General features: G+C 73.4%; 48 protein-coding genes and 1 pseudogene. 22 read left to right on the forward strand and 27 right to left on the reverse strand.

Going from position 1 to position 55,702, the window contains the following annotated elements; translation table 11 throughout:
- The first annotated feature begins 273 nt into the window (after window positions 1-273).
- Window positions 274-933 carry a DUF4389 domain-containing protein gene (locus ACIP5O_RS31955; protein WP_401299782.1) on the forward strand — a complete coding sequence of 220 codons (660 nt, stop codon included), beginning with the start codon at window positions 274-276 and terminating at the stop codon, window positions 931-933.
- Here the strand turns inward: ACIP5O_RS31955 and ACIP5O_RS31960 are convergent.
- From ACIP5O_RS31960 to ACIP5O_RS31990, 7 genes are all read right to left on the reverse strand, one after another.
- Window positions 921-3,614 (reverse strand): cation-translocating P-type ATPase, encoded by a 2,694-nt coding sequence (locus ACIP5O_RS31960; protein WP_401299784.1) that lies wholly within the window; start codon window positions 3,612-3,614, stop codon window positions 921-923. The two genes, ACIP5O_RS31955 and ACIP5O_RS31960, sit on opposite strands and share 13 nt — an antisense overlap.
- Window positions 3,607-4,200, reverse strand: a complete 594-nt coding sequence (locus tag ACIP5O_RS31965) for a hypothetical protein (RefSeq protein ID WP_401299786.1) — start codon at window positions 4,198-4,200, stop codon at window positions 3,607-3,609. Before ACIP5O_RS31965 ends, ACIP5O_RS31960 begins: the two co-directional genes overlap by 8 nt.
- Window positions 4,201-4,241: 41 nt before the next feature.
- Window positions 4,242-4,745, reverse strand: a complete 504-nt coding sequence (locus ACIP5O_RS31970; protein WP_401299789.1) for a flavodoxin domain-containing protein — start codon at window positions 4,743-4,745, stop codon at window positions 4,242-4,244.
- Window positions 4,742-5,197, reverse strand: coding sequence for an Hsp20/alpha crystallin family protein (locus ACIP5O_RS31975; RefSeq protein ID WP_401299790.1), 456 nt, complete (start codon window positions 5,195-5,197; stop codon window positions 4,742-4,744). Before ACIP5O_RS31975 ends, ACIP5O_RS31970 begins: the two co-directional genes overlap by 4 nt.
- A complete protein-coding gene (locus ACIP5O_RS31980) occupies window positions 5,194-6,810 on the reverse strand; it encodes a PEP/pyruvate-binding domain-containing protein (protein WP_401299792.1) in 1,617 nt (538 codons plus the stop codon). The genes ACIP5O_RS31975 and ACIP5O_RS31980 overlap by 4 nt, the downstream gene beginning before the upstream one ends.
- 273 nt (window positions 6,811-7,083) lie before the next feature.
- Window positions 7,084-8,001 carry a universal stress protein gene (locus ACIP5O_RS31985; RefSeq protein ID WP_401299793.1) on the reverse strand — a complete coding sequence of 306 codons (918 nt, stop codon included), beginning with the start codon at window positions 7,999-8,001 and terminating at the stop codon, window positions 7,084-7,086.
- The gene (locus tag ACIP5O_RS31990) at window positions 7,998-8,897 is read right to left on the reverse strand and encodes a universal stress protein (RefSeq protein ID WP_401299795.1); all 900 of its coding nucleotides are present in this window, start codon (window positions 8,895-8,897) and stop codon (window positions 7,998-8,000) included. Before ACIP5O_RS31990 ends, ACIP5O_RS31985 begins: the two co-directional genes overlap by 4 nt.
- Before the next feature lie 176 nt (window positions 8,898-9,073).
- On the opposite strand from ACIP5O_RS31990, the gene ACIP5O_RS31995 reads away from it, so the two are divergent.
- Window positions 9,074-9,937 (forward strand): universal stress protein, encoded by an 864-nt coding sequence (locus ACIP5O_RS31995; protein ID WP_401299798.1) that lies wholly within the window; start codon window positions 9,074-9,076, stop codon window positions 9,935-9,937.
- A gap of 52 nt (window positions 9,938-9,989) precedes the next feature.
- Here ACIP5O_RS31995 and ACIP5O_RS32000 read toward each other — a convergent pair whose 3' ends face one another.
- Both ACIP5O_RS32000 and ACIP5O_RS32005 read right to left on the reverse strand, forming a co-directional pair.
- Entirely contained in the window at window positions 9,990-10,673 is a 684-nt protein-coding gene (locus ACIP5O_RS32000) for a helix-turn-helix domain-containing protein (protein WP_401299800.1), read from the reverse strand.
- On the reverse strand, window positions 10,673-11,572 hold the full coding sequence (locus ACIP5O_RS32005; RefSeq protein ID WP_401299802.1) for a universal stress protein: 900 nt from the start codon (window positions 11,570-11,572) through the stop codon (window positions 10,673-10,675). The genes ACIP5O_RS32000 and ACIP5O_RS32005 overlap by 1 nt, the downstream gene beginning before the upstream one ends.
- A gap of 347 nt (window positions 11,573-11,919) precedes the next feature.
- Here ACIP5O_RS32005 and ACIP5O_RS32010 point away from each other — a divergent pair, with 347 nt between their 5' ends.
- The 4 genes from ACIP5O_RS32010 to ACIP5O_RS32025 all read left to right on the forward strand — a co-directional run bounded on the left by ACIP5O_RS32010 (window position 11,920) and on the right by ACIP5O_RS32025 (window position 17,254).
- Window positions 11,920-12,627, forward strand: coding sequence for a CBS domain-containing protein (locus tag ACIP5O_RS32010; protein ID WP_401299804.1), 708 nt, complete (start codon window positions 11,920-11,922; stop codon window positions 12,625-12,627).
- Between the two features lie 62 nt (window positions 12,628-12,689).
- A complete protein-coding gene (locus ACIP5O_RS32015) occupies window positions 12,690-13,544 on the forward strand; it encodes a universal stress protein (RefSeq protein WP_401299807.1) in 855 nt (284 codons plus the stop codon).
- Window positions 13,545-13,577: 33 nt separating this feature from the next.
- Window positions 13,578-14,315 (forward strand): ABC transporter ATP-binding protein, encoded by a 738-nt coding sequence (locus ACIP5O_RS32020; protein WP_121829213.1) that lies wholly within the window; start codon window positions 13,578-13,580, stop codon window positions 14,313-14,315.
- Window positions 14,316-14,317: 2 nt separating this feature from the next.
- Complete coding sequence (locus tag ACIP5O_RS32025; protein ID WP_401299811.1) at window positions 14,318-17,254, forward strand: ABC transporter permease; 2,937 nt, start codon at window positions 14,318-14,320, stop codon at window positions 17,252-17,254.
- A 127-nt stretch (window positions 17,255-17,381) separates the two neighbouring features.
- On the opposite strand, the gene ACIP5O_RS32030 is transcribed toward ACIP5O_RS32025, so the two are convergent.
- Window positions 17,382-18,656 carry an APC family permease gene (locus ACIP5O_RS32030; protein ID WP_401300040.1) on the reverse strand — a complete coding sequence of 425 codons (1,275 nt, stop codon included), beginning with the start codon at window positions 18,654-18,656 and terminating at the stop codon, window positions 17,382-17,384.
- A gap of 121 nt (window positions 18,657-18,777) precedes the next feature.
- Window positions 18,778-19,200, reverse strand: a complete 423-nt coding sequence (locus ACIP5O_RS32035) for an arsenate reductase ArsC (RefSeq protein WP_401299814.1) — start codon at window positions 19,198-19,200, stop codon at window positions 18,778-18,780.
- Between the two features lie 74 nt (window positions 19,201-19,274).
- Between ACIP5O_RS32035 and ACIP5O_RS32040 the strand changes: the two genes are divergently transcribed.
- Together ACIP5O_RS32040 and arsB are read left to right on the forward strand one after the other, a co-directional pair.
- On the forward strand, window positions 19,275-19,580 hold the full coding sequence (locus tag ACIP5O_RS32040; protein ID WP_401299817.1) for an ArsR/SmtB family transcription factor: 306 nt from the start codon (window positions 19,275-19,277) through the stop codon (window positions 19,578-19,580).
- Complete coding sequence (gene arsB / locus ACIP5O_RS32045; protein WP_401299820.1) at window positions 19,574-20,662, forward strand: ACR3 family arsenite efflux transporter; 1,089 nt, start codon at window positions 19,574-19,576, stop codon at window positions 20,660-20,662. Before ACIP5O_RS32040 ends, arsB begins: the two co-directional genes overlap by 7 nt.
- Window positions 20,663-20,888: 226 nt before the next feature.
- Here arsB and ACIP5O_RS32050 read toward each other — a convergent pair whose 3' ends face one another.
- Window positions 20,889-21,389 (reverse strand): GNAT family N-acetyltransferase, encoded by a 501-nt coding sequence (locus ACIP5O_RS32050; RefSeq protein WP_401299822.1) that lies wholly within the window; start codon window positions 21,387-21,389, stop codon window positions 20,889-20,891.
- Window positions 21,386-21,748: an ArsR/SmtB family transcription factor gene (locus tag ACIP5O_RS32055; protein ID WP_401299825.1), complete on the reverse strand. Its 363-nt coding sequence runs from the start codon at window positions 21,746-21,748 to the stop codon at window positions 21,386-21,388. The genes ACIP5O_RS32050 and ACIP5O_RS32055 overlap by 4 nt, the downstream gene beginning before the upstream one ends.
- A gap of 803 nt (window positions 21,749-22,551) precedes the next feature.
- Here ACIP5O_RS32055 and ACIP5O_RS32060 point away from each other — a divergent pair.
- From ACIP5O_RS32060 to ACIP5O_RS32070, 3 genes are all read left to right on the forward strand, one after another.
- On the forward strand, window positions 22,552-23,937 hold the full coding sequence (locus ACIP5O_RS32060) for an NAD(P)-binding domain-containing protein (RefSeq protein WP_401299828.1): 1,386 nt from the start codon (window positions 22,552-22,554) through the stop codon (window positions 23,935-23,937).
- A 64-nt stretch (window positions 23,938-24,001) separates the two neighbouring features.
- A complete protein-coding gene (locus tag ACIP5O_RS32065; protein WP_401299831.1) occupies window positions 24,002-24,439 on the forward strand; it encodes a hypothetical protein in 438 nt (145 codons plus the stop codon).
- A gap of 118 nt (window positions 24,440-24,557) precedes the next feature.
- On the forward strand, window positions 24,558-24,806 hold the full coding sequence (locus ACIP5O_RS32070; protein ID WP_401299833.1) for a hypothetical protein: 249 nt from the start codon (window positions 24,558-24,560) through the stop codon (window positions 24,804-24,806).
- A 261-nt stretch (window positions 24,807-25,067) separates the two neighbouring features.
- Here ACIP5O_RS32070 and ACIP5O_RS32075 read toward each other — a convergent pair whose 3' ends face one another.
- Window positions 25,068-26,072: a pirin family protein gene (locus ACIP5O_RS32075; RefSeq protein WP_401299836.1), complete on the reverse strand. Its 1,005-nt coding sequence runs from the start codon at window positions 26,070-26,072 to the stop codon at window positions 25,068-25,070.
- 96 nt (window positions 26,073-26,168) lie between these two features.
- Between ACIP5O_RS32075 and ACIP5O_RS32080 the strand changes: the two genes are divergently transcribed.
- Window positions 26,169-26,660, forward strand: coding sequence for a carboxymuconolactone decarboxylase family protein (locus ACIP5O_RS32080; protein ID WP_356545697.1), 492 nt, complete (start codon window positions 26,169-26,171; stop codon window positions 26,658-26,660).
- A 24-nt stretch (window positions 26,661-26,684) separates the two neighbouring features.
- Here the strand turns inward: ACIP5O_RS32080 and ACIP5O_RS32085 are convergent, their stop codons facing one another.
- Window positions 26,685-28,940: an ATP-binding protein gene (locus tag ACIP5O_RS32085; protein ID WP_401299839.1), complete on the reverse strand. Its 2,256-nt coding sequence runs from the start codon at window positions 28,938-28,940 to the stop codon at window positions 26,685-26,687.
- Window positions 28,941-29,166: 226 nt separating this feature from the next.
- Here ACIP5O_RS32085 and ACIP5O_RS32090 point away from each other — a divergent pair, with 226 nt between their 5' ends.
- Window positions 29,167-30,183, forward strand: coding sequence for a helix-turn-helix domain-containing protein (locus ACIP5O_RS32090; protein WP_401299841.1), 1,017 nt, complete (start codon window positions 29,167-29,169; stop codon window positions 30,181-30,183).
- A gap of 25 nt (window positions 30,184-30,208) precedes the next feature.
- Here ACIP5O_RS32090 and ACIP5O_RS32095 read toward each other — a convergent pair whose 3' ends face one another.
- Entirely contained in the window at window positions 30,209-30,730 is a 522-nt protein-coding gene (locus ACIP5O_RS32095) for a hypothetical protein (RefSeq protein ID WP_401299844.1), read from the reverse strand.
- 185 nt (window positions 30,731-30,915) lie between these two features.
- Between ACIP5O_RS32095 and ACIP5O_RS32100 the strand changes: the two genes are divergently transcribed.
- The 3 genes from ACIP5O_RS32100 (at window position 30,916) to ACIP5O_RS32110 (ending at window position 33,303) form a co-directional block, all read left to right on the forward strand.
- Complete coding sequence (locus tag ACIP5O_RS32100; RefSeq protein ID WP_401299846.1) at window positions 30,916-31,410, forward strand: SigE family RNA polymerase sigma factor; 495 nt, start codon at window positions 30,916-30,918, stop codon at window positions 31,408-31,410.
- Window positions 31,407-31,865 carry a hypothetical protein gene (locus tag ACIP5O_RS32105; RefSeq protein ID WP_401299849.1) on the forward strand — a complete coding sequence of 153 codons (459 nt, stop codon included), beginning with the start codon at window positions 31,407-31,409 and terminating at the stop codon, window positions 31,863-31,865. The genes ACIP5O_RS32100 and ACIP5O_RS32105 overlap by 4 nt, the downstream gene beginning before the upstream one ends.
- Before the next feature lie 205 nt (window positions 31,866-32,070).
- A complete protein-coding gene (locus tag ACIP5O_RS32110) occupies window positions 32,071-33,303 on the forward strand; it encodes a mannosyltransferase family protein (protein WP_401299852.1) in 1,233 nt (410 codons plus the stop codon).
- Here ACIP5O_RS32110 and ACIP5O_RS32115 read toward each other — a convergent pair.
- The 5 genes from ACIP5O_RS32115 to ACIP5O_RS32135 are packed head-to-tail and all read right to left on the reverse strand — an operon-like array spanning window position 33,278 to window position 38,046.
- Window positions 33,278-33,970: an HAD family hydrolase gene (locus tag ACIP5O_RS32115; RefSeq protein ID WP_401299855.1), complete on the reverse strand. Its 693-nt coding sequence runs from the start codon at window positions 33,968-33,970 to the stop codon at window positions 33,278-33,280. The two genes, ACIP5O_RS32110 and ACIP5O_RS32115, sit on opposite strands and share 26 nt — an antisense overlap.
- Window positions 33,963-35,054 carry an ABC transporter ATP-binding protein gene (locus ACIP5O_RS32120; RefSeq protein WP_401299858.1) on the reverse strand — a complete coding sequence of 364 codons (1,092 nt, stop codon included), beginning with the start codon at window positions 35,052-35,054 and terminating at the stop codon, window positions 33,963-33,965. The genes ACIP5O_RS32115 and ACIP5O_RS32120 overlap by 8 nt, the downstream gene beginning before the upstream one ends.
- A 6-nt stretch (window positions 35,055-35,060) precedes the next feature.
- Window positions 35,061-36,005 carry an ABC transporter permease gene (locus tag ACIP5O_RS32125; RefSeq protein ID WP_401299861.1) on the reverse strand — a complete coding sequence of 315 codons (945 nt, stop codon included), beginning with the start codon at window positions 36,003-36,005 and terminating at the stop codon, window positions 35,061-35,063.
- On the reverse strand, window positions 35,993-36,928 hold the full coding sequence (locus ACIP5O_RS32130; RefSeq protein WP_401299864.1) for an ABC transporter permease: 936 nt from the start codon (window positions 36,926-36,928) through the stop codon (window positions 35,993-35,995). Before ACIP5O_RS32130 ends, ACIP5O_RS32125 begins: the two co-directional genes overlap by 13 nt.
- Window positions 36,928-38,046, reverse strand: coding sequence for an ABC transporter substrate-binding protein (locus ACIP5O_RS32135; protein ID WP_401300042.1), 1,119 nt, complete (start codon window positions 38,044-38,046; stop codon window positions 36,928-36,930). The genes ACIP5O_RS32130 and ACIP5O_RS32135 overlap by 1 nt, the downstream gene beginning before the upstream one ends.
- Before the next feature lie 296 nt (window positions 38,047-38,342).
- On the opposite strand from ACIP5O_RS32135, the gene ACIP5O_RS32140 reads away from it, so the two are divergent.
- A complete protein-coding gene (locus ACIP5O_RS32140; protein ID WP_401299867.1) occupies window positions 38,343-39,092 on the forward strand; it encodes a GntR family transcriptional regulator in 750 nt (249 codons plus the stop codon).
- 26 nt (window positions 39,093-39,118) lie between these two features.
- Here ACIP5O_RS32140 and ACIP5O_RS32145 read toward each other — a convergent pair whose 3' ends face one another.
- Together ACIP5O_RS32145 and ACIP5O_RS32150 are read right to left on the reverse strand one after the other, a co-directional pair.
- Complete coding sequence (locus tag ACIP5O_RS32145; protein WP_401299870.1) at window positions 39,119-44,071, reverse strand: DNA repair ATPase; 4,953 nt, start codon at window positions 44,069-44,071, stop codon at window positions 39,119-39,121.
- A 97-nt stretch (window positions 44,072-44,168) separates the two neighbouring features.
- Complete coding sequence (locus tag ACIP5O_RS32150) at window positions 44,169-46,220, reverse strand: flotillin family protein (RefSeq protein ID WP_401299873.1); 2,052 nt, start codon at window positions 46,218-46,220, stop codon at window positions 44,169-44,171.
- Between the two features lie 576 nt (window positions 46,221-46,796).
- Between ACIP5O_RS32150 and ACIP5O_RS32155 the strand changes: the two genes are divergently transcribed.
- Window positions 46,797-47,846 carry a PucR family transcriptional regulator gene (locus tag ACIP5O_RS32155; RefSeq protein ID WP_401300045.1) on the forward strand — a complete coding sequence of 350 codons (1,050 nt, stop codon included), beginning with the start codon at window positions 46,797-46,799 and terminating at the stop codon, window positions 47,844-47,846.
- A gap of 40 nt (window positions 47,847-47,886) precedes the next feature.
- On the opposite strand, the gene ACIP5O_RS32160 is transcribed toward ACIP5O_RS32155, so the two are convergent.
- Window positions 47,887-49,836: an NAD-binding protein gene (locus tag ACIP5O_RS32160; protein WP_401299876.1), complete on the reverse strand. Its 1,950-nt coding sequence runs from the start codon at window positions 49,834-49,836 to the stop codon at window positions 47,887-47,889.
- Between the two features lie 334 nt (window positions 49,837-50,170).
- Here ACIP5O_RS32160 and ACIP5O_RS32165 point away from each other — a divergent pair, with 334 nt between their 5' ends.
- Window positions 50,171-51,121 (forward strand): aldo/keto reductase family oxidoreductase, encoded by a 951-nt coding sequence (locus ACIP5O_RS32165; RefSeq protein ID WP_401299879.1) that lies wholly within the window; start codon window positions 50,171-50,173, stop codon window positions 51,119-51,121.
- Between the two features lie 65 nt (window positions 51,122-51,186).
- Here the strand turns inward: ACIP5O_RS32165 and ACIP5O_RS32170 are convergent.
- Window positions 51,187-51,349 (reverse strand): annotated as a pseudogene (locus ACIP5O_RS32170) (transposase); the annotation flags it as partial.
- A 300-nt stretch (window positions 51,350-51,649) separates the two neighbouring features.
- On the opposite strand from ACIP5O_RS32170, the gene ACIP5O_RS32175 reads away from it, so the two are divergent.
- Genes ACIP5O_RS32175 through ACIP5O_RS32185 form a run of 3 tightly spaced genes read left to right on the forward strand, consistent with a single transcriptional unit; the run spans window position 51,650 to window position 54,244 of the window.
- Window positions 51,650-52,078, forward strand: a complete 429-nt coding sequence (locus tag ACIP5O_RS32175; protein ID WP_401299882.1) for a hypothetical protein — start codon at window positions 51,650-51,652, stop codon at window positions 52,076-52,078.
- A complete protein-coding gene (locus ACIP5O_RS32180) occupies window positions 52,078-53,430 on the forward strand; it encodes a hypothetical protein (RefSeq protein WP_401299885.1) in 1,353 nt (450 codons plus the stop codon). The genes ACIP5O_RS32175 and ACIP5O_RS32180 overlap by 1 nt, the downstream gene beginning before the upstream one ends.
- Window positions 53,431-53,434: 4 nt before the next feature.
- Window positions 53,435-54,244, forward strand: coding sequence for a lipoprotein (locus ACIP5O_RS32185; RefSeq protein ID WP_401299888.1), 810 nt, complete (start codon window positions 53,435-53,437; stop codon window positions 54,242-54,244).
- Between the two features lie 20 nt (window positions 54,245-54,264).
- Here ACIP5O_RS32185 and ACIP5O_RS32190 read toward each other — a convergent pair whose 3' ends face one another.
- Window positions 54,265-54,759, reverse strand: coding sequence for a transposase (locus ACIP5O_RS32190; protein WP_401299891.1), 495 nt, complete (start codon window positions 54,757-54,759; stop codon window positions 54,265-54,267).
- Window positions 54,760-54,805: 46 nt separating this feature from the next.
- Complete coding sequence (locus tag ACIP5O_RS32195) at window positions 54,806-55,390, reverse strand: DinB family protein (RefSeq protein WP_401299893.1); 585 nt, start codon at window positions 55,388-55,390, stop codon at window positions 54,806-54,808.
- Between the last annotated feature and the right edge of the window lie 312 nt (window positions 55,391-55,702).

A 55,702-nucleotide genomic window follows, 5' to 3' on the forward strand; every position in this document is an offset into this window, starting at 1 on the left:
AACCACTGCTGCGGACCGTGATGCGCGGAGGGCTCCGCACGGACCCGCCCGACACCCCGGCAGCCGCCCGCGAACACTTCGAGCAGGACCTCGCCACCCTGCCGGAGGACGCCCCGCCCGGCGCCTCCCCGGCCGACGCCCTCAGCCCGACTGACCGCTCTGACCAGCACCGCCCGGCACCGGATCGAGACGCGGACGAGTACCGGATGGACGACACTGGAATGACCACGCTGCCCGCCCCCGTACAGGGGGCCTGGCAAGGAAGCGACGATCATGGACAGTCAGCGCACCTCATACCCGCCGGTGACGGTGACGGCCGAGCTCGACTCCCCTCTGTCCCGCTGGCTGTGGCTGGTCAAGTGGATCCTGGTGATCCCCCACTGGATCGTGCTGTTCTTCCTCTGGATCGCCTTCCTCCTCGTCACCGTGGTCGCGTTCTTCGCCATTCTGTTCACCGAGCGCTTCCCCCGCGCGCTGTTCGACTTCAACCTCGGCGTGCTGCGCTGGTCCTGGCGGGTGTCCTACTACTCCTACGGCGCTCTCGCCACCGACCGCTACCCGCCCTTCAGCCTGGGCCCGGAGCCCGACTACCCGGCACGCCTCGACATCGCCTACCCGGAGCGCCTGTCGCGCTCGCTGGTCCTGGTCAAGTGGTGGCTCCTCGCCATCCCCCACTACCTGGTGATCGCCTTCTTCACCGGCGGCGCGCACGTCGACTGGTGGAGCGGCGGCCTGATCACCCTGCTCGCGGTCATCGCCGGCTTCGCCCTCGCGTTCACCTCGCGCTATCCGCGCGACCTGTTCGACCTGGTCGTCGGGCTCAACCGCTGGGTCCTGCGCGTCGCCGCCTACGCGAGCCTGATGACCGACGCCTACCCGCCCTTCCGCCTCGACCAGGGCGGCGTGGAAAAGGAACCCGATCACCCGCGGTGACGGCGTCGCCGGGCGCGCCGCAGTTCGTCCGTGCCCCAGACGAGGACGGGGAAGACGGCGACGAGCAGGACGACGTCCGGGGGAAGGGCCGCCGTGCCGAAGAGGTGCTGGAGCGGGGGCGCGTAGACGAGGGCGGCGGTGAACGCGAGCTCGAACGCGATGCCCGCGAGGAGCAGCGGGTTGGAGAGGAGCCCGATGTCGCGCAGTGCGGCGTGGTCGGTGCGGGCGGCGAAGGCGGTGCCGATCTGGCAGGTGACGATGCCGGCGAAGGTGGCGGTGGTGGCCGTCACGTACGCGTGGTGCAGCGGGTCCCCGGGCCCCGTGGGGTCGCCCGGCTGCCAGCCCGCGCGCCAGAGGACGTAGAAGTAGCCGGCCATGACGAGGACCGCCGACGTCAGGCCCAGGTAGCCCCAGCTGCGGACGAGCATGTCGCGGGAGATGACGCCTTGGCGGCGCGGCCTGGGCGGGCGTTGCATGATGCCGGGTTCGGAGCGCTCCCGGCCCAGGGCCAGGGCGGGCAGCGTCTCGGTGCCGAGGTCGATGGCAAGGATCTGCAGGACGGTGAGCGGCAGCGGGACGGTGCCGGCGGAGAGCGCGAAGACGAGGAAGGGGACGATCTCCGGGGTGGCGTGGGCGAAGATGTAGACGATGAACTTGCGGACGTTGTCGTAGACGCGGCGTCCGGACTCGATCGCGGCCACGATGGTGGTGAAGTCGTCGTCCGTGAGCACCATGGCGGCGGCCTCGCGGGCCACGTCGGTGCCGGAGCGCCCCATCGCCACCCCGATGTGGGCGCGGTGCAGTGCGGGGGCGTCGTTGACCCCGTCGCCGGTCATGGCGACGATCCGTCCGTGGGCGCGCAGGGCGTCGGCCACCTTGAGCTTGGTCTCGGGCGAGGAGCGGGCGAAGACGACTTCGGCGTCGGTGTCGGCCAGAAGCCAGTCCAGTTCGTCGTCGTCGAGGGATTCGGAGGCCGCGACCACCTTCAGCTCCGGTGTTCCGATGCCGACCTCGCGGGCGACGGCCGCCGCCGTGGCCCCGTTGTCGCCCGTCACGACGTGCACCCTCACCCCGGCCTCGTGGCAGCGGCGGACGGCCGCAGCCACCTCGGGACGCGGCGGGTCGTAGAGGGCGACGAGACCGAGCAGGGTCAGCCCCGACTCGGCGTCCTGGCGGTGCGGGGGCGGCTCCGCGCCGGGCGGCAGGTCCCGTACGGCGACGGCGAGGACGCGCATGCCCCGCCCGGCGAGTTCCTGCGCGGCCGACCGGACGGCGTCCGTGCCGGGGCCCGGGAGGAGTCGGTCGAAGACCGCTTCCGGAGCTCCTTTGACCACGATCCGCCCGGCGCCCGTCGTCCCGTCGGTCTGGACGACGGACATCAGCCGCAGCCGGGGGTCGAAGCGGAACAGGGCGCGCCGTCCGGCGTCGCGCCGTCCGGGGTCCACCGGAACCCCGTGTTCGGCGGCGCCGACGACGAGCGCCGTCTCGGTGGGGTCGCCGTGCAGTTCGCCGTCGGTTTCGCGGGAGACGGTCGTGCACAGGGCGGCCGTCCGTACCAGCTCCTCCGTCCAGGGACCCTGGTCCTCGCCGTGCACGGGCGTCCAGAGTGCCTGTAGGTTCATCCGGTTGCGGGTCAGCGTGCCGGTCTTGTCCGTGCAGATGATGCTCGTGGAACCGAGCGTCTCGACCGCGCTCAGCCGTTTGACCAGGGCGCCCCGGCGGGCCAGGGCGCGTACGCCGACCGCGAGGGCCAGGGTGATGGTCGGGAGGAGTCCCTCGGGGACGTTGGCGACGAGGAGGCCGATGGCGAACATGAGGGAGTCGGTCACCGGAAGGCCGACCGCGACCCCGACGACGAGGAAGACCGCCCCCATGCCGGTGGCCACGCCGGCGATGAGCCAGGCGACCTTCTTGACCTGCTGCTCCAGCGGACTCGCCTCGCGCCGGGTCCGCTGGCTGAGCGCGGCGATGCGGCCGAGTTCGGTGCGGTCGCCGGTGGCGAACACGATCGCCCTGGCCTGGCCCTCGACGCACGTCGTCCCGCTGAAGACCAGGTTCGGCTCCTCGATGAGCGGGACGCCGAGAAGTCCCTCCGCGGCCATCCGCTCGGCCGGGACGGACTCCCCCGTGAGCATCGACAGGTCGACCTCCACTCCGCCCTCGGTGACGCGCGCGTCGGCCGGGACCTTGTCGCCCTCGTCGAGGACGATCACGTCGCCCGGCACCAGGTCGCGGACCTCCACGGTGAGCGGCCGGCCGTCCCGGACGGCGAGGGCGTGCTCGGGAAGGTAGCGGGCCAGGGTCTCCACCGCGCGCTCGGCCTGGCGTTCCTGGAGCAGGGCGAAGGCCGCGTTGACGGCGATGACCGCGAGGATCGCCCAGCCGAGGACCCCGAGGTCCGCGACGAAGGCGAGGGCGGCGGCGGCCCACAGCAACAGGGCCAGGGGGTGGACGAGTTGCCCGGTCAGCTCCCGTACGAAGGAGGAGTGCGCCTTGCGCCGCACCTCGTTCGGTCCGTGGACGGCGAGGCGGCGGGCGGCCTCGCGGGTGGAGAGGCCGTCCGGGCCGGTGGCCAGTTCGCGGCGAAGCCGGGGCAGCGGCTCGCTGGGGTCGAAGGACAGGGAGGGCTCGGGAGCGTCGGCCCGTCCCGGGGCGGCGGGGCTCCTGAGGCGGTCAGTCACGGTCCGTCCCCGCCCCGGTGCCCCGGTGTTCCCTGCCCGACCACACGGGTTCCACCCGTTCCCACTCCCGTTCCCAGGCGGCGTACCGGCGTCCTTCGGCCGTGCGCCGTACGAGGACGAGCGTGCCGGCGCCCGCCAGCCCGACGACGCCCGCGGCCGTGACGCCGCCGGAGAAGGCGGCCAGCGCGCGGTCCGCGGTGTCGCCGGGCTGTCGGACGGGGAGCCCCGCGTCGTCCACCCAGACGGTCACGTCCTGTCCCCGGGGCGTCCGGGGCGGGACGTGGACGGTCCCGGAGTGACGGACGTGGGCGGGCTGTTCCCAGGTCGCCGGCGCGAGGGAGTAGGGCTTCGTGTCGTACCGGGTGGTGGCGGGCGGGTCCTCGGCGGGCCCGGTCGTGGTCGCCGTCACCCGGTGCCGGTGGGCGGCGAGGTCCCGATCGGCGGCGGCGCCGACCTCCCACAGCTTTCCCGTGGCCACGGCGCCGCAGATCAGGGCGATCATCAGGACGAGGAGCAGGAAAGCCCGCTGGTGGGGTCCGCCCTCCGGTGGAGCGGCCCTGCTCTCCGACGGTTCGCGGTAGGTCATGCCGCACCTCGTGGGGGGTCTTCCGGCGTGCTCGTCGCCGTTCAGTCCGCGGCGCCGAGTTCCGTTCCGATGTGGTGGGCCCAGGCCCGGACGCGTTCCGGGTTGCGGAAGTCGCCGCCCTTACCCTGGCGGACCAGGGACCGGCTGATGAAACCGGGCGTCTCGGCGGTCATGGCGCCGCCGAAGGTGACGTGCTCGCGTGCGCCGAGCTTCTTCATGCGGCGGGCGACCCCGGGGACGGGCGGGATGTCGCGCCGCTCCGCGGAGTTGTCGACGGGGCCGCTGCTGAAGAGCCAGAGCGGCCTGTGGCGGAGCTGCTCGGCGTTGCGCCTGGCACACCGCCGCGCCTTGGCGTTCCAGTGCCCGGCGTAGAGCGCCCCACCGAGGACGACGCCGTCGTAGCCGCTGACGTCGGAGACGGCGTCGGCCGACAGGACGACCGCGTCGATGCCGTCGGCGCGGAGGGTCCTGCCGATCTCGTCGGCGATCCCCTCAGTCGCGCCGTGCTTGCTGCCGTGGGCGACCAGGACTCGCTTGCTGGTCATGACGTTCCTCCTTCGGGCACGCCGTCGGCCCGCCGCACCGGGACGGTCCGTGCGGTTTTCGGCTCCTCGTCGGGCATCGGGACCCTGACGGTGAGGATGCCGTCCGCGTACGAGGCTTCGACGCCGTCGGCCGGGACCGGCGACGGGAGGCGGACGGTGCGGCGGAACGATCCGTAGCGGAACTCCGAGTGCTCCTTGTCGTCCTCGCTCTCGCCGTGCTCCGCGGTCACCGTGACGAGGTTGTCGTCGACGGTGACGCCGATGTCGTCGGGGTCCATCCCGGGCAGTTCTGCGCGGAGCACGTACGCCCCGTCGTCGCGGGTCACCTCCACCGGGATGGAGTGGGCCGCCGTGGCGGGGCGCCATCCGGGCAGTCCCGGGAATCCCCTGCCGAACCAGTCGTCGAAGTCGGGGAAGAGGCTGTGCCTGCGTTCCACCCTGCCTCCGGTCATCGTGTCCTCCCGGTCCTCGGTTCCGGTGGGCCCGCTGTGCCCCGTGGGCGGTGACGGGTCCGGGTCTCCCGCGCTCCACTCTTCCGCTCCGTCTCCGGAACGGTGCAGTGCCGACGGGACCGCCCGCATGGGCCGACCGGTCCGCATCCGGGAGGGGCCGACCGGCCCATGCTGAGCAGCGCCCTCTCGACTTCGTCGGATCGGCGGAGAGCCTTGGTGAGCTGGGTGAGGTCGTTGCTGCCGATGAAGAAGCCGTCGAAGCGTTCCGCGAACTCCTCGGCGAGGACGATGTCGGCCGGTATCTCGGCCATGACGTACACGCACAGGCCGTTCTCGCCCCGTACGAGTCCCTCCTCGGCCATCACCGCGAGCACCCGGTCGGCCTCGTCGAGGGTGCGGCAGAAGGGGAACATGACGACGACGTCGGTCAGGCCCCTCGTGTCGCGGACCCTGCGCAGGGCCCTGCATTCGAGGGCGAACCCCTCGCGGTAGCCCTCGCTGTAGTAGCGGCTGGCGCCGCGCCAGCCGATCATGGGGTTGGCCTCGTCCGGTTCGAAGGGTCGGCCGCCGAGGAGCTTGGCGTACTCGTTCGTCTTGGAGTCGCTGGTGCGCACGACGACGGGGCGGGCCGGCGGGAGGCGGCGATGCGGGCGATGCCGTGGGACAGCCGGTCGACGAAGTACTCGCCCCTGTCGGGGTGGCCCTCGGTGATTCGTTCGATGGCGTGCCGGTCGTCGGCGTCGAGCCGCTCCGGGTGGAGCAGGGCCATGGGATGGGCCTTCGTCGACGGTGCGGGTGAGTCCGGCCTCCGCGTACACGGTCTTCAGCCGCTTGCTCCCGGTCCTCACGTCGATCACGGGGTCGAGCGCCGGATCCTTGGCGCTCGGCTTGAAGACGGTGTACTCGTCGGGGTCGACCCGGCCGCTGACGACCGTCTCCCCCAGGCCCCAGGCGGCGCTCACCACGGTGACGTCGGGGAATCCGCTCTCCGGGTCCAGCGTGAAGACGACCCCGGCGCCGGCGAGGTCGGAGCGGACCATGATCTGGACGCCGACGGAGAGGGCGACGGCCAGGTGGTCGAAGCCCATCCGCTCGCGGTAGTCGATCGCCCGGTCGGTGAACAGGGAGGCGTAGCAGCGCGCACACGCCTCCAGGAGCGCGTCGGGACCGCGGACGTTCAGGTACGTCTCCTGCTGTCCGGCGAAGCTCGCCTCGGGCAGGTCTTCCGCCGTCGCGCTGCTGCGCACGGCCACCTCCGGCGCGTCACGGCCGGTGTGCGCGGCCAGCTCCTCGTACGCGGCGAGCGCGGCGTCCCGCAGCGGGGCGGGCAGCGGTCGCGCGAGGAAGAGCGAGCGGACGGCCGCGCCGACCTCGTCGAGCCGGGCTCCCTCGTGGAGGCGGTCGATCTGCCGCCTCACCAGGTCGCGCAGGCCGTCGGTGTCGAGGAGTTCCCCGTACGCCTCCGCCGTGGTGGCGAACCCGGGCGGGACGCGGACGCCCGCGTCGGCGAGCCGGTTGGTCGGCTCGCCCAGCGAGGCGTTCTTGCCTCCCACCCGGCCGACGTCCCGTCGGCCCAGTTCCATGAACGGTACGACGTGTCGCACGGATTCCATGGCGTCGTCCTTCCTGGCTGTCGAGGTCCCCCGTCGGCGGTCGGTCAGTACGGCAACGGCCGGCCGGACGGCGTGCGCAGGTCCGGAGGCGCCGGTTCGTGGGGCCGGTGGGGCCGGGGACGGATTCGTATGCGCTGCATCGTCCTCGCCTCCGGAAGAACGGGGACGGCCCGCGGGGACGTCCTTTCCGGAAGGACGGGGTGGCTCTCGCGGAGCGTCCTCTCGTTCCACCGTCCCCCGGTGGATCCGGCGCGCCGAGTGCCGGGCGGGCAATCAGACGGGGGCCGGTCGGCCCGTGCGGAGGGAGGACCGTTCGGCCTGTGCCAGGTCGTCGCCCGTGTCCCCTCGCCCGGTGGGGGGAACCGTGATCACGGGGCATTCGGCGTGGTGGAGCAGACCGTGGACCGTCGAGCCGACCCGCATGCCCGTGTAGCCGCCGCTCCCCCTGCGGCCGACGACCAGGGCGAGGGCCGACCGGGCCGCCAGGGCGAGTCGTTCGACCGGGTGCCCGCTCACGACCTCCTCGGTGACGTCCACGCCGGGGTGGCGTTCGCGCGGGCCCGCCACCGACGCGGCGAGCAGCCGCCGGCATGCGGCGAGGTCCCGCGCTTCGGTCTCGTGCGTGGGAGCGGGGTGGGGCCGGACCCAGATCGTCCGCAGCCGGGCTCCGCGCAGGCTCGCCTCCTCGGCCGCGAAGGCGACGGCCGCCCGGCTGGACGCGCTGCCGTCCACGCCGACGACGAGGGTCGGGGGGTGGACCAGGGTGTGCTCGGGAGCGCGGACCACGACGACGGGGCAGTCGGCGCACGCCGTGAGCGGCAGCACCACCGACCCCTCGCTGAAGATCTCGGCGGCCCTTCCCAGGTGGCGCGAGCCCACGACGGCGAGCGCGGCCCGCGCCGCCCGCTCGCGCAGGACCGCGGCCGGCGGCCCGTCCACCAGCTCCGTCGCGGACGAGAGGCCCGGGTGCAGTTCCCGTACGAGGTCCTCGGCGTTGGCGAGCGCCGACTCCGCGCGGGTGCGCAGGGCGCCGCCGTGGTGGAACGCGTCGTACGCGAGCCGTTCGTGGACCGGCGGCACGGCGGTGACCATGTGCAGCCGCAGCCCTCTGCGCGCGGCTTCGTCGGCGGCCCAGAGCAGGGCCGGGACCGACAGCTCCTGGGGGTCGACGCCGACCAGTACGGTGTTCACGGCTCGTCGCGGGTCGTGAAGGCGGGCGGGACGATCTCCACGGGGCAGTGGGCGTGGTGGATCAGGGCGTGCGCGACGCGTCCCAGGGTCGGCCCGAGGACCGGGGAGCGGCTCCGTCCCATGAAGAGCAGGTCGGTGCGGTCGCTCGCCGCGACCAGGATGCCGGGGGTGCTCGTGCCCGTCTCCACGTGGTGGCCGACGACGAGGTCCGGGTAGACCTCTCGGACGCGGTCGGCGAGGTCCTTCACCTCGTGCACGCGCTGCCTGGCGATCACGTCGAGGTCGTCGAGCATGGTCGTGACGGTGCCGACGTGGGCGAACACGTTCCAGACGCTCACGAGCCGCAGGGCGGCCTTGCGGGCGTCGGCCTCGGCGGCGGCGAGCAGAAGCCAGTCCAGGTCGGCGGCTCCGTGCACGGCCGCGGTCACGGAGCCCGTCCCGGGACGCTCGGTGTCCCCTCGTACGACGACCACGGGCACGTCGGCGCGGGCCGCCACGCCCAGGCCGACGGAGCCGAGCATGAGGGTGGCGAAGCCGCCGAGGCCCCTGTTGCCCACCACGACGGTTCCGTGTCGTCCGGCCGTCGCCCGGAGGGCGGCCACCGGCTCCTGGCGGCTGAGTTCCCTGGTGACGTCGAGGTCCGGAAAGCGGTCGTGGACGGCCCGGGCGCTTTCGACGAGCAGTTCCCGGCCCGCTTCCCGCACCGCCTGGATCGTCTCGGCGTTGGTGTAAAGGGCGCGCCGGTCGGTGTCGGCGGCGTGGACGAGGCGCAGGGGGCGGCCCCGGCGGTCGGCCTCGGCGGCCGCCCAGAGCACGGCCGTACGGGCCGAGGGGGATCCGTCGACCCCGACGACGAGGTTGCCGAGTTCCGGCCGGGCGGGGATCTCGCTGCTCATGGTTCCTCCTCGGCGGTGTGCCCCCGGGGGTGGTGTCCTCCACGCTCGCACCGTGGCGTGCCCGTCCGGGATGGGCCGTTCGGCCCCGATCGAGACCTGCCCGGCCCCTCTCGGGCGGGAAGGACGGTGTCCAGGCTGGAGTCCTGGAAGCCGTTTGCGGCAGGAGGAGGTGCGTCATGACAGCACAGGTGACCGTCGGCCTGGACGGGTCCGAGCAGAGTCTCGCCGCCGCGCGCTGGGCGGCGGATGAGGCCGTGCTGCGGGAGGTGCCGCTCCGGCTGGTGCACGTCGAGGAGTGGCCGGCCGCACCGGAGATACCGGCGTCGCACCTCCGTGCCGCCACCGAGCGGGCCGAGGAGCTGCTGCGGGAGGCGGCGGAGCACGCGCGGAAGGACCACCCGGGTCTGGAGGTGCACGGCGAACAGGTGCAGGGCCGGGCGGCCGAGAAGTTGACAGCCGCCGCGAACGAGGCGGACCTCATGGTCCTGGGCTCCCGGGGCCTCGGTGGATTCACCGGCTTCCTCGTCGGTTCGGTGTCCCTCGCCGTGGTCGGCGCGGCGTCGAGGCCGGTCGTGCTCGTGCGGGCGGAACGGGCCGAGGGCGAGCGGGGACCGTCCGGCGGGATCGTGGTGGGCGTCGACGTCCACCACCCGTGCGAGCCGCTGCTCGCCTTCTCGTTCGCGGAGGCCGCCCGCAGGAGGCTGCCGCTCCGGTTCCTGCACAGTTGGACGCTGCCTCCCGCGTACGGCTACGCGGCGATGGTGGACCCGAGTGCGGGCGTGGAGCTGGGCGACCGGCTCGCGGCCGGACTCGACGGCCTGCTGGAGCCGTGGCGGAGGCGGTACGCGGACGTGGAGGTCTCGTCCGGGGCGGTCGTGGGCTCCCCCGCGTACCAGATGGCGGAGGCGGCGAGGGAGGCGGACCTCGTGGTCGTGGGCCGTCGCGGCCGGAAGGTCCCGCTCGGCTCCCACGTCGGTCACGTCGCCCACGCGGTCATCCACCACAGCCCGGCACCGGTCGCCGTCGTCCCCCTGTCGTGACGCGGGTGCGGAGCCGCCGTCCCCGGTGTGGGGACGGCGGCTCCGCGACGGCTCAGTCCGTGGTGCCGGGTGCGCCCGGCACCACGACGCGCCGTCCGGTCACCCGGCGCGGCGACAGCGTCACGACGGTCTCCCGCCCTCCCCCGGCCCAGGGCCCGAAGCGCGCGGCCTCCGCCTGCCGTGCGGCCTCGTCGCCGTCCGGCGCCGTACGCGCCGTACCGACGACGAGGACGCTCCAGCCCTGGCTGAAGGCCTCGTCCAGCCGGTCCTGCTCGAAGGCGATCTCCGTACCGCTCGCCGAGGCGTGCGCGAGGGCCGAGTCGGCCGCGGTCATGAACACGATCTCCCGGTCCACGACCCGGTAGTTCACCGGGAAGACCGCCGGCCCGTCCCGTCCTTCGACCGCGACGCGGCCGACGCCGTGGCCGTCGAGCAGCGCCCAGCACTCCGCCTCGTCGATCTCCTCCGTCCGCGGGTCGCGTCCGGCGGCTCCGCCCTGAGGGAGGTCGGCCGTGTACCCGACGAGGTCCTGAACGGTCGTCCGGAGGGCGTTCGCCAGCCGGACCAGGAACTCGGCCCCGGGGGCCGGCACCCTCTCCTCCACGTAGGCGATGTAGCCGGGCGTGGAGCCGGCCCGTTCGGCGACCTCCTCCCGGGACAGGCCGAGTCGGGCGCGCCTGGCCGCGACGCGGCGGCCGAGGTCGCTCGTGGCGTACGGGTTTCCGGTCCCTGGCATCACAGGTCTCCTCCTTCGGGCTTCGGGGCTCGTGAGGGCACGACGGCGACCGGGCACGAGGCGTGGTGGAGGGCGCGGTGGGCGACCCTGCCGAGTTCGAGGCCCACGAGCGCCTCACGGCGTCGCGCCCCGACGACCAGCAGGTCGGCGGCGGCGGAGCGCTGCGTGAGCACGTTGTGGGCGGGGCCTTCGACCACGCTCCTCCGGAGCCGCACCCCAGGGTGTTCCTCCATCACCGGTTCGAGTGCCTTCTCGATCAGTTCGGCCGCCTGCCGCTCGCCGTACCCTCCCTGGTCGCCGGTCAGGAGCGGATGGCCGACCGGTTCGTGGGCCGGTCGCCGCCAGGTGTGCACGACGTCGAGTTCCGCGTCCCGTACGGCCGCCTCGCGGAAGGCGAACCGGACGGCCGGGGAGTCCACGTCGTGCTCGCCCAGGCCGAGCAGCACGCGACCGTGACGTGCCTCCAGTGCCTGTCGGTCTCCCCGGACCACGACCACCGGGCCGGGGGACCGGGCGGCCACGACGAGGCCGACGGACCCGAGGAGGAGGTCGGCGAAAGCTCCACGCCCCCGGCAGCCGACGACGACCGCCGCGGCCGTCGCCCCCTCCCGGAGGAGCACGGTCGCCGCGTCCTCGGCGAGGACGTCCGTCGTGACCTCCACCTCCGGTGCGCGCCGCCGGGCGCGCTCGGCCGCGGCGGCGACGACGTCCTCCGCGAGGAGCTCCTCCGGGAGCCGCTTCGTGGTCCAGGCCACCGCGACCCCCTCGTACCACTCCCACAGCGAGGCGTGGACGACGCGCAGGGGAAGGCCGTGGCGTACGGCCTCGTCGACGGCCCAGTCCAGGGCGGTGAGACTGGGGTCCGATCCGTCGACTCCTACCACCAGGGGCGATTCCATGGTGCCCACCGCCTTTCCGGGTCGCGGGGTGGCCTGCTGCCACGCTCGCACCGGGCGGAGGGGACCGGATAGGGCCGGTCGGTCCCCGGGGCGCGGCCCGCTCGGGCCCCGTCGGAAGGAACCGCGCTCCGGGCGCGGGGAACCGGGGCGGCAGGAAAGGGACGTCCGCTTCTCACGGGTCCTCCCGCCCGCGTGCCCGGTCCCGGGAACACGGCCGGCGGATCGCCGGGGCGGCCCCACGGGGGCCAACGGTCCCGGAAGGGGACCGTTCGGCACTCCTCCCGCGCGGACTCCGCGGCCATCGTGGAGGCACCGGGACCACCACGTCCCCGGAGAGGAGGAGTGCCATGCGGCACCGCACCGTCTCCGAGGTGATGACGCAGGACGTCGTCACCGCCCCTCCCGCCGCCCCCTTCAAGGAGATCGTCCGCCTCCTCGTCGCACACGAGGTGTCGGCGGTGCCGGTCGTCGACGGGGAACGGCGGCTCCTCGGCGTGGTCTCGGAAGCCGACCTGCTGCGGGGAACCGCGGAGCTTCCCGCCCTGGAGGGCCGCTGGGCGGGCGTACGGCTGCTTTCACGGGAGTACGGGCTGCCCGAGGCCGAGACGGCGGCCGGGCTGATGACGTCACCGGCTCCGACGGCGCACCCCGACTGGAACCTCTCCGAGACGGCCCGGACCATGCACCGCGAAGGGGTGGGGCGGCTTCCCGTGACCGAGGGGGCCGCACGGCTCGTCGGCATCGTCAGCCACAGGGACCTGCTGCGGCCCTTCCTCCGCGACGACGCCGAGATCCGTGAGGAGATCGAGCGCGACGTCCTGTCCGGCACCTTGCGGCTCGCCCGCGGCACGGTCCGCGTGTCCGTGACGAACGGCGTCGTGACCCTGACCGGCCGGGTCGACGAGCGCGCCGACGTCTCCGTGATCGTACGGCTCTGCCGCTGGGTCGACGGGGTCGTCGCCCTGCACGAGTCCCTCGACCACGCCCACGGCGGTCTCGCACGTGACGGTCTCGCGCTCGACGTGGAACCCCCGCGACCGGAGAGGAGCGGATGATGCGTCACCGCGGAATCGGAGAACCGACGACACCGACGGGCGGGGCAAGGAGGCGAGAGGTCATGACGCGGAGCATCGTGGTCGGCCTGGACGGCACGGAGCAGGCGGAGGCCGCCGCCGAGTGGGCCGCGCGTGAAGCGGAGCTGCGCGGTGCCGGAGTGCTCTTGGTGCACGCGAGCGAACCGTCCCCGGAGGCCCTCCTGCCGTTCGTGTCACGGGAACCCGTCACGTCGTGGGCCGAGGATCTGCTCGCCCGTACCGCGGCCCGCCTGCGCGAACGTCACGCGGACCTGCCGGTCGCCACCCGTCTGCTTCACCCGGACCCGGTCACGGGCCTGGTGACCGCGGCGGAGGAGGCCGAACTGCTGGTCCTCGGGTCGCGCGCCCTGGGCGAAGTGGCGGGCTACCTCGTCGGATCGGTCGGCACGACGGTCGCGGGCCGGGTGGAACGCCCGGTCGTCCTGGTACGGGCACGGGCCGGGGCCGACCCGGACGGTCCCGTCGTGGCCGGCGTGGACCTGCGCGAACCGGCCGATCCGATCCTGGAGTTCGCCTTCTCCGAGGCGTCCCTGCGCCGGACCGGCCTCCACGTCCTCTACTCCCAGCAGCTCCCGCTCCTCGGCAACCTCGGCCCGGCCGTCGTCCCGGACGTCCGCGTCGCCGTGGCCCCGGAGATACGGCACTCACTCGACGAGACCCTGTCCTCCTGGCGCGCGAAGTACCCGGACGTCCCCGCCACGGGTGACGTGGTGCTCGGCTCGGCGGGCCGGGAACTCGTCCGGGCCGCCGAGGGCGCGCCCCTCCTGGTGGTCGGCCGCCGCATCCGCCGCTCCACCCTGGGCGCCTCCCTCGGCAACGTGGCGCACGCGGTCCTGCACCACAGCCGCGCCCCGGTCGCCCTCGTGCCGCACCACTGACTCCCGGCTCCGTCCGAAAGGTCGTACGGAAGCATGAACACCGACCGGGCACTCCTCGTCGCCACCGGAGTCCGCAAGACCTACCGGACGGGCTCGGTGGAGGTCACCGCCCTGCTCGACCTGGACCTCGTCGTGCGCCACGGCGAGATGGTGGGGGTCATGGGGCCTTCCGGCTCCGGGAAGACCACGCTCCTGAACTGTCTGTCCGGCCTCGACGACATCGACGCCGGGAAGGTGGAGGTCGAGGGCGAGGACCTGTTCGCGATGTCGGACGCGGCGCGCACGGAGCACCGCGCCCGCACCATGGGATTCGTCTTCCAGGCGTTCAACCTCATCCCGGTCTTCTCCGCGGTGGAGAACGTCGAGCTGCCCCTCCTGCTCGTGGGCACGCGCCCGCGCGAGGCGCGCCGCAGGGCGCTGGACATGCTCGGCAGGGTGGGGCTCGGCCACCGGGTCGAGCACCGGCCGAGCGAGATGTCGGGGGGCGAGCAGCAGCGGGTCACCATCGCCCGTGCCCTGGCGGGGCGTCCGGCCGTCGTCTGGGCGGACGAACCGACGGGCAACCTCGACAGCGCCATGGCCGGCCAGGTCATGGACCTGCTGTGCGAACTCAACCGGGACGAGGGGCAGACGATCGTCCTGGTCACCCACGACAGCGCCATCGGCGCCCGTGTCCCCCGGCTGCTCCGGATGCGCGACGGCCGGCTGGTCGACGACGTCCGGCAGGTCGTCGCCGCGTCGGCCGCGGTCCCCGACGTCCCCCTGGGCTGATCATGTACCCGAACCTCCTCGTCCCGCTGCTGGTCGCTCTCGGGCTCGCCCTCGCGGCCCTGGCACTGCTCGTCGTGCGGCAGCCGGTGTCACGGCGGCTCGCCTTCCGGCAGGTCGCCCGCCGGCGCACCGAGGCCGCTCTGGTGATCGGCGGGTCGATGCTGGGGACGGCCATCGTCATCGGCGCCCTGGTCGTCGGCGACACGCTGAACTTCTCCGTACGGCAGGAGGCGTACCGGACCCTGGGGCCGGTGGACGAGCGGATCGTCGCACCGCCCGGACCGACCGGGCGCGCCGTCGCCGAACGGCTGGCCGGTCTCGCGGACGATCCCGACGTCGACGGCGTCCTGAACGCCCGCGCCGCCCAGGCGTCGGCCGTCAGCTCGGCGGGCGGGCGCACGGCCGCCGAACCGCGCGTCCTGGCCTGGCAGGTGGACTTCGACGAGGCGTCGCGCTTCGGCGCCGCCGGCGGTGGCTCCGGGCTCGGCGGACCGGCCCCGGGGCCCGGCCGGGTCGTGGTCAACGAACCGCTGGCCCGTTCCCTGGACGTGGGGGCCGGGGATCCGGTCACGCTGTACCTGTTCGGGGCGCCGCGGAGCTACCGGGTCGAGCGCGTGGTCCCGGAAGAAGGGCTCGCCGGCGTGGGCCTGGGCGGCAGGCTGAACCGCGACGTGTTCCTGGCGCCCGGGGCCCTGGACTCCGCCGCCCGGGCCGCCGGCACGGAGCCGCGCCCGGTCACCTTCGTGTCGAACCGGGGCGGCGTCGAGGGCGGCGAGGCCCTGACCGACCCGGTGACCGCCGACATCCGGCAGGCCCTGGGCCCGCTCGCCGGGCGGACGACGGTCGAGACCCCGAAGCACACGGTCCTGGAGGAGGCCCGGCAGGCCGGGGACTCGCTCGGGGCCCTGTTCCTCATGATCGGCAGCTTCAGCATCATCGCGGGCGCCCTGCTCCTGGTGAACATCTTCGTGATGCTGGGCGAGGAGCGGAAGTCCCAGATGGGCATGGTGCGGGCGGTGGGGATGAAGCGCTCGCGGCTGGTCGGCTCCTTCACCCTCGAAGGAGCGACCTACGCCCTGCTGTCGGCGCTGCCGGGCGCGGCCGTCGGGGTCGCCGTCGGCTGGGGCGTCTCCGTGGTGGCCGCGCAGATCTTCCAGGGGTGGTCGGTCGGCGGGAGCGGCATCCGCATCGCGTTCGCCGTCACCCCCACCAGCGTCCTCAACGGCGTGGCCATGGGGCTCCTCATCGCCTTCGCCGCCGTCCTCGCGACCAGCGTGCGCATCAGCAGGTTCAATATCATCGCCGCAATCCGCGACCTCCCCGCCACCCCCGGAGCGAAGCAGCGCCGCCGTCTCCTCGTGGTCTGCACCGTCCTGTCCGTGCTGTGCGCGCTCGCTGCCGTCCCTGCCGTGGCCGGCAGCCGGCCCGACACGACGTACCTCCTGCCGGCGCTCGCGCTCGCCTTCGCCGCTCCGGCACTCCTGCGCGTCCTGCCCCGGCACACCGTCACCACCCTGGTCGCGGGGGCCGTCCTCGCCTGGACGCTCCTGGCCCCCGTCGTACGCCCCCGCATCTTCGACACCCCCTCCATGTCCGTGTACGTCGTCCAGGGCGCCCTGGCCGCCTTCTCCGCGGTGGTGCTCGTCAGCGACAACCAGAAGACGCTGCTCCGTCCCGTACGGCGGTTCCTGAGCCGTCCGACGGAGGGCGGCCTGGCGGCGCGGCTCGCCGTCGCGTACCCGCTGGCCAAGCGGTTCAGGACCGGCGCGACGCTGGTGATGTACACGCTGATCGTCTTCGTGCTCGTCCTCCTGACCGAGATCTCGGGCGTGCTGCGCGCCGGGGTCGACGGGGTCGTCGCCGACGCCACCTCCGGGTACTCCCTGCGTCTGGACTACAACCCCCAGGTCGCGGGCGACCGGCTCCTCTCCGGCCTCCGCGACGGCCCGTCGGCCTCCGGCATCGCCGCCGTCACCCCGCTGCTCAACGCCACGGGACGGTCCACCGACCCGGGGCACCGCGGCGCCGCGCCCCTGGAGACCGCCGTCGTCGGCGTGCCCGACGGGGCGGTCACCGGCATCACGTTCCGCGAGCGGCTGCCCGGCCTGCCGGACGACGCCGCGGTGTGGCGGGCCCTCGCCTCCGACCCCCGGTACGTCGCGCTCGACGCCTTCTTCGGCAGCACGGGCGGCCCGGCCGGCGACTACTACGACCCCGGCGACACCCTCACCCTGACCGACCCCCGCACGGGCCGCTCCGAACAGAAGGTCATCGCGGGCGTGCTGAGCAACGGGATGGTCTTCCGGCCCGGCACCGGCGCCAGTTCCACGACGTACCCCCTGGTGCTGGGCGAGCGGGCGACGCGCGAACTCTTCGGCGCGCAGGCGCAGAACGCCTCCGCGCTGGTGCGGACCGAACCCGGCACCTCCCCCGACGCCCTCGCGACCCGGCTGCAGGGCGAGCAGCTCTCGTCCAGCCTGGTCGCCACCCCCGTCGAGTCGGACATCCGCCGCCAGTTCGACTCCAGCACCGCGTTCTTCCGGCTCATGCAGGGCTTCCTCGCCCTGGGCCTCGGCGTGGGCATCGCCGGCCTCGGCGTCGTCATGGTCCGGGCCGTACGCGAACGCCGCCGCACCATAGGCATCCTGAGGGCCCTCGGCTTCCGGGCACGGACCGTCCAGCGCTCCTTCCTGGGAGAGAGCAGCTTCGTCGCCCTGGAGGGAATCGTGCTCGGCTCGCTCCTGGGCGTGCTCACGACCTGGCTGATGTACGCCAACAGCGCCGCGTTCGAAGGACTCGAAGGAGGCTTCCCGATCGAGTGGAGCAGCATCTGCGTCCTGGCGGCGGCCACCTTCGCCGCGTCGCTCCTGGCCACGATCGGCCCGGCCCGGCGCGCGGCGGCCATCCGCCCGGCGCTCGCGGTGCGGGTGACCGAATGAACTCCCCACGCGTGGCCGTCACGGCGCGGGCATCGCGCTCGCGTGGTCGTCACCGCGGGCGGGAGTGGCCGCAACCCGTACTGTCGCGCCGACCGGCCGGTCGGGTGCTGGTCCGGCCGTCACCGGGTCACGGCGTGCGGGCGGCCACCGCGCGCCGTACCCCGTACACGGCGGCCCCGAGGGCCAGGACCGCGGCGCCCCCGATCACCGAGGACGCCGGGAGCGCGAAGGCCAGGACGAGGCAGCCGGCCAGTCCGACGACGGGGACGATCCACGCCGGCCGGCCTTCGTCCGGGGCGAGGGTCCAGGCGGAGGCGTTGGCGACGGCGTAGTACACGAGGACGCCGAAGGAGGAGAACCCGATCGCCCCGCGCACGTCGGCCGTCGCCGCGGCCACCGCCACCACGGCCCCGACGGCGAGTTCGGCGCGGTGCGGCACCTGGAACCTCGGGTGCACCGCGGCCAGGGCGTGCGGCAGGTGCCGGTCGCGGGCCATGGCCAGCGTGGTGCGGGAGACGCCCAGGATCAGGGCGAGCAGAGAGCCGAGCGCGGCGACGGCCGCACCCACGCGCACGACGGGGGCGAGCCGGTCGGCCCCCGCGGCCCGCGCGGCGTCCGCCAGCGGCGCGGTCGCCCCGGCCAGCCCGTCCGGACCAAGGAGCATCAGGACCGAGACCGCCACGAGGACGTAGACGACCAGGGCGATGCCCAGCGCGATCGGGATCGCCCGCGGGATCGTACGGGCAGGATCGCGGACCTCCTCGCCGAGGGTGGCGATGCGCGCGTACCCGGCGAAGGCGAAGAACAGCAGCCCCGCGGCCTGGAGCACCCCGCCGAAGGTCGCGTCGGAGCCGACGTCCAGCCGGGCCGCGTCCGCCGCGCCGGAGGTGAGGGAGGCGACCACCACGGCGGCGAGGACCGCCAGGACGAGGGCCACGATCGCACGGGTCAGCAGGGCCGACCTCTGCACACCGGCGTAGTTCACCGCCGTCAGCGCCACCACGGCGGCGACCGCGACCGCGTGCGCCTGGCCGGGCCACGCGTACGAGCCGACTGTGAGCGCCATCGCCGCGCAGGAGGCCGTCTTGCCGACGACGAACGCCCAGCCGGCCAGGTGGCCCCAGAACTCTCCGAGCCGTTCGCGGCCGTAGACGTAGGTGCCGCCGGAGGCCGGGTAGCGGGCGGCGAGCCGGGCGGAGGAGGTCGCGTTGCAGTACGCGACGACGGCGGCGAGCGCGAGACCGATCAGCAGCCCGGAGCCGGCCGCGCGGGCGGCCGGGGCCAGGGAGGCGAAGATCCCGGCGCCGATCATCGACCCCAGACCGATCACGACGGCGTCGGGCACGCCGAGCGTCCGCCGCAACGCCTCCGGGGCGCTTCCGGCGGCCGGTGACTCGTCCATGGACGCGTTCCTCAGGGCTTGGAAGGGGTGCGGGCGATGAAGAAGCGCGGCGGCGTGGCCGAAGCCGATGACGACCCCGTGCGCGTTCCGGGCGCTCACCGTGGTCGTCGTCATGACGCGGTCAGCTCTCCTGCGTCTTCGCGTCGATGTCGGCGACGAGGTTCTCGATGAGGCCCTTGATCTCGTCGCGGATGGGGCGGACGGCTTCCACGCCCCGGCCTGCCGGGTCGTCCAGCCGCCAGTCGAGGTAGGTCTTGCCGGGGAAGTACGGGCAGGCGTCGCCGCAGCCCATGGTGATGACGTAGTCGGACGCCTGGACGGCCTCGGGGGTGAGGACCTTGGGCCGCTGGTCGGAGATGTCGATGCCGAGCTCGGCCATGGCGGCCACAGCGGCCGGGTTGACCTGGTCGCCGGGCAGGGAGCCGGCGGAGCGGACCTCTATTCGGTCGCCCGCGAGGTGGCGCAGGAATCCGGCGGCCATCTGGGAGCGCCCGGCGTTGTGGACGCATACGAACAGGACGGACGCGAGCGGGGACTCGGACATCGGTTCTTCTTTCGCAACAGATGGGCATCAGCCCGGACTGGCATCATCCTTCACTGATGTGACAATATCAGTCCATGCTGACGTCAGTCGACACTGAGCTGTTGAAGGTCCTCGCCGACCCGCTGCGGCTCCGGATCGTGTCCCTGCTCGCCCACGAGACCCTGTGCACCACGCACCTGGTCGAGGAGACCGGAGCCAGACAGACCAACCTCTCCAACCACCTCAAGGTGCTGCGGGAGGCCGGCGTGGTGGAGACGGAGCCGTGCGGCCGGTTCACGTACTACCGGCTGAAGCCCGAGGTCCTCGACGCACTCGCCGGCCAGTTCGCCGGACTCGCCGCCACCGCCCGCGCCCACGCCGACTCCAAGAGGTCATGTTGAGCCCCACCGCCCCCGCGACCACTGCCCCGGAGGCATCCGTGGTCGCGAAGCTGTCGACGCTCGACCGCTTCCTCGCCGTCTGGATCCTCCTCGCCATGGCGCTCGGCCTGGGCCTGGGGCGACTGATCCCCGGCCTGAACGACGCGCTCGCGAAGGTCGAGATCGGCGGCATCTCCCTGCCGATCGCCGCCGGCCTGCTGATCATGATGTACCCGGTCCTCGCCAAGGTCCGTTACGACCGGCTGGACACCGTCACCGGCGACAAGAAGCTCATGGTCTCGTCGCTGGTCGTCAACTGGGTCCTGGGACCGGCGGTGATGTTCGCCCTCGCGTGGATCTTCCTTCCGGATCTCCCGGAGTACCGCACGGGTCTGATCATCGTGGGCTTGGCCCGCTGCATCGCCATGGTGATCATCTGGAACGACCTGGCCTGCGGCGACCGTGAGGCGGCGGCCGTCCTCGTCGCCCTGAACTCGGTCTTCCAGGTCCTCGCCTTCGGCCTGCTCGGCTGGTTCTACCTCGACGTCCTCCCCGACCGGCTCGGCCTGGGCGAGGGCGAGGTCCTCGACATCTCCATGGGGAAGATCGCGCTCAACGTCCTCATCTTCCTCGGCGTCCCCCTGCTGGCCGGCTTCCTGACCCGCCGCATCGGCGAGGAGAAGATGGGCCGCGAGTCGTACGAGCGGCGGTTCCTGCCGAAGATCGGCCCCTGGGCCCTGTACGGCCTGCTGTTCACGATCGTCATCCTCTTCGCCCTCCAGGGAAAGACCATCACCTCACAACCGCTGGACGTGGCACGGATCGCGCTCCCACTGCTCGTCTACTTCGCGGTGATGTGGTTCGGCACCTTCGCGCTGGGCAAGGCGATCGGCCTGGACTACGACCGCACCGCAACCCTCGCGTTCACGGCGGCCGGCAACAACTTCGAACTCGCCATCGCCGTCGCCATCGCCACCTTCGGCGTCACGTCCGGCCAGGCACTCTCCGGCGTCGTCGGCCCCCTCATCGAGGTCCCCGTCCTCGTCGCCCTGGTCTACGTGTCGCTCGCCTGGCGCAAGAAGTTCGCCCCCGGCCGGTCGTAGACGCGAAGCCCCCGCACCTGAACGGTGCTCCACCCCCGCAGGTCGGGGCACCCCCCGCTACGACGATGTACGGGCCTGGGACACCAGCAGCGTCCATGTCCACGGCGACCTTCATCTGTCCGAAGGGAAGCTGCGGGTCTACCGCGACGGGTGGAACCGTCCCGCCGGTCACGAGGTGCGCATCGCTACCGGACGAGCATGCCTGGACCTGGGCAAAGCAGGTATGTCACTGCACGGTGCCGCTGCGGCGTTCAACCAGGATCACGTCCCGCCAGACGCCGTGGTGACGGCCGATGCGCTCCCGGATGCCGATGATCCGGAAGCCGGCCCGCTCGTGGACGGCGAGGCTGGCCGTGTTCTCGGGGAAGATCCCGGACTGGACGGTCCAGATCCCGGCCGCCTCGGTGGACTCGACGAGCGCCTTCAGCAGGGCGGAGGCGACGCCCCGACCCCGGGCGTCGGGGTGGACGTAGACGGAGTGCTCCACCACGCCCGCGTACGCGCACCGGTCGGAGACCCTGGTGACGGCGACCCAGCCGAGGACGCGGCCGGTCTCGTCGACGGCGGCGAAGCGGTGCTCGGGCAACTTGGCCGCGTCGAACCGCTCCCAGGACGGCGCGGTGGTCTCGAAGGTGGCGTTGCCCTCGTCGATGCCGGCCCGGTGGATCGCGACGACCTCGTCGGCGTGGTCGGCGGTCAGAGGGACCACGAGGATGGAGGCGGTCATGCGCCGGAAGCCTTGGTGAGCAGCCGCCCCATGGCGGCGAGGACCGCCGGTTCGACGCGGTAGTACACCCAGGTGCCGCGCCGCTCGGAGGACAGCAGTCCGGCCTCCTTCAGCTTCTTCAGGTGGTGGGAGACGGTCGGCTGCGAGACGCCGACGTCGGAGATGTCGCACACGCACGCCTCTCCGCCCTCGTGCGAGGCGACCGCGGAGAACAATCGCAGCCGGACCGGATCACCCAGCGCCTTGAACATCTTCGCCGCCGGCTCGGCCTCCTCGGCGGTCAGCGGCCGCTCGTTCAGGGGCGGGCAGCACGGCTCGACAGCGGGCTGAAGCAGCGGCAGCACCTTCACGTTCGACATGCGCCTATGTTGACACACGTCAAAGCAGGCACCCAGGGGCTGTCGACCGCTCGGCTCCCGAGCGGTCCTCCGCGCCGCGCGTCACGGCCGGCGCCCCGCAAGGAGGCCGACGACAAGCTGCGCCGCCATTCCAACCCCACGCGCGCCGGGCGGGGACGGGCCGGCGAGGCACCATCCCGGCGCAGCGGCCGGCCCGCCCGGTCGAGGACGTCGAGCGGAACGGGGCAACCGAGGTCGGGCAGGTGACCGGTGGCCAGGATGATCACGTCCACTTCCCCTCCGGCCCCGTCGCCCCGGATGACAGCCGGGCCGTCGACACGCGTGGACATCGGACGCCGTTCCGGTCGGCCCGCGGCGAGGGCGGCGCGGTAACCACCGTCGCCGATGACCGCCATCGCGGCCGGACGGGACGGGAACCGGCCCAGTGGAGCCGCATCCAGGCCCGTGACGGCCAACCAGAAGTGCGGATCCCGCCCGAACGGCTGCTGCGGGAACCAGCGCACCGGTGCACGGCCGGCCAGGCTCACCCGCGCCGGCGAGGAGAGGGTGAGGCCGTCGTGGTACCGGGGCCAGGACCCGGCCGGCCGCTCCGACGCCTCGGGAACCACCGACCGGAGCCCCTCACGCAGAAGACCGTGCGCCACCGCGAGACCGGACCGCCCGTCCCCCGACGGCAGCGGCATCGACGCGTTCCATGAAGCATCACCTTAGTTCGATGAATGTCTATGTTGACGCCTGTCGATACAAGTGCCATGCTGAGAACGCAAAAGATCGACAGACGTCGAAACAAAAGGGGATTCGTCATGAACGCCACCGCCACGGAGCAGCCGCCCGTCGTGGTCGTCGGAGCCGGTCCCGCCGGTCTGGCCGCAGCCGCCCACCTCGTCGACCGCGGCATCGAACCCCTGGTTCTGGAGGCCGGGGCCCGGGCCGGCGCGGCGGTGCGCGAGTGGGCGCACGTGCGGCTCTTCTCCACCTGGGGCGAGCTCACCGACCCCGCCGCCGAGAAGCTCCTGGTCCCCACCGGCTGGACGAAGCCCGACACGAAGACGTATCCGTCCGGCGGCGACTGGGTCGAGCAGTACCTCCAGCCGCTCGCCGACGTCCTCGGCGACAAGGTGCGCCTCGGCGCCCGGGTCACCGGCGTCTCCCGCGCGGGCCGCGACCGGACCGTCGACGCCGACCGCGAGGCGCAGCCCTTCACCGTCCACGTGATCCACGCCGACGGACACGAGGAGAAGCTCCTCGCCCGTGCCGTCATCGACGCCTCCGGCACCTGGACGATCCCGAGCCCGGCCGGTGGGGACGGCCTGCCCGCCGTCGGCGAGCGCGCGGCGGCCGACCGCGTCTCCTACCGCGTTCCCGACCTGAACGACTCCGCCACCCGTGCCCGCTACGCCGGGAAGCGAATCGCCGTCATCGGCTCCGGCGCCTCCGCCTTCACCGCCCTCACCACCCTCGCCGACCTCGCGAAGTCCGAGGGCGGGGCCGGCACGCACGCCACGTGGATCCTGCGACGCGGGCTCTCCGGCTCCACCTTCGGCGGCGGCACCGCCGACCGGCTCCCCGCGCGCGGCGCTCTCGGCCTGGCCGCCAGGGCCGCCGTCGACGAGGGGCACGCCGACGCCGTCACCGGCTTCCGTACGGAGGCGATCGAGCGCGACGGCGACCGGCTGGTCCTGGTGGCGGAGGACGGTCGCCGCCTCGACCCGGTCGACGAGGTCGTCGTCCTGACCGGCTTCCGCCCCGACCTGTCCTTCCTCGGCGAACTCCGCCTCGGCCTGGACGAGCGCCTCCAGGCTCCCCTCGCCCTCGCCCCGCTCATCGACCCGAACCAGCACTCCTGCGGCACGGTCTACCCGCACGGCGCGGGCGAGCTCTCCCACCCGGAAGAGGGCATCTACCTGGTAGGCATGAAGTCCTACGGCCGCGCGCCCACGTTCCTGGCCCTCACCGGCTACGAGCAGGTCCGCTCCGTCGTCGCCGACATCGCCGGCGACCGCGAGGCGGCCGAGCGCGTCGAACTCGTCCTGCCCGAGACCGGGGTCTGCGGCGGCGCCGGCCTCTTCGACCGGGCGACCACCGATCGGGCGACCACCGATCGGGCGAGCGACGGGGGCGGCTGCTGCGCTCCGGCTCCGCAGCCGATCCAGCTCGACACCACCTCGGCGCCTTCCTGCTGCTCGTGACCCACCTCGGCCTCCACGCGGACGGGGCCGCGACCGGGACGGGGTCCGGTCGCGGCCCCGCGCCGTGCTGCCCGCACTGTGCGCTCCGCAGATCACCGGCTGGGGAGTCCTCTCTCGCGCCTTCCCCCTCCTCAACCCCTGGATCACCACGGCCACCGGCTGGTCCGCGTCGACGACCACGGCCGCTTTCTCGCTCGCGCTGGTCTTCTCCGGCCTCGTCGGCATCCGCGCCGACCGGATCGTCGACCACCGCGGCCCCCGCACGACCATGACCGCGGGCTCCGCAACGGGCGTTCTGAGCCTGGTCGTCGCGCTCGCGCCGAACCCGGCGGTGTTCTTCACCGGCTGGACCTGGCCGGGCTCGCCATGTCCGCCAACCTTCCACCAGCCCGCGTTCGCCGCCCTCACCCGCCGGTGGGCGCCCGCACAGGGCTCCTGTGGTGTGACTTCCCGTCGATGCACGACGACACATGTCGGCACTGCGCGCATCAATCCTTCCTGACGACCCGCGCGGAGGCCGGCATCGACCCCCCGAATCCCGACACCGGCCTTCCCCGGCAAGAGTTTTGCCTTCCGCGCTCCCCCACACGGGCCGTCGGCGCTTGAAAGGAGGCGAAGACGTGCCTTATCGCGAGGTCAACGTCCCCATGCGAAGCGTCACCGGAGACAGCGGAGTTCACGTCTCCACCGGAACGGCCACGGATTCCGGTGCCGCCATCCGCATCGCACAGCAGTCGTACCAGGCCGCGCAGAAAGCGCAGCGGGTGGGCCAGGGGATACCCGGCAAACGCCCCGACGGGTGGGGCGCCCGCGGCTACCGCCCGGACCGGGGCAGCCAGGGCGGCGTCCATCGCCCCCTGGCACGGTGACCCGATCGCGAAGATCAGCGAGGGCGACGCCGGTGGCGCGAAGCGTCGCATCAGCACTCGCAGCGGCCGCGACCGGCATGCGCAGGGCAGCATCGGGAGCGAGCCCGAGTTCGACACCCGGGGTTCGCGACGCCCATTCGCGCTTCCCCTCACTGCCCGACAGACTCCTGAAGCCGAGCACAAGACAGGATGCGGAGCAAGGGTCCCAGCACGATGGCCGTCAGTGGGATCACAGCCCATCCGAGTATGGGTTTCCGCAGGTCAGCGCACTCGTCCGCGCGGCTTCAGCGGAGTGGTGGGCAGGGCCGGGGCGGGCAGGCGGGCGCCGTCGTAGCCGTGCACCTCGCCGAATCGCAGGCCCTTCTCCCAGTCGTTCCGCGCCTGCACGATCTCGTCACCGGACCGGGCGACGAAGTTCCACCACATGACGATCTCCTCCCCGAACGGCGGCCCGCCGAGGAGGACCGTGCGGGCCGGGACGGTCGACTCGTTCGTCAGGGTGAGGGCGTCCGGGCCGGGGGCCGTGTAGCCCAGTTCGGCCGGGTGCAGGAGGGTGCCGGCCAGGCGGACCTCTCCTTCGTCGACGAGCAGGCCGTGTTCGAAGGCGGGGTCCGTGGGGAGGGTGACGGTCGCGCCCGGGTCGAGGAGGATCTCGGCGCCGAGCAGCGGGGTGAAGGTCCGTACCGGGGAGGTCTCGCCGGCCAGGGAGCCGAGGAAGATCCTGACGTCCGCCCCGTCGAGGCGGACGGTCCCGGGGGCGTAGTGCTGGAAGTCGCGGGCGGTGTCCCGGTGCTCTCCGGGGAGGGCGACCCACAGCTGTACGCCGTGCAGGACCGTCGTACGGGCGGTGGAGACCTCGGAATGGCTGATGCCGTGACCACCCGTCATGAGGTTGAGCTCGCCGGGGCGTACGAGCGCGTGGCTGCCCAGGCTGTCGCGGTGCTCGATCTCGCCGCTGAACAGCCAGCTCACGGTCTGGAGGCCGATGTGCGGGTGCGGCGCCACGTCCATGCCGCCGGACTCCGCGACGTCGTCGGGGCCGTAGTGGTCGGCGAAGCACCAGGCGCCGATGAGGGTACGGGCCCGCTGCGGGAGCGTGCGCCGTACGGTCATCGCCCGTGGGCCGCCCAGGGGGACGTCCCGCGCGGACAGCACCTCGACCTCGGTCCCGACGGCCCCGGCCCCAATGGACCCGGCCCCGACGGCCCCGGCTCCGATGGCGCCGGACCCGACCGCCCCGGACCCCGTCCCCGTCTTGTCGCTCATTCTCGTCCCCCTCCGGAAACGTGTAGTTTCATTTTAAACAATAATGGACGATGATAGCTTCCGCAGCCGCGGAAGGCCCCGAGGACGGAGTACGCGGTGAGCGATACGGCGGGAACCCCCACAGCCGGGCGGGTCTACCTCGACAAGCAGAGCCCCCAGGCCTACCACGCCCTGGTCCGGACGGCCGAGGCGGTCCGCGCGACGGCCGCCGACGCGGGGCTCGACCGGATCCTGGTGGAGCTCGTCAACCTCCGGGTGTCCCAGATCAACGGCTGCGCCTCCTGCCTCGACGTGCACACCCGGGCCGCCCTGCGCGCCGGCGAGACGACCCGCCGCCTCGGCGTGCTCGCCGCTTGGCGCGACACCGAGCTCTTCACCGCGCACGAGCGCGCGGCGCTCGCCCTCGCCGAGGCCACCACCCGTCCCGCCGACGCCCTCGCGCAGGAGCGCGCCTACGACGACGCCCGCCGGACCCTCACCGACGACGAGATCTCCGCCGTGATCTGGGTGGCGATCACCATCAACGCGTTCAACCGGGTGTCGATCCTGAGCAAGCACCCCGTACGGGACGCCTCCCCCGGGGCCTGATCCGCAGGACGCGGTACGGGCGGTTCACCGGACGTCCGCTTCGGCGAGGCGTTCCCGCGCCTCGGTGAGGCGCTGGGGGTCGGCCGCGGTGCCGAGGGCGAGGCACCGGGAGAAGGCGTCCCGGGCCCCGGCGCGGTCCCCGGCGGCCAGCAGGCCGTTGCCGAGGTGGACCAGGGCACGGCTCTCCATGGCCGCGTTGCCACTGGCACGGCAGAGCTCCACGGCGACGCGCAGGTGCTCGGCGGCCTCGGACCAGTTCTCGAGGTGGGCGTGGGCCCCACCGATGAGCACCCGCAGGTTCGTGCGGGTGAAGTCGGCGATGTGCGGTTCGATGCGGTCGCCGGCCTGGTCGAGGAAGGAGAGCGTGTCCAGGATCTCCGCGACGGACTCCTCGTGCCGCCCCCCGTCCACCAGGATCTGATCGTGCTCGACCCTGCACTGGAGCGCGCCGTGGAGGTCGCCGGCGGCCTCGAAGAGGGTGGCCGCCTCACCGTTGTGCCGCGCCGCCGCCGCGTAGTCGCCGAGCAGCCTGAAGGCCCAGGCGGTGTACTTGTGGGCCCATCCCTGCTGGGGGAGGTCGCCGGCGCGCACGGCCGCGGCGAGGGCCCGGGCCGAGCGGTCGAGACTGTCGTGGTGGCGGCCTTCGCAGACGAGCAGGGCCCAGGCGTGGTAGTTGAGGTGGGTGGCCTCCAGGAGGGGGTCGCCGAGGGCCTGGGCGCAGCGGGCGGCGGTGGCGAAGACCTCGGGCCAGTGCCCCCAGAAGATCCACTGGTCGGAGAACCAGTGCAGCGCCTCGGCGACCTCCACCACGACGGCGTGGTCCCCCGCGGCGGCGGCCGCGCGCAGGGCGGCCAGCCAGTTGACGCCCTCGACCCGGAGCCACCGGCGGGCGTGCTCGGCGGTGGACAGGTCGACGGTGCCCTGCCAGGTGGCGGGCGGGGCACCGTGGTCGGGCTCGTACCAGCGGCCGGCCATGACGGTGGTTTCGAGGAGCCAGCGGTGCAGCGCCGTCCGGGCGGCCTCGGCCGCCCCGGCCGGCTCCTCGGTCCGCAGCCGGTCGCGGGCGTACAGGCGCAGCAGGTCGTGGAAGCGGTAGCGGTCCCGGTCCGCGCCCAGGAGACCGGTCTCGACGAGTTCTTCGAGGGTGTCCTCCGCGTCGAACGGCGACTGCCCGGTCAGCCGGGCGGCGCCGGCGACGCCGGCGTCGGGCCCGTCGACCAGGGACAGCAGCCGGAACATGCGCGCGGCCGTGGGCGTGAGCTGGCGGTAGGACAGGTCGAAGGCCGCCGACAGGCGGAGGTCGCCGGCGGCCAGGGCGTCCAGGCGGCGCTCTTCGAGCGCGAGGCGGTCGGCGAGGCGGCGCACCGTCCAGCCGGTGCGCGTGGCCAGCCAGTTGCCCGCCACCCGCAGGGCCAGCGGCAGGTGCCCGCAGTGGCCGGCCACCTCGGCCAGCGCGCCCGGTTCCGCCTCCGCGCGGTCCCGTCCCACCAGGGCGGTCAGGAAGACGGCGGCCTCGGCCGGGGAGAGCTCGCCGAGGGGCAGGCGGTGGACGCTCTCCAGGCCGGTGAGCATCCTCCGGCTGGTGACCACCACCATCCCCGCGCCCGCGCCCGGGAGCAGCGGACGCACCTGGGCCTCGTCGCGGGCGTTGTCGAGGACCAGCAGACACCGCTGCTCGGCCAGCACCCGCCGGCACAACTCCGGGTGCCCCTGCGGACCGGCCATGGCCAGGTCCCGGTCGGCCACCCCCAGCGCCTTCAGGACGCGGAGCAGGAGTTCGGCCGCGTCCGGCGCGTTGTCGTCCGTGCCCCGCAGGTCGAACATGAGCTGCCCGTCCGGGAAGCGCCCGGCCAGGTCGTGGGCGGCGCGCAGCGCCAGGGTGGTCTTGCCCGCGCCGGGCGGCCCGGACACCGCCACCACCACCGGTATCCCCGCGGTCTCCTGCTCGGTCAGCGCCCTCAGCCGCGCCAGCTCCGCCTCGCGGCCCACGAAGTCGTCGATGCCGCGGGGGAAGGCGTGCAGCCCCGCCGGGCGCGGGCGGGGACTGCGGCCGACCCGGGCGACGGCGAGCAACCGCTCCCGCTCCGCCCCGTCCAGCCGCAGTCCGTCCGCGAGCGCGGCCACCGTCCTGCGCTGGGGAGTCGCGACCCGTCCCCGCTCCAGGTCCCCGATCCCGCGGACGCTCACCCCCGACGCCTCCGCCAACGCCTCCAGGGTCAGCGACGCGTCCAGGCGCAACCGCCGCAACAGCGCCCCGAAGTCCAGACCTGCTCCGGTCACCCGCTCATTCCTCCACTGCCCCCCGATGCGAACAATGTGCCCATCCTGCCCGAGCGGGGGTTCCGGAGTGTGCCCCGGCCTCCGGCATTCCTGCCTGTGGTTCTGCCTGGAGGCGGAAAAGGCCCGCTGCTTGGCTGTGTGGTGCGGGCAGGCGCCGGGACCACCGAAGTGGTCCGTCGGCCGCGGCCCCCCATCCCCTTCCCCCTTCCCCCGACCGGAGGTCGATATGAGCCCGGTGTTGACGACCGCCTCGGTGCCCGACCGGGACAAGGTCGCGTACTGGAACGACGCGGTGAGCAGGACACTGGTGCCGGTGACGGTCACCCCCCGGGGCGACGGCCCGTTCGACGGCCGGATCACCACCGACCGCCTCGGGTACCTGCGGGTCTCCACCCTGGAGGCCGACGCGGGACGGACCAGCCGTACGCCGGCACCGATCGCCGGGGCGTCCGGGACGTCCGGTTCGTCCGGGGCGTCCGGGGCGCCGGTGGCGGTCGGCGTCCAGGTGTCCGGCACGGCCGTCTTCGTCCAGGACGGCCGCCGGGCCGAGATGGGTGCGGGCGACCTGGTGGTGTACGACACGGCCCGGCCGTACTCCTTCGACCATCCGCAGCGGTTCGCCCTGCACGTCTTCCAGTTCCCGCGCCACGCGCTCGGCGTGTCGGACCACGACCTCCGGCAGGCCACCGGCCGGGCCGTCGGCACCGGGGACGGCTTCGGCGCGACGCTGTTCCCGTTCCTGGCCGCCCTGGCCTCCTCCCCGGCCGACGAGCACCCGCCGGCCGTCGCGAACTGGCTGGCCGGCCACGTGGTCGACCTGTTCGCCACCCTGATCACCGAACGGGCCCGGCCGGAGGACACCGACGCGGACGCGCGGAACCGGCTGATGATGCGCGTCCTCGACCACATCAACAGGAACCTGGGCGACCCGGACCTGTCCCCGGAGCGCATCGCGCGGGAGCACCGGATCTCCGTCCGGTACCTGCACCGGCTGTTCGAGGGCGAGGGGACCACCGTCGGCCGGCTCGTCAAGCAGCGGCGCCTGGAGGAGTGCGGCCGTGAGCTGGCCCGCCGCGGCGGGACGGCCCCCACCGTGGCGGCCGTGGCCCAGAGGTGGGGCTTCGTCAGCCCCGCCCACTTCAGCCGGGCCTTTCGCGCCGCCTACGGCGTCTCTCCCCGGGAGTGGCGCGGCCTGCACGCCACCCGGGACGGCCTCGTGCGGTCTCCGGCGTCCGGCGGGTAGGACCCGCCGGAACACCCGAGACCCGCTACGGGCGGGCCAGGACGTCGCTCAGCCGGTGGGCGTGGACCGCCCGGCCGCACGGGGAGCCCGCGTCGGTGCAGCCCGCCGTGGTGTCCGCGCGGTGTTCGGTCGGCGACCAGAGGTACCGGGTGCCGCCGCCGGGCACGCTCTGACCGTGCTCGACGTACAGGTCCTTGCGGCCCACCGCGTTGGTGACGTCGCTCCCGAGGTCCACCGGACGGCCGCCGGTGACGGTGGCCCGGCGCAGGCTTCCGCCGTTGCCGAGGCAGCTGCGGTCGAAGCAGTACGTCCCGTCGTACCGGGCGGCGCCCTGGGTGAGGTCGCGGGGCAGGTGGTACGCCGAGGTCGCGGCGACCCTTCCGCCGGTCTCCCGGAGCAGACCCGTGGCGCCGTCGACGGAGAGCGCGCCGACGCGGCCCTTCTCCGGGTGCGCGGTGTCGGAGTCGCAGTACTCGCCCGTGATCAGCGCGGCTCCTGGACGCCCTGCGTCGGCAGGGCCGCCCTCAAGGCGGTCACCGCACCGCACAGGTCCGCCGTGCGCGACCCGGGGAACGGCCGTGCCGCGGGAGCGTCCTCTAAGGTCGACGGTCGGCGAACGACCGCGCCGCCCCCTGGTGTGACGGGGCTCACGTGCCTTCTTCGGAAACGGTGTCGACCGTCGAGGCCGTGCCGGGCGTATGCCCGGTGAAGCGAGAGACCCGGGAGTTGCCGTTGACCGTCGAAGAGTTCGAAGCGTTCTACGTCCAGTCGGTCGGGCGGCTCACCGGGCAGCTCTACGTCATGCTCGGCGATCTGCAGGAGGCTGAAGACGTTGTCCAGGAGGCGTTCATCAAGGGCTGGAACCGGCGGCGCCAGCTGGACGGCGACAGCGGACCGGAGGCGTGGATCCGCACGGTCGCCTGGCGCCTCGCCGTGAGCCGGTGGCGCTTCCGGAGGCGTACGGCCGACGCCTGGAGCCGGCGGTCGGCCCCGCCCCACGCGGCCGGGCCGGGGCCGGAGCACGTGGTCCTGGTCGACGCCCTGCGGACCCTGCCCGCCCAGCAGCGGCGCACCGTCGCCCTGCACTACCTGTGCGACCTCACCGTCGAGCAGATCGCGGGCGAGACCGGGCTGTCCGCCAGCACCGTCAAGACGCACCTCGGCCGGGGGCGCGCCGCCCTCGCCGACCGGCTCAAGGACACCGAACAGGAGGCCGGATCCCGGTGAACGACCCCACCGATCCCTCCCTGAGGGCCCTGTTCCGGGCCGCCGCCGACCACGGCAGCCGGGAGGCCACGACGCTCCCGGTCGCCCAGGTCGTCGAACGGGGCCGGCGGGCCCGGCGGCGCCGGGTGGCCCTCGCCACGGTCACGGCGGGCTTCGTCGCCGTCCTCGGCGTGGCCACGGCCGCCTCGCTCGCCCCCGGCCCCGCCGGACCCGCCCTGCCGGCGACGAGCCCCTCCGTGCCCGAGCCTGGGCCCAGCCCCTCCGTCCGCCCCGGGCCCCTGCCCCAGGAGACGGAGGAGGCCACTCCGCCGGCCGCCGGCAGCGCGACGACGGACGGACGGCGGACCCGCCCGCCGACGACCTCCGGCCGGACGACGACGCCATCGGTGCCCCCGCCGACGACCCCGCCGGCGACGGCGACGACCATGGCGACGACGACTCCGCCGCAGGGCTGACCCGCCCGCCCCTCCCCCTTTCCCGGACACGCCCGGCCTGCCACTCGACCGGCCGGCTCCGCGTCCGTGCTCCCGGGGCGGCCCCGCACCGACCGGGCCGCCCCGCCCTTCCCCGTACCCCCGCGCCCGCGCGTACCGCCCCACGGGCGTGCCCACGCACGCGTGCGTACCCGCGCACCCGCGTCCTCACGGAGAGACCTCACCCATGCCGCTCTCGGCACCCCCCTCCCCCCGGCGCGCCCCCGTCCGGGCGGATCCCGTCGTGCGCCCGGTCCGCGCGGAAGCCCCGTCCGGAGCCGTGCCCTCCCGGCTCCGCCCCGCCGACCGCGAGGTCCTGTGGCTGTACCTGCTGACGCGGGTGGCCGTGTGGACGACCGCGTACTGCACCCGCTGGCTGTTCCCGGCGTCCGGTGACGCCCGGGTGCCCGAGCCGGTCCTCGCGTCCTTCGAGCACTGGGACTGGGGGCACTTCCTGAACATAGCCAGGGACGGGTACTTCCCCGGGGAGCCGGGCGAGGGGGACAACCGGGAGGCGTTCTTCCCCGGCCTCCCCCTGGTCCTGCGGGCCGTGCACGTCCTCGTGCCCCACTGGACCGCCGCCGGGCTGCTCGTCTCGTTCGTCGCCGGGGCCGTCGCCGCCGTGGCCCTCGCCCGGATCGCCGCGCTCCACCTGCCCGGCTCCCGCGCGGGCGGCCGCGCCGTGCTCTTCCTCCTGGTGTCGCCCTGCGCGGTCTTCCTGGCCGCCGGGTACAGCGAGGCCCTCTTCCTGGCCCTCGCCCTGCCCGCCTGGCTCGCGGCCCGGCGGCAGCGGTGGCTCCTCGCCTCGGTGCTCGCCGCCGGCGCCACCACCGTCCGCATCAGCGGGCTCTTCCTCGCCGCCGCGCTCGTCGTCCTCTTCCTGACGACCCTGACGACGCGGCGGGACGAAGGGGCGGGCCGGAAGCGCGACGCCGCCTGGCTCGTCCTCCCCGGTCTGTCCGCGCTCCTCTACTTCGGCTACCTGTACGGGCGGACCGGCGACCCCATGGCGTGGAAGCACGCGCAGGAGCGCGGCTGGTACCGCCGCTTCCGCGTCCCCTGGGAGGCCTGGTCGCAGACCTGGCACGAGGCCTTCGACCACACCCAGGCCACCGGCTACGCCGCCCAGTTCCAGGCCGACCTCCTCGCCATGGTGCTCGGCCTGGTGCTGCTCGCCGTCCTCGTCGTGCGGCGCCGCTGGCCGGAGGCCGTGTACATCGCGCTGACGCTGTGGGCGCTCGGCACCTCGTACTGGTACATGTCCGTGGCCCGCAGCACCCTCCTGTGGTGGCCGCTGTGGGTCGGCCTGGCCGTCTGGAGCGTGCGCCGGCGGTGGGTCGCGCTCGCCTACCTGTGCCTGGTCGCGCCGCTGAGCACCGTCCTGGCGGTCACCTTCATGTCGGGACGCTGGGCGGGCTGACGGCCGGGGAGCGGCCGTGCCGCGCGTGGCCGCGCAGGGTGTCGAGGGAGACCTGCTCCAGGCTCTCCGCGAAGACCCGCCCCGGTCCCGCCTCCACCGGGAGCAGGGAGGGGACGACCAGGACGACGCAGCCCGCCGCGTCGGCCGAGGCGGCTCCGTCCGGCGAGTCCTCGACGGCCACGCAGGACCCGACCGGAACTCCCAGGCGGTGGGCGGCCGTTCGGTACGGGTCGGGGTGCGGCTTCGTACGGTCGGTGTCGTCGGCCGAGAGGGTGAAGGCGAACGGGACGTGGGCGAGCGCGCCGCCGGTCACCGAGTCGACCACCGACCGGGGGGACGCGCTCACCAGGGCGAACGGCACGCCCGCGCGCTCCAGTTCGGCGAGCAGCCGTCCCGCCCCCGGGCGCAGCGGCGCGCCCGCGTCGACGCGCCGCCGGAACGCGGTGGTGAGCGCGGAGGCGACCCCGGCCGTGCCCGACATGCCCGTGGCCCGTACGAGGTGGGCGGCGGTGTCCTCGACGGCGCGGCCGACGACCTCGGGGGCGTCGGCGGCCGTCAGGCGGTGGCCGAGCCGGGCGGCGACCTCCTCCGTGGCGTCCCACCAGAGGGTCTCGGTGTCGACGAGGGTGCCGTCCATGTCGAAGAGGACCGCGGCGAGTTCACCCACCGGTCGCCTCCCGGGCCACGACGAGGGCGGGGTGGGGGACGGCGCCGAGGGCGACGCGCACGCCCGGGGCGAGCGCTCCGGCGTCCCGCGACGGCAGGTCGGCCTTGACCGGCGTGCCGGCGCGGTCGAGGTGGACGCGGGTGACCGGGCCGAGGAAGGAGGTGGAGACCACCGTCGCGTCGCCGTCGGGGGCCTCGGTCACGGTGAGGTTCTCGGGGCGGACGAGCACGTCGACCCCGGGCCCCTTCGGCGCCTCGCCGTCGACGGGCAGCCGGACGCCCGCGACCTCGACGAGACCGGGGTCCACGAGGCGGCCCGGCAGCCGGTTCATGGTGCCGACGAACGCGGCGACGAACGCGGTCGCGGGGCGCCGGTACAACTCGGCGGGAGGCGCGCACTGTTCGAGGCGTCCGGCGTTGAGGACGGCGACGCGGTCCGCCATGGACAGCGCCTCCTCCTGGTCGTGGGTGACGAAGACCGTGGTGATGCCGAGGTCGAGCTGGAGCCGCCGGATCTCCTCCCGCAGGCTGAGGCGGACCTTGGCGTCGAGCGCGGAGAGCGGCTCGTCGAGGAGCAGGACGCGGGGGCGCAGGGCGAGGGCGCGGGCGAGGGCCACGCGCTGCTGCTGGCCGCCCGACATCTGGTGCGGGTAGCGGTCGCCGTGCTGCGGCAGGCCCACCAGGTCCAGGAGTTCGGCGGCGCGGGCGCGCCGCTCGGCCGCCCCGACCTTCCGTACGCGCAGGCCGAAGGCGACGTTGTCGCGGGCGGTGAGGTGGGGGAAGAGGCTGTACGACTGGAAGACCATGCCGGCGTCACGGCGGTTGGCCGGCACGTGGGTGACGTCGGCGCCGTCGACGAGGACCTCGCCCGCGTCGGGTCGCTCGAAGCCGGCGAGGACGCGGAGCGCGGTGGTCTTGCCGCAGCCCGACGGGCCGAGCAGGGCGAGGAGTTCGCCCGGCTCCACCGTCAGGTCGAGTCCGTCGAGGGCGGTGGTGGGGCCGAACGAACGGCGCAGGCCGCGGAATTCGACGCGGGCCCCGGTGACGGCCGCGGTCTCCGTCCGTTCCGCTGGTGCTGAGGACATGGTGGGTCAGGACTCCTTGCGGACGGTGCGGCGGGAGGTACGGGGGGCGGGGGCGCCGGTCGGCGTCGTCCCCGCCCGGGACAGGACGAGCAGCAGGGCCCAGGTGACGAGCAGGCTGAGCAGCGAGACGGCCACCGACATGCGGGCCTGGGCGCCGGAGATGGAGACGATCCACACCGCGAAAGGACGGAAGCCGAGGAGCGAGGCGACGGTGAACTCGCCGAGGACCAGGGCGAGGGTGAGGAAGGCGGCGCCCGCGAGCGAGGAGCGCAGGTTGGGCAGGATCACGCGGACCATCACGTACGTCCGGCTCGCGCCGCAGTTGCGGGCGGCCTCGACGAGGGTCGGGACGTCGACGGCGCGCAGTCCGGCGTCGAGGGAGCGGTACACGAACGGCAGGGCCATGACGGTGTACGCGAGGACCAGGACGACGGGGAAGTCCTCGTTCTGGACGGCGAGGAACGTCTGGTAGAGCGGGGTCCGCGCGAGGTGGTCGGGGCCCCAGCGCAGGACCGTGCTGATGCCGGTGACCAGGGCGATCGGCGGCACCACGAGCGGCAGCGTGCACAGCACCTCGATCACCGGGCGCAGCCGGGGCGCGCCGAGACGTACGGCCACCAGGGCGGGCACGGCGAGCAACAGGGACAGCGCGATCGTGGCGGCGGCGAGGCCGAGGGAGAGCGTCAGGCTGCTCAGGAAGCCCTCGGCGCCGAGGAGTTCGGTGTACGCGGCGAAGGAGACGCCCTGGCCGGGGGTGTGGACCGTGAACACGAACGAGGCGATCAGCGGGACCAGGAAGTACGCGCCGCCGAGGCCGAGGACGAGTCCGCGCCACACGCGGGGGCGCCGGCGGGGGCTCCGTACGGGAGCGGCGGTCCGGTCCGTCCGCACCCCGGTCTCCGCAGTGGTCTCCGGCGCGGTGTCCGGGGCGGTGGGGGTCATCGCAGCCATCGGGCGCTCCTGCGCTGGAGGGGGAGGTAGACGGCCATGACGAGCCCGGCGACGAGGATCATGTCGAGGCCGAGGGCGAGGGCGACGTTCTCCTGGCCGACCAGGACGTTCCCGGAGAGCGCGTCGGCGATCTTCAGGGTGACCAGGGGGACGGATCCGCCGACGAGCGCGGCGGCCGTCGCGTGGGCGGCGAAGGCGCTGCCGAAGAGCAGCACGAACCCGCCGAGCAGCGAGGGCGCGAGGACCGGGAGGGCCACGTGGCGCCAGTACTGCCAGGCGCCGGCGCCCGCGTTCCGCGCGGCCTCGCGCCACTGGGGCCGCAGGCCGTCGAGGGCGGGGACGGTCACCAGGACCATCAGCGGGACGAGGAAGTACAGGTAGACGACGGTGAGGCCGGTGAACGAGTACAGGTTCCAGCCGAGGGAGGTGAGGTCGGCGAGCTGCGTGACGACGCCGGAGATGCCGAGGGTCGCGATGAACGCGAACGCCAGGGGGACGCCGCCGAAGTTGGCGAGGACGCCGGAGGCGGTGAGGACCGCGCCGCGCAGGGCCCGGGAGCGGGAGGTGACGACGGCCTGGGCGATGAGGACGCCGAGGACGGTGCCGAGGAGCGCGGTGAGGGCGGAGAGCTGGACGCTGCCGATCAGGGAGCCCAGGTAGGGGCCCTGGAGGGAGCGGCCCAGGTGTTCGCCGGTCGCGGTCGTGGCGCCGGTGGCCGGGTCGGTGCGGGTCACGGCCCCGTACACCAGGGCGCCGAGCGGGAGCCCGAAGCAGAGGGAGGTGAAGGCGATCAGCGGGAGGGCGGCGAGCCAGGTGCGGGGGCCGCGCCGCCGGCGGCGGGTGCCGCCGGCGGTTCCCGTGGCGGGGGCGGCCTGCGGCGTGGCGGCGGCTCCCGTGGTGGGGGTGGAGGGGGCGGAGGACATCAGGAGACGGCCTTGTCCCACTTCTCGGCGAGGGTGGCCTTGGCCTTGTCGAGTTCGGCGGAGGCCGGGAAGGAGGGGGTGCCCCCGACCTTGGGGAGCTTGGCGACGAAGGTCTTGTCGGCGGTGCCGTCGGCGGTCATGGCCGGGAGCAGGACGGGGCGGGCGTACCCCTTGAGCCAGAGGTTCTGGCCCTCGGTGCTGTAGAGGAACTCCATCCACAGGCGGGCGGCCGCCGGGTGGGGGGCGTCCTTGTTGATGGCCTGGGAGTAGTACTGGGCGTAGACGCCGTCGGTGGGGACGGCGACCTTCCAGTCGACGCCCTTGGACCGGAACTGGTCGGCGTAGCCGGCGTTGAGGTAGTCCCAGTCGATGCTGATGGGCGTCTCGCCCTTCTCGACCGTGGCCGGGGTGGACTCGACGGGGATGAAGTTGCCGCTCTTCTTCAGCTCGCCGAAGAAGTCGATGCCGGGCTGGATGTCGGCGAAGGAGCCCTTGTTGGCGAGGGCGGCCGCGTAGACGCCGCCGAAGGCCGAGCCGGACTTGGTCGGGTTGCCGTTGAGGGCGACCTTGCCCTTGTACTCGGGCTTGAGGAGGTCGGCGAAGGTCGTCGGGCAGTTCGGGATCCGCTTCGCGTCGCAGCCGATGGAGACGTAGCCGCCGTAGTCGTTGTACCAGCGGCCGGCCTCGTCCTTCTGGCCGGCGGGGATCCTGTCCCAGGCCTCGACCTCGTACGGGGCGAAGAGGCCCTCCTCGGCGCCGCTGCGGGCGAAGGCGATGCCGAGGTCGAGGACGTCGGGGGCGCGCTTCTGGCCCTTGCGGGACTTGACGGCGGCGATCTCGTCGGCGCTGGAGGCGTCCGGGTTCTCACTCTCCACCTCGATGCCGTACTTCGTCTCGAACGCCTTGATCAGCTCGCCGTAGTTGGCCCAGTCCGGCGGCAGCGCGATGACGTGGAGCGCGCCCTCCTTCCTGGCCGCCGCGGTGAGGGCGTCCAAGCCGCCGAAGTCCTCGGCGGAGGCCGCGGTGGCGGCCTTCGCGCCGCCGCCCTTGCCGCCGGCCCCGCCCTCGGGGGCGGCGCCGCAGGCGGTGACGGTGGTGAGGACGACGGCGCCGAGCAGGACGGCGACACCGCGGGCGGGGGTTCTGTGCACGGGTTCTCCCAGGAGCGAGGGTGAAACTTGTCTGGACAAGACGCCCCTAGTTCGCCCGCACCTCCTGTCCGGCGGGTGAACGGCGCGTGACGGCTCCCCCACGCCTCCCGGAAGAGCCGGTGGCGGTGAACCCCAGGTGAACGCGGTGGAGTTGGAGCGCCCCGGCGAGCCGCCCCGCGTCCGCACCTCGGGTTAGGGTGGACGGAAGGACGGTGCACGCCGTGACCGGGTGTGCACAGTCATGCGCGCGAGAGGGGGAGGCCGTGACGGCGCTCTACGTGGAGATCGCGGAGGGACTCCGCCGCTCGATCCTCAGCGGCGAGTACCCCGTCGGCGCCCGGCTGCCGTCCGAGAGCGACCTCGCCGACCGCTGGTCCGCCTCGCGCGGCACCGTGCGCCAGGCCGTCGCCCTCCTCACCTCGGAGGGGCTCATCGGCTCCCGGCAGGGCGCCCGCCGCATCGTGCTCCGCCGCGAACGCCGGCACAGCTTCGCCGAGTTGCACAGCTTCGCCCAGTGGGCGCGGGCCATGGGCTACCGGGCCACGAGCCGCTTCCTGCACCGCGAGCGCCGCCCCGCCACCCCCGAGGAGGCGCGCCGCCTCGTCCTGCCGGAGGGGGCCGGGGTCCTCGACGTGCTGCGGCTGCGGTGCCTGGACGGCGAGCCGGTGATGGTGGAGCGCACCGCGTACGCGGCCTGGGTCGCCCCCGCGGTCGAGGCCCTGCCGGTGGACTGCGCCTCGATCATGGACAGCATGGCCGAGGAGGCCGGGATCGTCGCCCACTACGGCGAGCACCTCATCGACGCCGTGCCCGCCGGCAGCGACGACGCCCGGCTGCTCCGCGTCCGCCGGGGCAGTCCCCTGCTCCGGCAGCGCCACCTCACCAGCGATCCGGGCGGCCGCCCCATCGAGTGGACCGAGGACCGCTACCGGGCGGGGAGCGTCACCTTCAACGTGAGCAACTCGATCGGCACGGCCCCGCTGGTCCGGGACCCGGGCGCGCTCCTCATGTGACGGCCCCGCTCATGTGACGGCCCCTCTCATCCGTGGCGCGGTGCCCGCAGCAGGTGCCTGGGGTCCGCCACGCGGTCGATCGCCGCCTCGACGGCGGCGACGCGGTCGGCGAGCAGTCCGAGGGCCGCGACCGCGCGGGCGAGGGGGTCGTCCCCGGAGCCGCCGAGCGCCCGCGCGCGGACGTACGCGGCGGACACCTCGTCCCGGCGCGCGGCCTGCTCCGGGGTGAGGGTGCCCCGGAGTTCGGCGAGCCGGAGGAGGTCGGCCTCGGCCCCGGTGGTGAGGGTGCGGGCCTCGGCGGTGTAGTGGTCGTCGATCACGGCGGCCAGCTCGGCGTCGTTCATGGCGGGCGAGATCCGGGCCGCGATCCTGTTCATGGTGCGGTACGAGCCCTGGAGCCGGAACGGCGGCGCGGTGCGGGCGGCGTCGTCCCGGGCGGCGGAGGCGATGTACTCCTCGTTGACGGCGAGGACCGTCCCGCGGGCCGTGAGGAGCCGGCCGAGGACGGCGAGGATCCGCTCCAGTTCGGCCGGGGCGTACGGGTGGGCGAGCCGGTCGCGGCGCGCGGTCGGGTCGCCGGCCGCGAGGCGGACGAGCAGCTCCAGGTCGGCCCGGTCGCGTCCGGCGAGCGGGGCGAGGACCGGGTGGGAGGTGAGGGCGTTCTCGACGAAGCTGAGCGCGAAGGCGTCCTCCTTGCCGGTCAGGACGTCGCCGAGGTTCCACACGTCGGCCCGGTTGGCGAGCATGTCGGGCACCCGGAAGGCCCGTCCGGACTCGGTGTACGGGTTGCCGGCCATGCAGACGGCGAAGCGCTTGCCCCGCAGGTCGTGCCCGTTCAGGGTGCGGGTGGCGTCGCAGAGCGGGATGAACTTCTGCAGGAACTCCGGCGAGACGTGCTGGATGTCGTCCACGTACAGCAGGACGTTGTTGCCGGCCTCCAGCGCGAAGGCGATCTTCTCCAGCTCGCGGCGGGCGGTGGCGTCGGGCGCCTCGGCGGGGTCGAGGGAGACCGTCCGCCGTCCGAGGGCCGGTCCGTCGACCTTGACGAGGAGCAGGCCGAGGCGGTCGGCGACGTACTCGACGAGGGTGGTCTTGCCGTAGCCGGGCGGGGAGAGGAGCAGCAGCAGGCCGTGGGAGTCGGTGCGCCTGGCGTCCCCGGTGGCGCCGAGCTGCTTGGCGAGGCTGTCGCCGACGAGCGGCAGGTAGACCTCGTCGACGAGCCGGTTGCGGACGAAGGAGGACATGACCCGGGGGCGGTACTCGTCGATGCGGAGCCGGGCGCGCCCGGCCGCGACGAGCTCCGCCCTGCGCCGCTGGTAGGCACGGAAGGCGGGCACGTCGACGGCAGCGAACTCGCTCGTCCTGGAAATGAATTCGTCGAGCCTCACCTCCAGCGCGCGGTGGCGTACGCGGGGATGGGCGCCCAGGAGGCCGGTGACCGTCGCGGTGGTCGGGGCGTCGACCTCGTACCGTTCGAGGCCGGGGCAGAGTTCGACGGCGACGGCCTCGGCGAGGACTCCCCCGTCGGGCCCTCCGCCGTCGAGTCCTTCCCCGTCGAGCCCTTCGCCGTCGAGCGGCTCGCCTGAGGCGGAGACGGAGACGGAGGCTGAGGCGTAGGCGGTGAGCCAGGCCTCGACGAGGCGGCGTCGCGCGCCGAGGTCCGTGAGTCCGGCGAGGGCGTCGTCGTACGCGGAACTCCCGACCGTACGGCGGAACGCGGCGAGCAGGGTGCGGGCCTCCGCCGAGACGGCGAAGCCGGGCGGGGCGGCGGCGAGCTCCTCGATCAGGTACTCGGCGGCGGTCGCGTCGCCGATCTCCCCGGCCAGTTCGTCGCGCAGCCCCCGGACGGCCGACGCGGCGCCGAAGAGGTCGCGGGCGCGGGTCAGCGAGACCGCGGCGCGGGTCCACCGGTCGCGGGCGTCGTCGGCGGCGGTGTGGGCCCAGAAGAGCTGGGCGGCGGCCCGCGCCGCCGCCGGGTACCGCAGCGGTCCGGCCCCCTCGTGGAGGCCGAGGAGCGTCTCCAGGATCGCCGCCGCGTCGTGGTCGTGGACCCCGCGCTCGTACCCCTCGTCGTAGGAGGCTTCGGCGGCGGACCGGGTCAGGGCGGGGAGGTCGGCGTCCGACAGTCCGTCCGCGCCGTGCTCGGCGAGCAGCCGGGCGGCCAGGTGCTCGGCCCGGTAGACCGCGGGCGACTCGGAGGGCAGGGTCCGGTCCCAGAACGGACGGGTCGCGGCGAAGTCCGGGTCGGTGACGGGCGCGCGGTAGTCGGTCCCGGTGAGGGCGAGGGCGAGGGTGTCCCCGTACGGGACGAGGGTGAGTTCGGGGGCCTGCCGGTTGACGGCGAACCGGTGCCGGCCGAGGCGGACGGTGTCGCCGCCGTCGGAGAACAGCTCGGTGCGGTCGCGCAGCGCGCGCCCGGCCTCCTGGCGGGCGGCGCCGAGCCGGCCCTCCAGTTCCTCGGCCCGTACCCGGTCGTCGAGTGCGCGCAGGTCGGCGGCGGTGCGCCGGACCTTGGCGACCATCGGGTCGGAGGCGAAGTAGGTGTGCACCTCATCGAGGTCGGTCAGGGTCGCGGCCCGGCGGGCGATCGCCTCCAGGACGCGGTCCGCCGATCCGGCGAGCCGCTCGGCGCGGCGGGCGCGGGCGTCCTGGAGGGACTGCTTGCGGGCGGTGAAGGCGTCGTGGATCTCGGTGCGCCGCTCGGCGAGGTCGGCGAGGAAGCCGTCGTGCTCGGCGAAGCGGGACTCCAGGTTCTCCAACTGGATGAACAGGAGGCCGAGTTGGTCGTCGCAGTGGCCGGGCGTGTCGGCGGCGGCGAGCGCGCCGGTGACGGCCTGGCCGAGCAGGGCGAGCTCGGCGGTGAACTCCGCCCGGCCCTCGCGGTCGAGGAGTTCGGCACGCCGGGCGGCGAGGACGGCGCGGGCGCGGTTGAGGGCGCCCAGGACGTCCGCGACGCGGCCCAGGATCGCGGTGCGGACGGTGGCGTCGCCGATGTCGAGCCCGGTGACGACCTCGCTCAGGGTGCGCAGCCCGGTGGCGCGCTCGTCGATCAGCTCGCCGACCGGGACCGTCTCCGCGACGGTGGCGACCTTCCCGGCCTCGGCGGCGAGCCGCTCCGCCTCGGCGTGCTGCCCGGCGAAGGCGTCCTCGCCCCGGAGGAAGGCGACGGCCCGTCGGCCGGCCGAGGCGATGTCGGTCTCGACGTCCGCCGCGAGGGCGTCGATGGCGTCCGCGTCGGCGTACCGCATCTCCTTCAGGGTGATCAAGTGGCCCTGGCTCCGGCGGAGTTCGGTGATCCGGGAGATCCACTCCTCCGCCGTGGCGGGCGTCTCGCCGCGAATGCGCCGGACGAGCCGGGCGATCCGTTCGGCCGCCCCGGCGAGGGCGTCGGCGGCCTGCCGGGTGAGCGTGGTGACGGTGGCGAACTCGTCGAGGACCTGAATCGCGGTGGCCCGGAGTGCGGCGAGCGGGGTGCGCAGGTCCCCGGTCTCCGGGTCCCCCAGCCAGTGGTGGACGTCGCCGGCCCGCTCGCAGGCGGCGACGAGCGCCTCGTACACCTCGCCTGCGGGGGTGGGTTCGGTGGCCTGCCGGGCGATCGACAGGCAGTCGGAGATGCCCCGGACGAGGTCCGCGTTGCCGATGCGGGCCAGCGGGTCGTCGCTCACGGGGGCCGCGTGCGTGTCGGAGACGTACGGCGTCGTCCAGAGCTGCACCGGGTGGACCCGGCCGGGTTCGCCGGACTCTCCGCGCAGGACGACCATCGTCCCGTCGTCGAGCAGCGCGTACCCCCGGCAGGCGAGCGGGGTGGTGATCTCCTTGCGGATCAGGTTGTACGACAGGAGGAGGCCGCGGCCCTCCGCCTCGGCGTGGAAGGCGAAGAGGAGGTCCTCGCCGTTGGGCGAGCGGACCGTCCGGTCGAGGGCGAGCCCCGAGGTGTCGGTGTCGAAGGTCTTCACGGCGCCGGAGGAGAGGCAGTAGCCGCCGGGGAAGACGACGCCCTCGTCGCCGGGCAGCCGCAGACAGGCCTGCCCGATGCCGTCGAGCCGGACGACGGTCCCGGTCAGCGCGTTGAAGACGAGGTGCCGGACGACCTCCTCCTTGTACGGGCGGACGCGGATCAGGGTCAGGGCGCCGACGACGGCGTGGGCGACCTCGGCGTCGGCGAGGGACTGCAGCGGCTCGTCGACCGGCTCCGTGTGGATGCCGTCGGCGGTCTCGGGGTCGTTCTCCGTCTTCACGGTGAGCGCCCCGCCGGTCGTGGAGACGTACAGGCGGCCGCCGAGCGAGATGTGGGGGTGCCGGCCGGAGACGTGGTCGTCCCGGGTGCTCTCCACCCAGTCGAGGTCGTGCGCGGGCGGGAAGGTGTGGTCGCGCTCGCCCCGGGCGTCGAGGAACCGCGCCCCGCCGGACGGCCCGAGGGCCCAGCGCAGCACCCGCAGGTCGTCGGCCTTCTCCCCGGTCCGGAAGACGGCGAGGAGCCGGTCCTCGACGCGCCGCAGCCGGAGCAGCCGCGCGCCCCGGAAGTAGCGGTGCAGCGCGGCGAACTCGCGGACGAAGCCGGGGTCGTCCAGGAGGCCGGGGACCGCGTCCCCGGGCAGCGGGTTCAGGTCCCGGTCGCGCAGGGTGAGGACGTCGGCGACCGCCGGCCCCTCACCACCCCTGGTAACCGCCGGTCCCACATTGCCCCTGGTGACCGCCGGCCCCTCGCCACCCCTGGCGACCGCCGGCCCCTCACCGCCCGCGGCGACCGCGCTACCGCCGAACAGCAGGACGTCGTCCGCGACGGCGACGACGTCCAGAAGTACTCCGGCGCGGTCGGTGCGGACGCGGTCGGTGCCGGTGAGGGCGAGCCCGCCGGAGCCGAAGGCGGCGGTGCGGGCGGCGTTGAGCGCCTCGGCGCGCCGGGCCAGTTCGCCGGCCTGCGCGGTGAGGCGGTCGCGCAGCACCGTGTACGTGTCCCGGTCGATTCCGCCGCTCATCCCTGTGCTCCCTTGTACTGTGATGACTGCGGGTCCGGTGCCGGCCACTCCCCCGTTCGCCGGCACCGGACCCGTTCCGACCGCACCCCCGTGGCGGTCAGTCCTCGGCCGCGCCGTTCAGCGCGGCGTTCCCGACCGGCGCGGACGGGGCCGGCAGGTACCCGTCGAGCGCGCCGGACTTCATGAGCTTGGCGAGCAGCGCCGAGACGCTGAGGTCGCGCACGTCCGAGCCGGAGAGCGAGCCGAGCACGTTCGTCAGGTCCTCGGTGAAGGGCTGCGAGCCGTTCAGCCAGGGCCCGGCGAGGGCCTGCGCGGTCTCCGAGTGGCCGACGAAGCCGTCGACGGCCCTGCCGAGCGAGACGGACTGCACGAGCCGGTCGAGGAAGACGGACTCGCCCCCGACGATGTTGATGTCGGCGTTCTCCAGGCCGGTGGCGAGCACGGTGGCCTGCGCCTCGGCGACCCGGCGCTGCGCGTCGAGGCCGGCGAGCCGGACCTCCTTCTCGGCCTCCAGGCGCAGGCGGTACTCCTCGTGCGTGCGGGACGCCTCGTCGAGCGCGGCCATCGCCGCCGCCTTCTCCGTCAGGCCCGCGGCCTCGGCCTTCAGCTTCTCGCCGATCGCGGTGGCCTCGGCGAGGGCCCTCTCCCGGGCGCCGTCGGCCTCCGCGAGCGCCTTCTCACGGGCGCCCGCGGCCTCGGCGCGCAGCCGGGCCTCGGTGGCCCCGGCCTCCGCGCGGCCCGCCTTCTCGATGACGTCGGCCTCCTTGTCGCGGACCCGGACCGCCGCGAGCCCCTCGGCGGCGGCCTCGGCCTGGATGCCCTCGGCGAGGCGGATCTTGGCGCGGGCGTCCATGTCGGCGGCCTTGTTGCGGGCCTCGGCGAGGGTGAGCTCCTCGGCGGCCCGGTGCACGGCGGCCTGCTCGGCGGCCTCGGCGGCCTTGATGTCCTTGACCAGCCGCTCCTGGGCCTCGGCCTCGGCGGCGATCACGACGGCCTGACGGGTGCGCTCGGCCTCCTCGACCGTCCGCAGCCGCTTGATCGACTCCTCCTGCTCGGCGACCGTGCGGTCCACGGCGACCCGCTCGCGGATCACCTCGGCGATCTCGCGGCGCTCCGCCTCGACCTCCTTCTCGGCGGAGATGCGGGTCAGTTCGGTCTCCCGGTCCCGGGCGATGACCTCCAGGAGGCGGTCCTTCTCGATCCGCTCGTTCTCGACGGCGATGACCCGCTCGCGGTTCTTCTGCGCGACCGCGACCTCGCGGGCCTGGTTCTCGCGCTGGACGCCGAGCTGCTCCTCGGTCCTCAGGAAGGCGCTCTGCGCCCGCAGCCGCTCCTCCTCCACCACCCGGGCGGTCTCGGCCTCCTCGCGGGCCCGTACGGTGTCGATCTCGCGCTTCTGCTTGATCTCGGCGTCGGCCCGGCGGCGCTCCAGCTCCAGGATGGCCTCGCGGGCGTCGACGTTCTGCCGGGTGATCTCCTTCTGCTCGTGCTGCCGGAACTCGTTGGTGCGCACGTTCTCGGCGGCGGTCAGCTCGGTGATCTTGCGGATGCCCTGGGCGTCGAGGATGTTGCCGGGGTCGAGCTGGGTGAGCGGGGTCTGCTCCAGGTAGTCGATGGCCGCGTCCTCCAGGCTGTAGCCGTTGAGGTCGATGCCGATGATCTCGATGATCCGGAAGCGCAGTTCCTCGCGCTTGGTGTAGAGGTCGGTGAAGTCGAGCTGCTTGCCGACGGTCTTGAGGGCCTCGGAGAACTTGGCGTTGAACAGCTCCTGCAGGGTCTCCTTGTCGCTGGCGCGGGCGGTGCCGATGGCCTGGGCGACCTTGATGACGTCCTCGACGGTCTTGTTGACCCGGACGAAGAAGGAGATCCGGATGTCGGCGCGGATGTTGTCCCGGCAGATCAGGCCGTCGCGGCCGGTGCGGGAGATCTCGATCGTCTTGACCGAGATGTCCATGACCTCGGCCTTGTGCAGCACGGGCAGGACGACCTGTCCGGTGAAGGTGACGTCGACCTTCCGCATCTTCGAGACGATCAGCGCCTTGCCCTGCTCCACCTTGCGGAACAGCCGGCCGACCACGAGGACGAGGACGAGGACGAAGAGCAGGACGACGGCGACGAGCACGCCGATGCCCAGGGTGATGGCATCCATGGGAAACCCCGTGTGTAGGAGGGAGATTCGGTGCGCGGCGGGCCGCCGGGACTCCCGTCCGGCGGTGCGCGGCGACGCGGGCGCGGTGCCGTCCGGTGCCGACAGCGCGTAGGTACGGCCGCGGTGGAGCCGTCCCGTGCGGGGACCCCGCGCCCGGTCCGGGCGCTGCCGCCGGCCGGCCGTGGAGGGGCCGCGCCCGGCGGACCGGAGTCCTGCGGGACGGCTACGGTTCGTCGGGGAAGAGCTTCGACGCGGGCCGCGCGGGGCCGCGCCGTGCCGGGGACCCCAGGAAACGGACGCCGACGGGGAGTCCACTCATCATGCTTCCCTCCCCCTTCGACGCGTGACCTTCGACGCGCGGCCTTCGCTGCCCGCCCGCGGCATCCCGTCGGCGGACGTGCCCTCCGTGGAACCATCGTGACAGGGCCACGCACTTGTTCGCATTGCCGGTTTCCGGCAATCTTGACGCGTCCTTGATGCCGGTCACCGCCCCCGGGGCGGCGTCCGGCCCGCGATCGGGCCCGTGCGTCGAGGGGGCGAGTGAGACACAAAGGTGGGGGGACGACGGTGGAGCGAGTGGTGTCCGGGGAGTACCTGGAGGGGTACGCGGAGGTCCTGGTGGAGGCCTCGGCGACGGGCCGGCGGCTGACCCGCGACGAGCTGGAGGCGCTGCGGGCCCGGGGCGAGCGGGCCGCCGAGGCCGGGCTGGGGCTGCGCGCCCTGATACGGGAGCACCTCTCGGCCGCCGGGGAGCTGCGGGCGGAGCTGCCCCGCGCCGCGGGCGACCACCTCCTCGCCACCGTCGAGCAGGCCGTCGACGCCTTCGCGGAGGGGCACGAGCGGGCGGGAATCCTGGCGGTGCGTCAGGAGGAGGCGATCCGGCGCGAGTTCATCGACGACCTGCTGTACGGGCGGAGCGACCTCGGGCGGCTCGCCGAGCGCGCCGAGCGCTTCGGCCTGCTGCTCGCCCACGCGCACGCGGTGGCCGTCGCGCAGGGCAGGGAGCCGTACGAGGACGGCGCCTCCGTCACCCGGACCGTCGAGGCGGCCCTCGTGGCCCGGTTCGGGCAGCGGCGCATCCTGATCACCACGAAGGAGGGACGCCTCGTCTGCGTCGCCCCGGCCGACCAGCCGGAGGTGCTGTCCTTCTTCGCGAAGCAGGCGTACGCGGCGACCGACGGCGGACAGGTCGCCGTCGGGCGCGCCCACTCCGGCCCGGGCGGTGTCGTCCACTCGTACGAGGAGGCCCTGAACGCCCTCGACCTGGCCGCTCGGCTCGGCCTGAACGACCCGGTCCTGCGCGCCGCCGACCTCCTCGTCTACCCGGTCCTCACCCGCGACCGCCAGGCCATGGCCGATCTGGTGGTCAGCGTCCTGGGGCCGCTCCGGGAGACGCGGGGCGGCGCCCGGCCGCTGATCGACACGCTCGCCGCGTACTTCGACACCGGCTGCGTCGCCGCCGAGACGGCCCGGCGGCTCTCCCTGAGCGTCCGGGCGGTGACGTACCGGCTCGACCGCGTCCACCGCCTCACGGGCACCGACCCCGGCGACCCCGGCCAGCGCTACACCCTCCAGACCGCCGTCATCGGCGCCCGCTTCCTGGGCTGGCCGGACCGGGAGGTGTGACGGCGGCGGTTACCGGCCTCCCGGTTCGGAGTCCGCGCCTTCAGAGTCCTCGCCCGGAGGCGGACGTACGGGGCCGTTCGAGGAGTTCGGCGAGGCCGGCGCGGGTCGCGGCGATCACGACGCGGTCCTCGGGGCGCAGGACGTAGCCGGCGTGGAGGTCCCACAGGAGGCCCGGCGGGGCGTCGCGGTCGTGGGCGGCGGTGAGGTCGGGGCGGCGGGCCTGCGGGGCGGTGGTGTCGAGGGCGAGGACGCGCCAGGCGCCGGGCCGGAAGGCCTCCCGGACCGTCCGCCCCTCCAGCTGCGGCTGTCCGGCGACGTCGAGCGCGGCGAAGAGCAGCACCCGGCGTTCGACGGGGATGGCGCCGAGGATCTGCCGGCCCATCATGGCGGTGGCGAAGGCGGGCGCGGCGAGGGTGGACACGCTGCGGCTCCGGGTGAGCGCGTCGGGATGGGCGGCGCGCAGGGTGCGGTAGACGGCGGTGGCGAAGTCGTCGTCGTACAGGCGCAGGGCGACGAGGAGTTCCGGCGCGAGCGTGCGGGCGTAGAGGGCGGCCTCCAGGTTGATGGTGTCGGCGCTGGTGAGGGCGAGGAGCGCGTGCGCGCGGTGGACCTTGGCCGCTTCCAGGACGCCCTCCTGGGTGACGTCGCCGAGGACGACGGGGACGCGCAGGCTCCGGGCGAGCGCGACGCCCCGGGCGTCGGGGTCGTCCTCCACGCACACCACGGGGATGTCGAGCTCGCGGAGCCGGGCCAGGACGCGGGTGCCGATCTTGCCGAGGCCGAGCAGGACGACGTGTCCGGCGAGGCCGCGCGGCGGCCGGCGCAGCGCGGCGGCGCTGCGGTAGGCGCCGAGGGCCTCCAGGGCGCCGGCGACGAGCAGGGGCAGCAGGGCGAGGCCGACGAAGCCGGTGAGGAGCTGGAGGATCTGGCGGGGGGCGGATTCCTCGACGGCGGGCTCGGCGATCGCGAACAGGTCGAGCAGGGTGATGTACACGGCGTGCGGCGGGGAGTCGTCGGTGACGATCGAGGAGACGACGGCCAGGACGGTCACGGCCGCGACGACGCCCGCGAGGGCCCAGCGCAGCCGGCGCGAGAGGAGCTCCTTGAACGAGGCCCCCCGGCTCGTGCGCCTGCGGGGCGTGACCGGCGCGTGGGTGACGGCCTCCAGGACGATGGTGCCGCGGCCGGCGGCGGCCCGTACGGCGTCGTCGTCGGGGAGCAGGTGCGGGGCCTGCGGGCCGCTGCGGTCGGAGCCCTCGGCGCCGGCGGGGTCGCTGGTCGTGGAGGACAGCAGGGCGAGGGTCGCGAGGCCGGGTGCGGCCACGTCCCCGGGGCGGCCGGGCAGCCGCTCGGCGGCGCGCAGCAGCAGTCCGTCGGCCTGGACGACCTTGCGGGTCCCGGCGACGGCGGTGGCGGCGAGCGCCGGGGCGGTGGTGTCGGCGTCCGAGAGGACGATCGTCGAGGTGTCGTGCCGGCCGCGGACGTTCTCGGGGACCGTGAGGTCGGTGGCCTGGTCGAGCAGTTCCGCCATGCGGCGGCCGAGGTTCCGGTTGTACATCCGCAGGACGAGCCGGATCCTCGGGTTGAGGCGGCGGGCGAGGAACGCGGCCCGCATGTTGGCCTCGTCGTCCTCGTAGAGGAGGGCGAGGGCCTCGGCCCGCGCCACGCCGACCTCCGAGAGCGTCTGCTCGTCGGGGACGGCGGCGGCCACCTCGCGCACGCCCGCGCCCTGCGCGGCGTCCCCGGGCAGTCCGCCGGGCCGCCCGACCGCCGCGCTCATCCGCCCGAGCAGCGCCGAGGCCCGGGAGAGGCCCACCGGCTGACCGGCCACTCCTTCGAAACCGGCCGGCGGCGGCACGACCAGGGTGACGGACCGCCGGTACACATCGGCGAGTTCGACGGCGATCCGGTGCGCGAGCGCGTCGTCGCCGCAGACGACCATGTGGCCGTCGCTCCGCAACCGCCCGCCGGCCTGGGGCACTACGGTCATGGTCTCCCCCCTCGGCTGCCAAGCCCCTTGCTCCACAACGCTCCTGAGGCCCCCTCACGGACTCTCGCGTCGCTCCGGCACGGGCCGGTCCATGGTGTCACGCAGCGGTACGGAGGTTCACTGCCGGATCCCGGCAGCCTTCACCGCCGACGGCTGCCGCCGACCGCGCCCACGGCACGGACGAGGCGCCCCGCCACAGCCCGCACACGGCCGCGTTCCGCGCGCCGCGGACCGGGTTACGATGCGACCCGGCCGATCACCCACGGCCCACCACCGGTCGGGCGTGCCGGCCGGTCGAGCGCCGGGCCGCCCCGTGCCCCGCAGGAGGCCCCTCGTGACGACACCCCCCACCACGGACCGGCTGGTCCTCGGCTGCATGGGACTCGGCGGCCCCTGGGACGCCGAGTCGTACACGGCGGCCGACGTCGAGGCCGCGGAGAAGGCCGTCGAGGCGGCGCTGGACAGCGGGATCACCGCCTTCGACCACGCCGACATCTACGGGCGGGGCAAGGCCGAGGCGGTCTTCGGCGAGGTCCTGGCCCGCGACCCCTCGCTCCGCGCGCGCATCGGCATCCAGTCGAAGTGCGGCATCGTGCTCGCCCGCGGCGACCGGCCGGGCCTGTACGACCTGCGGGGCGCGTCGATCGTGCGGAGGGTCGAGGAGACCCTGACCCGGCTGCGCACCGACGTGCTCGACACGCTCCTGCTGCACCGCCCCGACCCGCTCGCGGACCCCGAGGACGTGGCGGACGCCCTGCACTCCCTCCACGAGCAGGGCCTCGTCCGCCGGTTCGGCGTCTCCAACATGAACGCCCCGCAGATCGCCCGCCTCCAGGCCCACCTCTCGCTGCCGCTGGCGGTCAACCAGCTGGAGATGAGCCTGGCGAGGCGCGACTGGCTGGAGGACGGGGTCCTCGTCAACACCCCGGCCTCGGCCGCCAACGGCTTCCCCGCGGGCACCGTCGAACACTGCCTGGCCCACGGCGTCGCCCTCCAGGCCTGGGCGCCGCTCGCCCAGGGGCGCTTCACCGGCCGGCAGGAGACCAAGGAGGAGCACGCCACCGCCGACCTGGTGGCCCGCCTGGCCGAGGCCAAGGACACGACCCCGGAGACGATCGTCCTGTGGTGGCTCCAGCGCCACCCGGCCCGCGTCGTCCCCGTCATCGGCACCACCAGCCCCACCCGCATCAGGTCCTGCCACGACGCCGCCACCACCGACCCCCACCTCACCCACGAGGAGTGGTACGACCTCTGGCTCACGTCCCGCGGCCTGCCGCTGCCGTGACCGGGAAGGCCCGGCCCGACGGTCGTCTCTCCGCCCAGCGCCGATACATGTCATCAATACTTTATTTAGACCGTGTCCTTCATGGTCAGTTCGAGGAGCCGTTCATAGCAGCAGAGGGCCGCGGCGAGGCCGAGGAAGGCCAGGTAGTTGCGGGGAGGACGTTCGTAGCGGTGGTTGAGCCGACGGTAGCCGGTCAGCCAGGACATGGTCCGCTCGATCAATCCACCTAAGGATGTCGTAGGCCTTGTCTGCGTGCAGGCGTTGAGGCTTGGAATCGGCCGCGTGGAGCTGGCAATGGCTTCGCGATCTCCCACAAGCCCTCCGGAACGATCCAACCCCACCGTCCACTCCCCATGACCGGCCCAACGGTCAACCAGCCATGTGGGAAAAGGCCTTGGCCTCTCACTGCGAGGCGGTTGTCACGCGTGGGACCAGCGAGATCAAGCCACAGCTACAGATCGTCGTTGGTATGCCGCTTGTAAACTCGGCGCACGCCGTTGACCACGGCGCACGTGCAAAGGGGGATGCATGTCAGCGTTCGAAGAGGAGTGGGGCCGGCTCAAGGCGGACGCGCTCCGTAGGCGGGCCACGAGTATGGAGCTCGCCTCGGTAGGGGACAGCGGGGGGCCGGCTCTCGGGCTGGGGAACGCGGACCTTGGTCTGCGTGACGCGCCCGTACGCGCCAAGGCTCCGGGTTTACGGACAGCGAACGGTGAAGCTCGTAAGAGCGCCAAGCTCGATGACGTGGTGGCGGTCGGGAAGACCCATACGGGATGGGACGCGGGCGCCGCGAGCAACGACTGTGTGAGCGCCTGGCAAAAACGCCTCCATACGCTTAGTGACCTGGTTGAGGACGCTGCCGACGCACTCACCAAGGGCATGGACCAGCAGATCAGCGAGGACATCTCCATCGCGGCACAGCTCAGGGCCTCCGGTAACCGGCTGGAAGGTGCCTGATGGTCTCCGTGCCCGAACTCGACAAGGCGCGGCCCCAGCAGTGGCGGGACGCCGCGGACGACGCCATCGGTGCCGCCAAGCAGTGCGAGGCGCTGGCTGGGTACGCGCGTGACGAAATCGCCGCGACTCTCCGCCAGTGCTGGGTGGGCGATGCCGGGCGCGCGGCCCGGAACACCTTCGTCAAGCACGCGGGCGACTACGAGGCAGCCGCCATCGCCCTCCGGGCGATGGCGCGGACGTACGACGATCTCGCCGACGACATCGCATCCGCCCAGCGCAACCTGCACAGCGCACTCGACTACGCGCACCGTAACGGCCTCAAGGTGGACGACAGCGGTCGGGTCGACTTCGCCAGACCCACCGCCGAAGCACCGGACGGCGAAGGGGCCGAGAAGATCAAACATGCTCATGAGATCATTTCCGATGCCCTCGCCAAGGCGAGCCGGGCCGATACCGGCGCGGCCCGTTCCCTGCGTACCGTCGAAGCTCTGACCGACATCAGCGATCCGAACCTCGCCAAGAAGGCACTCGACGAGAACAGCCCGCTGGGCATTGCCCTGCGCCTGTCCGGCGGACTGGACGGTCTGCACCCCGTCAACGTCCCGCCGAACGTCCTTACAGCCGTAAACCTGGCCTCCGCCGAAACGGGTATCAGCCGGAAACTGCTCTTGGCCATCCTCTGGCAGGAACAACAGTGGTACCAGAACCACAACCCGAGCCTTCGCGGGCCACTGACCGAGTTCGGCCGCTTCTTCGACTGGAGCCTGACGCTCGGTCCGAAGCCGGACAAGTCCCTGGGTATCACCCACATGAAGACCGACACCGCCAGGAGCGTCGTCGAGAAGAACCGCGAGGCGTTCCGGCTGGAAGACGGCAGGTACATGGCCGACCTGAGCGATGTCGAACTCGCGGCACTCATCGAGCACAACCCGGACCTGGACGTACGGCTGAGCGCCCACCACTTGGCCGATCTCCGCGATCAGCCGTACGGCGCCCGCACGGACAAGCAATTGTTCACGCTCTATGCCGCCGACACCCCGGATGTGCGCGAGAAGAACGAGCAGTACGGTGACGAATCCGATCAGCGTGGCGGAGACATCAAGACGCGGGGCCGGAACTGGGACACGATCGAGCCGCATCTCGACGACGCAATGGCCTGGGACACCCTCAGCGACGAGGAACAAGCAGAAGCCATACGTCAGTTGGAGGCCCAGACCCCCGCAGGACATCACGTGTCTCTAGACCCTCTGTACCGCGCGGGCCAGACCACCGGCACCGGTAGCGGCGAACCGGAGCCCGGAACGCCGTCCCCCAGTCCCGGTCCCTCTCCCGTACCGCCAGGAACTCACTGACCTTATGAAAAGGACCGTCTCCGTCCTGACCATGCTCTTCGCACTGGTCGCCCTCACCGGGTGCGACCGGTTCGAGCCGCGCGGTGGGAAACCCCTCGACCCCATGCCGGCTCATGTCCCCACGACACCGCAGTACACGACACCCGACGAGGTCGTGGCCGCACTGGCACGCGCGGGCATGCCTTGCAAAGTACTGCGGCGCAGGACCGGCGCCCTGGACTGTGAAGCCCGGATCTCGGGGACGACAGTGGAGAACCGGATCCAGGTCCTGAACCCCGAGGAGTTCAGCCGTGACGAGGTCGGCGACTCCATCGCCGCCTGGCGCAATAGCGGCACCACCCTCGTCGCGGCGGGCAATTGGTTCATCCGCGTCCTGCCCAACGACACCCCCGCCTACTCGATCAAGGTCGCCAACGCGATCGACGCCGTCGTCCTCCCTCCTCCCTACCCTCTCCCCGACATCCCGAGCACACCCGTGTACGCGACCGCCGATGCGCTGGCCGACGCACTGGACAAGACCGACTTCTGCATGGACCGGGAACGACGGTCGACACGAGAGCTGTTGTGCGGATCGCGGTCCCCGGAGAAGAAGTCCTGCGACGCGTCCTGGGCAAACCACCACGCCCTCCTGCTCCTGCACAAGGACCCCGCGGCCCGCGACGACTACATTCGGCTCCTCCTCAGCAACGACCACACACCCGCCGTCATCGTCACGGCCGCGAACTGGACCATCCAGTTCTGCGACTCCGCCACAGCGCGCGCAAAAGCTGATGCGCTGGGAGGAGTCCTGATCCACCACAACCCCACCGCATAGGACACGGCCTGGAGGATGTCTCACGCGGTGAGCTTCGCGAGTCGCTTGTAGCAGGTGAGTGCCGCAGCGAGCCCGAGGAAGGCAAGGGAGTGGTTGCCTTTTCGTTCGTACCGGATGGTGAGGCGGCGATCGCAGAGCCGGCGCAGGTGTTCCGCGAAGTAATACGCCTTATCCGCACGGATCCTCACCGGTCGTCCGCGGCGGGGTCCGTGCCGGGAGCGGATGGCCGGCATCCCCAGGATGAGCGACTTGAACGCCTGGCTGTCGTACAGGTCCGCACCCGACACCGCCACGACCAGACGGTGCGCGGTGGCCGGCGAGACACCGAACGATTCCGGCAGATACCGCCACGCGCACCCGCTGGTCAGTGCGTACACCACAGCCATGAACACCGCCCGCTCGTCACGCGGAGCGGTCCCGCCGCCTTGCGGTCGAGCCGCGAACGACGGCAGTAGCGGGGCGGCCTGCTCCCAGAGCCCGTCAGATACCAGGCGCTTCAACAGATCAGCCCTCACGGCCGCCATCATGTCGCTCGAACGTCAAGTCGCGCGGCGCAGTCCTCTATGCCTTGATCGATGCGGCCGATCTGGCGGCCTGCTCGATCTTCGCGTAGGAGGCGTCGCGGGCTTCCTCATCGATCCGCATCTCGTGTTCGGGCCGCGTCCCGGTTCGGCCATCGACGCTTTCGCGCAGGATGTCGGCGTGCCCGGCATGCCGGTTGGTCTCGCCGAGAACGTGGACCATGACGGCGAACAGATTCGTATGGGAATGAGGCTCCGGCCACCACGGCACGTGGCCGGGGGCGTCGAGGGGAAGCTCGTTGATCGTCGCGTCTGAGTGTTCCCACGTGCGCCGGTAGGACTCGACGATCTGATCGCGGGTCTCGTCCCCAGCCGCCCACAGATCGCTGCCGTCGTGGTCCTGCCACCGGGGCAGCGGTTCCGGGGAAGGACGGTCGAAGACCTCGCCGAAGTACCTGGCCTCGACGCCGGCCACGTGTTTGACCAGGCCGAGGAGGTTGGTCCCGGTCACCGTCAGAGGTCGACGGACATCGTATTCGGACAGGCCCTCGAGCTTCCAGAGCAGCGCCTTGCGGTCCCGCCGCAGTCTCTCGTGCAGGTTGTTCTTCGCGAATTCATCGATCATGCGGCATCAGCCTGCCACGGGCCGCTCATGGCCTCAAGATCCCTTACGTGCCCCGCGACGACTGGCAAAGCCGGGGCCCGGCCATGGCCACCGCACCCTGAGCAGCTACGAGAAGCTCGCGAAACTTCCCACGTGAGACAACCTCTTGGAGAGGTGGTTCGCGGGGCCTGCCTCTATAAACATTAGGTAACCGAAGTCCTTTTTGCCCTGATTGATGAAAACTTCGGCACGGCCAGAAGGTCGATTCTCACATGACTGTCAAACGCCCGAGGGGCCGTTTCGGATTGCTCCGAAACGGCCCCTCGGGCTACG

Source organism: Streptomyces sp. NPDC088915 (assembly GCF_044749825.1).
Lineage (GTDB): Bacteria > Actinomycetota > Actinomycetes > Streptomycetales > Streptomycetaceae > Streptomyces.

Bases quoted from the DNA above. Each gene is read 5' to 3' on its own strand.
- ACIP5O_RS31955 (WP_401299782.1), top strand. From the start codon at position 274: ATGGACAGTCAGCGCACCTCATACCCGCCGGTGACGGTGACGGCCGAG.
- ACIP5O_RS31965 (WP_401299786.1), bottom strand. From the start codon at position 4,200: ATGACCTACCGCGAACCGTCGGAGAGCAGGGCCGCTCCACCGGAGGGC.
- ACIP5O_RS31970 (WP_401299789.1), bottom strand. From the start codon at position 4,745: ATGACCAGCAAGCGAGTCCTGGTCGCCCACGGCAGCAAGCACGGCGCG.
- ACIP5O_RS31975 (WP_401299790.1), bottom strand. From the start codon at position 5,197: ATGACCGGAGGCAGGGTGGAACGCAGGCACAGCCTCTTCCCCGACTTC.
- ACIP5O_RS31980 (WP_401299792.1), bottom strand. From the start codon at position 6,810: ATGGAATCCGTGCGACACGTCGTACCGTTCATGGAACTGGGCCGACGG.
- ACIP5O_RS31990 (WP_401299795.1), bottom strand. From the start codon at position 8,897: ATGAGCAGCGAGATCCCCGCCCGGCCGGAACTCGGCAACCTCGTCGTC.
- ACIP5O_RS31995 (WP_401299798.1), top strand. From the start codon at position 9,074: ATGACAGCACAGGTGACCGTCGGCCTGGACGGGTCCGAGCAGAGTCTC.
- ACIP5O_RS32000 (WP_401299800.1), bottom strand. From the start codon at position 10,673: ATGCCAGGGACCGGAAACCCGTACGCCACGAGCGACCTCGGCCGCCGC.
- ACIP5O_RS32005 (WP_401299802.1), bottom strand. From the start codon at position 11,572: ATGGAATCGCCCCTGGTGGTAGGAGTCGACGGATCGGACCCCAGTCTC.
- ACIP5O_RS32010 (WP_401299804.1), top strand. From the start codon at position 11,920: ATGCGGCACCGCACCGTCTCCGAGGTGATGACGCAGGACGTCGTCACC.
- ACIP5O_RS32015 (WP_401299807.1), top strand. From the start codon at position 12,690: ATGACGCGGAGCATCGTGGTCGGCCTGGACGGCACGGAGCAGGCGGAG.
- ACIP5O_RS32020 (WP_121829213.1), top strand. From the start codon at position 13,578: ATGAACACCGACCGGGCACTCCTCGTCGCCACCGGAGTCCGCAAGACC.
- ACIP5O_RS32025 (WP_401299811.1), top strand. From the start codon at position 14,318: ATGTACCCGAACCTCCTCGTCCCGCTGCTGGTCGCTCTCGGGCTCGCC.
- ACIP5O_RS32030 (WP_401300040.1), bottom strand. From the start codon at position 18,656: ATGGACGAGTCACCGGCCGCCGGAAGCGCCCCGGAGGCGTTGCGGCGG.
- ACIP5O_RS32035 (WP_401299814.1), bottom strand. From the start codon at position 19,200: ATGTCCGAGTCCCCGCTCGCGTCCGTCCTGTTCGTATGCGTCCACAAC.
- ACIP5O_RS32040 (WP_401299817.1), top strand. From the start codon at position 19,275: ATGCTGACGTCAGTCGACACTGAGCTGTTGAAGGTCCTCGCCGACCCG.
- arsB (WP_401299820.1), top strand. From the start codon at position 19,574: ATGTTGAGCCCCACCGCCCCCGCGACCACTGCCCCGGAGGCATCCGTG.
- ACIP5O_RS32050 (WP_401299822.1), bottom strand. From the start codon at position 21,389: ATGACCGCCTCCATCCTCGTGGTCCCTCTGACCGCCGACCACGCCGAC.
- ACIP5O_RS32055 (WP_401299825.1), bottom strand. From the start codon at position 21,748: ATGTCGAACGTGAAGGTGCTGCCGCTGCTTCAGCCCGCTGTCGAGCCG.
- ACIP5O_RS32060 (WP_401299828.1), top strand. From the start codon at position 22,552: ATGAACGCCACCGCCACGGAGCAGCCGCCCGTCGTGGTCGTCGGAGCC.
- ACIP5O_RS32075 (WP_401299836.1), bottom strand. From the start codon at position 26,072: ATGAGCGACAAGACGGGGACGGGGTCCGGGGCGGTCGGGTCCGGCGCC.
- ACIP5O_RS32090 (WP_401299841.1), top strand. From the start codon at position 29,167: ATGAGCCCGGTGTTGACGACCGCCTCGGTGCCCGACCGGGACAAGGTC.
- ACIP5O_RS32110 (WP_401299852.1), top strand. From the start codon at position 32,071: ATGCCGCTCTCGGCACCCCCCTCCCCCCGGCGCGCCCCCGTCCGGGCG.
- ACIP5O_RS32120 (WP_401299858.1), bottom strand. From the start codon at position 35,054: ATGTCCTCAGCACCAGCGGAACGGACGGAGACCGCGGCCGTCACCGGG.
- ACIP5O_RS32125 (WP_401299861.1), bottom strand. From the start codon at position 36,005: ATGGCTGCGATGACCCCCACCGCCCCGGACACCGCGCCGGAGACCACT.
- ACIP5O_RS32130 (WP_401299864.1), bottom strand. From the start codon at position 36,928: ATGTCCTCCGCCCCCTCCACCCCCACCACGGGAGCCGCCGCCACGCCG.
- ACIP5O_RS32145 (WP_401299870.1), bottom strand. From the start codon at position 44,071: ATGAGCGGCGGAATCGACCGGGACACGTACACGGTGCTGCGCGACCGC.
- ACIP5O_RS32150 (WP_401299873.1), bottom strand. From the start codon at position 46,220: ATGGATGCCATCACCCTGGGCATCGGCGTGCTCGTCGCCGTCGTCCTG.
- ACIP5O_RS32160 (WP_401299876.1), bottom strand. From the start codon at position 49,836: ATGACCGTAGTGCCCCAGGCCGGCGGGCGGTTGCGGAGCGACGGCCAC.
- ACIP5O_RS32175 (WP_401299882.1), top strand. From the start codon at position 51,650: ATGTCAGCGTTCGAAGAGGAGTGGGGCCGGCTCAAGGCGGACGCGCTC.
- ACIP5O_RS32180 (WP_401299885.1), top strand. From the start codon at position 52,078: ATGGTCTCCGTGCCCGAACTCGACAAGGCGCGGCCCCAGCAGTGGCGG.
- ACIP5O_RS32185 (WP_401299888.1), top strand. From the start codon at position 53,435: ATGAAAAGGACCGTCTCCGTCCTGACCATGCTCTTCGCACTGGTCGCC.
- ACIP5O_RS32195 (WP_401299893.1), bottom strand. From the start codon at position 55,390: ATGATCGATGAATTCGCGAAGAACAACCTGCACGAGAGACTGCGGCGG.